Below are 56,739 nucleotides of genomic sequence, written 5' to 3'. Positions count from 1 at the left end.
TCGGGTGCGCTACGATAACGTTGTGGGGGTGATCAACGCCATTCGCAGCGCCGGCGTGGATCGCGTCGGCTTGGTCGTTGATCCGGGTAAGCGAACGAAACCAGAATCCGAGTGAAACGGGAGGGCACGGCGAGCCGAGCGTCGAAAGGCGATCTCGGCCGCGTGGCTCTCCCCACTTCTCACGCGGGGGGAGAGACCATGGCGATACCAACTGGGAAGGAGGACTACAAGCGGCCGGAGGCGGGCAAGCCTCTGGTGGACATGAACGTCGTTCCGCTCATTGACATCTTGCTCGTGCTCCTGATCATCTTCATGGCCATCACGCCGCTCAAGCCGAGCAAGCTCGAATCGAAGATTCCGGAGAAGCCGCCGGAGAACGTTGCCGTGAGTAATCCGCTGGCGCTCGTCGTCTCCGTCGAGGCGGATGCCTCCGGACGATTGGTTGGACTCAAGCTCAACGTTGAGTCGGTGACGGAAGAGACGCTGAGGGAGAAGTTGGGTGATATCATTGCCGCGCGGCCCCCAGATCAGCGCTCGGTCTTCATCCGTGCGCCGCGCAACACGCTCTATGGGGAGGTCGTGCGCGTTATTGACATTGTGAAAGCGGCCGGAGCCACGCCCATCGGCCTACAGATCGACGATTTGCCGGAACGTTGATCGTCCGGACGGAAAATTTTGGCTGAAGGGGGAAGGACTGTGAAGAAGAGAGGGCTCATCATTGCGATCGCGATCTTCATTGGAATCCTCGCCCTGTTGGGGATCACCCAAGGGCCTGATTTCTATCGCATGGTCAAAGCGAAGGATCGGCTGAATAATGGAGCCGTCGCCTATGAGCGTGGCGACTATGATGAAGCGATTCGCCTTTTCAAAGAGGCCGTTGATCTCTATCCGAACATGGAACAAGCGCGGCTCTACTATGCGGCGGGCCTGTTCGCGAAGTTCAATCTCACGAATGAGAAACCTCTGGCCTTGGAGGCGATGAAGATCTACGAGGACGTCTACCAGAAGAATCCAAATAGTGCCGATGCGATCGCCTACCTCGCTGTGATCCACAAGAACCTCGCCGATTTGGCGGAGACTGAGGAAGAACGCGAGCAACACATGGAGAAATACCGCGAGTGGACGCTCAAGCGATTAGATCTCCCCGGTCTCGATAACAAGGCCAAGGCCGAGATCTACTACACTCTCGGACAAGGGTACTGGCAAGAATCGTTCCAGATCACGCAGCCCTATCAGGTGAACCGTCCGCCGCAGCCGGTCACTTGGAATGTGCCCGAGAGCGAGGTGCCGAAGGTGAAGGCGTTGGTGCAAAAGGGCATGGAATATCTCAACAAGGCCGTCGAGCTGAATCCCGAATATGGCGATGCGTGGGCATACATCAATTTGCTCTATCGCGAACAGGCGAAAGTCGAGAAGGACCCGAAGGTGCGCGCTGAGTTGACCCGTTTGGCCGATCAGGCGCGTGATCGTGCGATGGAGCTGTACAAGCGACGGGAGGAGCAGCAAAAGCAGCAACAAGCGCAGAAATCTACCTGAACACCGGCCGATTGATCGCGTCTGGGTGGAGGATTCGCGTCGCATGAGTTCCTCCACCTTTTTTATTTCCGAAATCGAGCGGCGCTCCCCTCGCTAGTCGAAGGTCCGCATCATCCGATAGAATTGTCCTCCGGGGAGAGAGGAGGTACGGCTCGGTGATCCGGTTCGAGGACATTTTGGAGAAGGTCGAGCGATATCATCCGGAGGCCGATCTGGAACTCCTGCGGCGCGCGTATATCTTCTCGGCGCGCGAACACCGTGGACAGGTCCGTCTCAGCGGAGAGCCGTACCTCGTCCATCCGCTCGAGGTCGCCAATATTTTGGCCGATCAGCGTCTTGACGTCGTCACCGTCAGTGCGGGGCTCTTACATGATGTGATCGAAGATTGCGGCGTCACGCGTGAAGAACTGGAGATGTACTTTGGCCCAGAGATCGCTCATATCGTCAATGGGGTGACGAAAATCGGTCAGATCGCCTTCGCCTCGCGGGAGGAAGCACAAGCCGAGAGCTTGCGGAAGATGGTCCTGGCGATGGTGGACGACGTCCGGGTGATCTTAGTGAAACTGGCCGATCGGTTGCACAACATGCGGACCCTCGATCCCCTCCCTCGTGAGAAACAGATCCGCATCGCGCAAGAGACGCTCGACGTCTTCGCCCCTATCGCCCACCGGTTGGGCATGGGCCGTCTGCGCGGAGAATTGGAGGACCTCGCCTTCAAGTATCTCTACCCAGAGGATTACCGCCGACTCAAGGAGTCGATCGATCGCAAGCGTCCGCAATTGGAAGCGTACCTGGAAGAGGTGAAGGCGCGGATGTGGACAAGGCTCGAAGCGGAAGGGATCTCGGTGATCGCCATCGAAGGGCGCGTCAAACGCCTCTACAGCATCTTCCAAAAGATGCGCCGCAAGAAGGTCTCCCTCGATCAGATCTACGACCTGATGGCTGTGCGGGTGATTGTCTCCAGTGTGCGCGATTGTTATGCTGCGTTGGGCATCATCCATCAGAATTGGAATCCCATCCCCGGGCGCTTCCGAGATTGGATCGCCACGCCCCGCGAGAACATGTATCAATCGCTCCATACGTCGGTCGTCGGTGAGAACGGCCAATCGTTCGAAGTGCAGATTCGCACCGAGGAGATGCATCGGGTGGCCGAGGAGGGCATTGCCGCCCACTGGAAGTACAAGGAAGGGAAACTCGGCGCGCAGGCCGAGGATAAGATGATCGCGTGGCTCCGCCGCCTGCTCGATGAGCAACAAGAATCCCGCGATGCTCGCGAATTCCTCGAAGACCTGAAGCTCGACCTCTCTCCCAAAGAGGTCTTCGCTTTCACCCCCAAGGGGAAAGTCATCGAGCTGCCGCAAGGAGCGACGCCCATTGATTTCGCGTATGCCATCCACACGGAGGTCGGTCATCACTGCGCGGGTGCGAAGGTGAACGGCCGGCTCGTTCCACTCCGGTATCAGATCAAGACGGGCGACATCGTGGAGATCCTCACCTCGCCGAATCAACACCCGAGCCGCGATTGGTTGCGCTTCGTTAAAACCAATCGCGCGCGCACGAAGATTCGGCGATGGCTCCGCGAGCAGGAGCATCTCCAGGCGATGGAACTCGGCCGGCGACTGCTGGAACGAGAAGCTGAGAAGCTTCATCTCAAGCTCAAGAATCTGCTGGGCGACGGGGAGTTGGAGAGGATCGCTCCCGACTATGGGTACCAGAAGGTGGAGGACTTACTGGCTGCCATCGGCTACGGGAAGATCTCTGCGCGCAGCATCCTCACTCGCTTCGTCCCGGCTGAAGTGCTCGCCCAATTGGAGGAGAAGCCGAAGTCGAAGCTGGTGGAAGTCACCGAGCGGGTCAAGAAAGCCCTCGGCTTGCGAGAGGCGCCCATTCGCGTCCGTGGGGTCGAGGACCTCATGGTCTATCGAGCGCGTTGCTGCAATCCCATCCGCGGGGAGGAAATCATCGGCTACATTACCCGAGGACGCGGCGTCGCCGTTCACGCCCGACGCTGCAACAACGTCCCGGCTCTCCTCGTCAATCGCGAGCGCATCGTCGAAGTGGAGTGGACGCGAGGAGGAGAGAACGAACCTTATGCTGTCCCCTTGTACGTGGTCGTCGAAGATCGGCAGGGCATCCTGGCCGAGATCACCTCGGCCATCGCTAACATCAAGACGAACATTCGCGACGCTCGCGCCCGAACGACCTCGGATGGGCGTGGCGAGATTCGAATCACCGTCGAGATCTTCGACCTGAAGCATCTCGAACGCGTCACAAGCGCCATCCGAGCCGTCGAAGGAGTAATTGACGTCGAACGGGAGGAGCGGTGAACGATGCGACGAACGATCACGACCGACCAAGCTCCACGCGCGATTGGTCCCTATGTTCAGGCCGTTCAAGTCGGCGAATGGATCTTCGTCTCCGGGCAGATCGCTCTCGATCCGGAGACGGGCGAGCTCATCCCCGGAGGGATCGAAGAGCAAACCGAGCGCGTGCTCCAGAACCTCCGGGCCATTTTGGAAGCCGCCGGTTCGTCCTTGGAGAAAGTGGTCAAGACGACCGTCTACTTGGCGGATCTCAATGACTTCTCGAAGATGAACGAGGTCTATGCCCGGTATTTCCCAGGGGAGAAACCGGCGCGAGCGACCGTCGAGGTCTCGCGCTTGCCTCGAGATGCCCGGATCGAGATGGACGCCATCGCGACGCTCTGAAAGAGAGGCGGGATCAGGCCGCTTTGACGACCTTCCCCGCCTTCAAACACCGCGTGCAGACGCGAATGCGTCGGACAGCGCCATTGATGCGCGCGCGCACGCGATGCAGATTCGGCTCGAACTTATGCTTAGTGCGATTGCCCGCGTGGCTGACGCGATGCCCGAACTGTGGTCCTTTCCCGCAAATGACACACCGTTGTGCCATCGTTCGCTCTCTCTCCCACGTGATGCCCTCGATATGAATCAATCCCTGAAAGTAGCAGAGATCGCTCATCTCGTCAAGCAGGAGGGATCATGAGGAGAATCGCTTTTCTCGGTGTGCTTGGCCTCAGCCTCTTATTCAGCGCCTGTAAAGATCGTCCGCAAAGCCGCGCGACGGCCGAGGATGTGGCCGCACGCGTCAACGGCGTGGAGATCACCATCTCGGAGGTGGATCGGCTCGTCGAACAACAGCTTCGCGCTGGTGCTCAACAAGGACAAGCTCCGCCGACCCCCGCCGAGCTGGCGGCTGCTCGTCTCCAAGTCCTCGAGGGGCTCATCACTCAGCAGGCCCTCTATCAAAAGGCCGAGCGCCTGGGCTTGCTCCCCACCGACGAGGAGATCGTCCAAGGCATTCAACAGTTCAAGCGCGAGCGGGGATTGAGCGAAGAAGGTTTTCAGCGGACGCTCCGCGAACTGGGCCAGACGGAAGAGCAGTTCCGGCGCGAGATCCGTCGCCAATTGGCGATCCGGAAGCTCTTCGATCGAGAGGTGACGCCGCGCATCACGGTCACCGACCGCGAGATCGAGGAATTTTACAAGGCCAATAAAGCCCAATTCGTGGAGCGGCGGGGATTCGCGCTCGCGCGCATTCTGGTGACGCCGGAGAGAGATAACGTCCCGGATGATGCTGTCGGGGCTGATGCCGCCCAGCGAAAGATCCGGGAGATTTACGAGCAGTTGCGTCGCGGGGCGGATTTCGCGACCGTTGCCGCGCGCCGGTCCGAAGACCCGCTGACAGCGGCTCGAGGAGGAGATTGGGGGTTCTTCCCCGAGACGACCGAGCAGTTCCCCGAAGCCTTGCGCGCGCGCCTGCTCACCATGCGCGAAGGTGACATCACGGAACCGATCCGCATCGGCAATTCGTGGCTCATCCTGAAACTCGTCCGTCGCCTCCAGCGCGATCGCGAACTGACGCTCGATGAGGTGCGCGCCCAGATCGCCGAAGAGCTGCGCGGTCAACGGGAGCAAGTCCTACAGACGGCCGTGACCCGATTGGCCCTCGCGGAATCCCGCATCGAGAACGTGCTCGCGCAGCGGATGTTGGAGAATCCGACGAACTTCGGTGGTTTGCGTCCGATCGCGCTTCCAACACCGCCGGCTTCCGGCCAGGGGCGTTGAGCGCACCACTTTTTCAGGAACCGGAAGTCTCGCCGATGGCGCGCGCGACGACGAATCCGTAGACGGCGCGCGCGCCAGCTGCTCGCACCGTTCGAGCGCACTCGTTCAAAGTCGCTCCGGTCGTATAAACGTCGTCCACCAAGAGCACAGTCTTTCCCCACACCGCTTTCGGGGAAGTGATGACGAAGCATTGGGCGACGCGGCGCGCGCGAGCGAGCGCATCCATCCCCGCCCGATGTGGTTCCGTGTAGATCACGCGCCGCAAGACATCACGCCGCAGCGGACAGATGAGCGCGCGCGCTACCTCTTCGGCCAAAAGCTCCGCTTGATTGTACCCTCGTTCGCGCTGTCGCCGGGGATGAAGCGGAACCGGAAGCACCAGCTCCACCTCGCGAAAAATCGGCTCCGTCGCGACCCGTTTACCAATCTCTTCGCGCAAGCGCCGACACACATATGGCTTCCTCTTCAAGAAGAGGAGATGGGCTCGAAGAGCACCCGTGTAAGGCCCGAGGAATCGAAGGCGATCCAATGCCATCGCCGGACATGCCGGACATTCCTCCACGGGGGCCTTCACCGGCGCATGGCAGCGAGCGCATCGCGCGGCGGGAAGCCAATCGAGCGTCGCCCAACACGCCGCACAGGTGAGCCCATCGGCGAGCGACTCCACGGGTTCTCCACAGAGCATGCAGCGAGAAGGGAAGATCACACTGAGCAAGACGTCCGCGAAGGATTGCCCCACGGTGGCCCGTCTTCCTCGATTCGACTTCAACTCTCTTGAGCCTCGAAGAATGGCTTTTGGAAGAATGCCTGATATAGCGATCGGGCGCGCTCCAGATCAGACTCCGCCACGAGGAGTCGAATCGGTTGAGCGCCACTCACGACGCCTAACGGATCGCTCGTCCCGGTCAAGAGAGCAGAAATCCCCTCTCGGGCGAGCAACTCCCGCACCATTTCCGCCTCGGCAACCGCTGTGAATCGAGCCAACAGGACGAAGCGTACGTCTTTGCCGCTCATATCTGCCCCACCCATTCTCCGAAAAAGAGGACCTCCGCCGATCCCTCGACAGTGATATGATCATCCGACCGCCATCGGACGCGCAGGGCACCGGCCGGTGTGTGCACCCATGCTTCTCTCTCCGCTAATCCATTGAGCACAGCGGCGACGAGCGCCGCCGATGCTCCTGTCCCTGAGGAGAGCGTCTCTCCCACGCCGCGCTCCCACATCCGCAATTCGAGGTTTTGACGATCCCGAACGCGCACGAATTCCACGTTGGTCCGTTCGGGAAAGAGCGGATGTCGCTCGAGGGCTGCCCCTATGTGCCGAATGTCCAACGCCGTGAAGTCCTCCACGAACACAACGCAATGAGGATTCCCCAAGGAACACGCGGTGATCGGGATCGCATGCTCGTGGACGCGAACGGGGAACCCGATGATGCGTGGTCGTGGGGGATCGAGGGCCATCGGGATCGCCGTGCTGGAGAGTGCGGGGATCCCCATGTCAGTGAGGAATTCAAAGTGCGTCCCTTCGTGGCGAATCTGTTCCAGGTGTCTCACTCCCGCCTTCGTTCGAAGGCGAACGACGGGCTCTCGCCACCGTCCCGTGAATGCAAGATATGCCGCTAGGCAGCGAAGACCGTTGCCAGAGAGCTCTGCCTCCGTCCCATCGGCGTTCCACAAGCGCATCTCGAAGTCCGCCTCAGAGTCCGAGGCCAATGGGGCGACGAGGATCACGCCATCAGCGCCAATGCCGAAATGACGATGACACCATCGCGCTGCCCATCGAGCGATCTCTTCCGCGGAGAGGTGCTCGCGGGCGACAACGATGAAATCGTTGCCCAAAGCCTGAAGCTTGCAAAACGGCACGCGCCGCATTGGTCATCCCGGAGGCCAACGCAATGGGCGCCCACCGAGCAGATGGAGGTGGAGATGAAAGATGCTCTGCCCAGCCCGCGGCCCCGTATTGATGACGACCCGATACCCCTCTTCGGCGATCCCAATTTGATTCGCCACTTTCGACGCGATCCGCAGCATGTGTCCGAGCACGGCTTCGTCTTGAGGAGCCGCATCATTCAATGAATCCATGTGCTCGCGAGGGATGATCAGGATGTGCCATGGTGCTTGGGGATTGATGTCCTTGAATGCAATCACGCGATCGTCCTGGTAGAGGATGTCAGCCGGATGATCTCCGTTCACGATGTGACAGAAGACGCACTCGCGTTCGTAGTCGTTCATCTTCGCCTCTCCACCCATCGTACTCTTCTCACCAATGAGCGCCACTTCCTCTCGCGCCCTCTTCAGAGTGAAGATTTTCCCACACCTTGATCTCGGAGGAAAGGTGAGAAGTTGCCTCCGGCTTATGCCCGGCGCCGCAATACGAGCGTTCGCTCGATCCCTTGGAGATCGCGCTTGACTTCGACCAGTTCCCACGCGGTTGGCTCCAGCGCTTCGCGGAGCGATGGATATTGCCCGTATCCCATCTCGCAGACGAGATACCCTCCCGGCTTCAGGAACCTCTGTCCTTCGGCGAAGAGCCGCCGTTGAAGGCGCGCGGCTTCCGCCCCGGCGATCAAGGCCAGGCGAGGTTCATAGTCTCGAACTTCGCGCGGAAGGCTTGGCCATTCGGCTTCGGAAATGTAAGGGGGATTCGCGACGATGAAATCGGCTTTGGGCGGTTGCGCGCTCGCGTCCAGGGCTGAGAAGAGATCGCTCACGAGGAATTCGATGCGCGCGTGGACGCTATGCCGCTCGGCGTTGCGACGCGCGACGGCCAGCGCGGCTTCCGAGATATCGAGCGCCAGAATCCGCGCGTGCGGCAAGTGCACAGCGAGTGTCACGGCCAGACAGCCTGATCCCGTCCCCACGTCAATGATGAGAAGTCGGGCCGAATCCGACGCCCGCTCCAAGACAGCTTCCACGATCAATTCCGTCTCCGGACGCGGGATCAGGACGTCCGGCGTGACGAGGAAATCGAGCCCGAAGAACTCCTGATGCCCGGTGATGTACTGAAGCGGCTCTCCTTGTGCCCGCCGTTCGATCAGGCGCGTGAACTCTTCCCACACGGATTCCGAAAGCGGCTCCTCCGGTCGGGTGAGCACGTAAAGGTAATCCCTTTGCAAGGCGTGCGCGAGCAACGTCCCCGCCGTGCGTCGTGGGTCCTCGACGTTTGCCTCCTCCAGACGCCGTCGCGCCCACTCCAGGGCCTGACGAATCGTCCCCACCGATCTCACGAGCGAACTCGGAAACTCCGGGCGATCAGATCCAGACGATTTCGCGTGGATCGCATGACTTCCGGACGCCCTTCGAACTGCAGGACGTAGATGGTCGTCTCATCCGTCTTGAAGTAATAGTACCGCGCGACCTTCTTCTGTCCGCGTCGCGTGAACTCGAAATTGAAGACGACGCTCTCGGGATACACCCCGCCGAACGATTCCATCGTTCCACGCAAATACCCGGGACGGAAGCGCAGCGAGACCTCCTCCTCTCGCTCGGCAAAAGCGCGCGGCGAGGTCCCCGGCTCGACCTTGAATTGGCGCACGCGCAGCAACCCTTCCTCGCTGCTTCCGTAGACGATATCGGTCACTGTATTCCCAGCGCCGTCTTGGTACGTCACCGGCTCCCACCGATCGCGCAGCACGAGCTGGTATCGGCCCTCCGGATCCTGAAAGGGCCGCTCCTCGGCCGTCTGAAGAGCGATGAACAGAGGAAAGAGGATCAGGATCGCTCGCTTCATAACTCACGAATGGACGAGGTGTCCTCTTGAGAGAGTTCTGCGGCCGCCGGCCAAGGCCCGAGGACGGACCGTTGAATCTCGATCACCTGAGCGATGCCTCGACGCGCGAGCGCGAGCAGTTGGTGAAGTTGCTCTTCAGTGAACGGTTCGCTCTCGGCCGTCCCTTGGATCTCCACGAATCGCCCATCGCCTGTGCCCACGACGTTCATGTCCACAGCCGCCCGGCTATCTTCCTCATACCGCAGATCAAGCATAGGCGTGCCGTCCACAATCCCCACGCTGACGGCGGCCACATAGTCGCGCACGGGCCATTCGGCGATCGCTCCTGTTGCGTACAATCGCTGCAGGGCGAAGACCAATGCGACGAACGCGCCCGTGATCGAAGCCGTTCGCGTTCCCCCATCGGCCTGAACGACATCGCAGTCGAGAAGGATCGTCCGTTCGCCGAGTCTATCCAAATCCACAACAGCACGGAGACTGCGCCCGATCAATCGCTGAATCTCCTGCGTGCGCCCGGATGGCGGCGTACGTCCCGTCTCGCGCGGCGTGCGCGTCTCGGTCGCTCGCGGCAACATGGCGTATTCGGCCGTGATCCATCCCCTCCCCGTGCCGCGCAGGAACGCGGGGACGCGCTCCTCCACAGTCGCCGCACAGATGACCTTCGTATCGCCACACTCGATCAAGACCGAACCTTCGGGGAACTTGAGGAAGTTGGGGAGAATCCGAATAGGACGCAGCATGTCCGGGTGACGTCCATCTTGACGAAGTACCGTCTCACCCATCGGTTTTCAATGCTTCTCGGAGAATCCTTCTTCCTGCTCCAGCTCAGTGGCGATGGCGTCGGCCTGCTCGCGCAATTCGTTCAATGTGACCTCCAGGCTCTCGGCCTCGAAGGCGGCGACCTTCACGCGGTGTTCGAGATCGGAGATGTCCCGCTCCAAGCGCTGCTGCCAGGCTTCGAGCTCAGCGAGCATACGCTCCTCTTCCGGAGTGATGGAGCTGCCAGGGGATTCCTGGAGTCGTCGCCGGATGCGATTCACCAAATCCATGGTTCGCATGCGGATGTCGAGACTCTCCCGACGATGTCCCTCCAGCTCGCTCCGCATGCGCGCGAGTCGCTCCATCAGGCGTCGTCGCACATCAATGAGCCGTTGCAGCTCATCTTGGATCTCGGCCAATCGCTCCAACTTGGAGGCTCGTTCCTCCGCACTCTTGAACGATGAGAAGAAAAGCTCGTCAAACATGATCGCCGATTCAAGACATGAAAAATGGTGGAGGTGAGCGGAATCGAACCGCTGTCCGAGGGCCTTCCGGCGCGAGGTTCTACATGCTTAGTCGCCTCTCGACGATTCGTCGCGCGAGGAGGCGAGGCGACGCGCGCCTCGCGCAACTAGATCGGCTGCTCGATGTCGCCAGGGCGCGCCGATCAATCACCCTGACCGAGCCCGTCTGGGTCGACGCCCCTTCCCTCACCCGCGGGCGAGGCGAGGAGGAGCGAGGCCGTCTTCACGCGGCCTGAGCGTACTGCACGTTGGCAGTTATTTTTTTCCGTGCCTCTTTCGGGCCGGCACGGTACCCGGCATGCACCCCGTCGCCTCTTGACCCCCGTCGAACCCATGTCACCCCCAAACCACAAGCGATTGTATCACCGATCGCGGAAAGCGGTCAATGCATCTCGCTCAGAAATGGATCTCCTCCTCCTCGAAGTCGGGCGTCTCGATCTGAATCGTCACATGCTCGATCCCATAGACCTCCTTCAGCCGCGCGCGAATCTTTTGGAGGACTTCCTTCGGTGAGGCATGATCCTCCGCTAAGATGACGTGCGCGCTCAAAGCATCCTTCCCCGAGGTGATCGTCCAGACGTGCAGATCGTGAACATCTTGAATCCCCGGGACGCTGCGGATCACGCGCTCCACGCCCGCGATATCAATGTGCGCGGGCGTCGCTTCCATCAAGATATTGACCGCCTCTTTGAGCAATCGCCACGCGCAGACGATGATCAATCCGCCCGTCAAGAGACTGATGGCGGGATCGGCGAGATACCATCCCTTCGCCCAGATGAGTCCTCCAGCCAACAATGCGCCGATCGATCCCATCCCATCGCTCACGACGTGCAGGAAGGCCCCCCGCACGTTCAAACTCTGGTGGCGCGCCCGATGCAAGAGCGCGGCGCCAATTCCATTGACGACGAGCCCACCGAGCGCGATCAGCATCATCTCCGCTCCCCGCACATACGGTGGTTGTTGGAGACGCTCGTAGGCCTCATAGAAGATGGCCAACGAGATGATGATCAAGATGACAGCGTTCAGCAACGCGGCGAGGATCTCGAGCCGATAATAGCCGTAGGTCTTCTCCGGTGGCGCGCTCCGCTCGCACATCCACATCGCACCCAGGGCCAAGGCCAAGGCCGCGACATCCGTGAGCATATGCCCAGCATCGGCCAAAAGCGCGAGACTATTGGTCAGCCATCCCCCGACGGCTTCGACGATCATGTAACCGCTCGTCAGGAGGAAGACGTGAAACAATGGCCGCGCGCCTTCTCGCTTCGGAAGCACGCTCCCCCTCCACGCCAAAAATGCTCAAATGTCAGCCGACCCCATGCTGGATGAACAGTATCTGACGCCATTCCTCCCGCGAGAGCGGTCGGATATCCGCCAGGCGCAAATTCTCCTCGACGTGAGCGCGACGACTCATTCCGACGAGCGCGACCGTGATCCCTGGCGTCGAGCGAACGATCTGCAGCGCTCGCTGCGCCGCGGTCAAGCCCTTGAGGGCATCCGCTCTGGCCACCGGCCACTGCGCTGCGAGTCGCCCTTGTAAAAGCGGCGCGCTCGCCATGACAACGATCCCCAAATGCTCCGCGGCCTCTAGGACGGAGACTTGCCACCCTCCGAGCGTTTGCGTGCGCAGCAGACTCGCCTCTGGCATGAGAAGGTTATACGGAAGTTGGATGACGCGAAAATGGTGGTCCGTCCCACCCACTTCTTTCGCGAGCGCGACCAGCTCGGCCAACGACAAATGAACCCGCTCGTCCGGTGGGACGCGATACCCCTCCCACGTCGCCGTCCCGTAGACGCCGATCTTCCCCTCAGCCACCTTCTCCTCCAGCCACGCGAACGCTGCGCGCATGCGCCGGCGAAATTCTTCGCGGGAGATCTCCTCCAATTGCTGCTCCGGATTGTGCAGATAGTAGACGTCCACGGTCTCCAAGCGCAGATTCCGCAAGCTCGTCTCCAATTGATGCTCCAAGTAGCGCGGCGCGAGACTGTGAATGCCGCCGACGACGTCCTCCGGTCGAAGGATGCCGGGCCGGAAGAAGGTCTCCTCCAAGTAACGCTGCCACTCCGCGCGCGTTCGCGGAGGATGTCCGTCAAAGGGGATGTACCCTCCTTTGGTCGCCACGAGGACCTCATCGCGCGCGATCGTCCCGGCCGCGACTAGTCGCGCGAGCACCTCGCCAATGACTCGTTCGCTGCGTTGACAGCGGTAGTTGATCGCCGTGTCAATGACGTTGCTGCCCCGCTGAAGAGCCCACGCAATGGCCTCCCCATAGGCGCGATCGGTCTCCGCATCCGATGCGCCAAGATACGTGCCGATGCCGATCGAGGAGATCCAAAGCCCAAAGGCCTCGCGGAAATGCCCCGCAGCTTGCGCTTCCGCAAATCGAGCGCGGAATCGTTCAGTTCCCTCTCGTGTCGCTCGTCGCGCCATTCGTTCTCTCCTCTTCGTCGAAAGGACTGGTTATTTTAGCAAAGCCTGCTGTACAATAGCGATACCATGCGCGAGGGGAAAATAGAGCTTGAGCGTCGCGCGATGTCGGAAACGAACATCGTGCGACCTTCTACGCGCGCGCCCTTCGAGGTGCTTCTTCCGTATTTTCTCGAAGGAGCTCCAAAGCAGCGGGCGCGTGGGATCTTCATGAGGGGCACCAAAGACGTCGGCAGCGAGGTCCAAGAACTTGTGGCGTTAACGTTGAAAGGCACGCGGCGACAGGTGAGCATTGGGCTCGTGCGACGACATGACGTGGGTGAGCTCCTTCTGAAGCCCCGCGAATCCGTCCGCGCGCCCGCCAAAGAGCTGGCGGCCATTTCGAAAAGACCTCGGAAGGCGTGCGAACCGTCTTTCTCCGGAGACCTCGATTTCGCCCTCACGGAAGAATACGAGGATGCTCTCCGGACGATGGAAAGCGCAGATCTTGTGGCTCGCACGACGGAGATGACGATCCCCTGGCCAGAACGATGAGCATGCGCACACGACTCCTCCTCACCATGATGCTTCTTGTGCTCGGCGGTCTCTGGGTGCCGGAACGCCCTCGCGCTCGCGACGAGGCGGACGCTGAGATCACGCTGGCGCTCGTCGGAGGATGGCTCATTGATGGCAATACTCCCCTGCCGTTTGAGAATCCCGTCATTCTCATCGCCGGCAACAGGATCAAGGCCGTGGGACGGCTGGGGCGCATGCGCATCCCCACCGGCGTGAATGTGATTGACGCGCAAGGGAAATTCATCCTCCCCGGACTCATTGACGCGCATGCGCATCTGGAAGGGCTCGGGCTTGGCGAGCGAGACGCCGAGTTCACGGATACGGCGGAGAAGCTTCGGCACGTGATCCTTCAAAACGCTCGGCTCGATCTCCTCTCCGGGGTGACGAGCCTGCGCGATTGCGGATCGAGCGAACTCGTCCTCAAGCTGCGGGAGCAGATCGAAGCCGAAGGGCCGCGGCTCTTCGCTTCTGGGCCGCAGCTTGTCAAGCGAGATCCGACGCATCCCCCATCTCCTCTCTTCCTCGAATACGATGGGGCGAAAGACGCCCGCCGGAAAGTCCGGGAGCAAATCGCCAAGGGCATTGATTTCGTGAAGGTCCGCCTGACGCGCCAGCGTCCGCTTCCCACGCTCGAGGAACTCTCGGCGATCGTCAGCGAAGCGCGTCGCGCGGGATTGAAGGTCGCCGCCCATATAGACGTCCCGTATGATGAGGCGGTGCGCTTGGCCGTGATGGCCGGCGTGGACACGATCGAGCACATGGCCCCTCTGCGCGCGTACGACGACCGGCTCTTGCTGGAGATGGTGCGTCGTAACATCATCCTCGTGCCGACGCTCTATCAGATTCAGGCGCAGCGCATAGACCCAGTGGAGAAGACCGAGGAAGACCTGATCGAGCCGCCGCTACAAAATCGGCTTCCGGCGGAGATCCTTCAAGCGCTCGGTCAACGAGCGACCCTTTGGCGACGCAATGTGCTCGAATGGCGGGCACGGGGCTACGATCCGAAGCGCACGTTGCGAGAGACCTTCCGCACCCTCACGCGCGCGCGCTTGCTGGGAGTGAAGATCGCGCTCGGGCCCGACACGGGATCGGATCTCGTCCCGCACGGTCGGTTCTACAAAGAACTGGCGCTTTATGCGAGCATGGGAATCCCTCCGATCGAGGTCATTCAGATGGCGACGCGGATGGGAGCGGAAGCCCTGGGTCGGGAGAAAGAGCTGGGGACAATCGAGCCCGGCAAACTAGCGGATTTGATCGTCGTGGATGGCGATCCATTGCTCGATCTGGACGCGCTGCGTAACGTCGTCCTCGTCATCAAAGATGGTCGCGTGATCGAGGTTCCGCGCAATGAGACGAAAAATCGCTGAAGCGCACGGACGAGGGATGAGACGATGGGCTATACGATCACGCTGATTCCGGGAGATGGCATTGGGCCAGAAGTTTCCGCGGCCGTCGTGCGAATCCTTGCGGCAGCCCGCGTCCCCATCCAGTGGGAAGAGCACGTCGCGGGGATGCAAGCTCTCAATCGCTACGGCGATCCCCTCCCCTTCGCGGTCTTGGAATCCATCGAGCGCAACCGCGTGGCTCTCAAAGGGCCGATCACGACGCCCATCGGCGAAGGCTTTCCGAGCGTCAACGTGCGCTTGCGAAAGGAATTGGACCTGTACGCCAATCTCCGTCCGGTGCGCAACCTTCCCGGCATCCCCACACGCTTCGGCTCCGTGGACCTCGTCGTCGTGCGCGAGAACACGGAGGACCTCTACTCGGGATTGGAACACATCGTCGTGCCGGGCGTCGTCGAATCGCTCAAGATCATCACCGAGCGCGCCTCGACGCGCATCGCGCGCTTCGCCTTCGAGTACGCGCGCCGAGAGCGGAGACGGAAGGTGACAGCCGTGCATAAGGCCAACATCATGAAGCTCTCGGATGGGCTCTTCTTGGACTGCTTTCGGCGCGTCGCGCGCGACTATCCCGAGATCGAGATCGAGGAGAAGATCGTGGACAACGCTTGCATGCAGCTGGTGATGAATCCGCAGCAGTTTGACGTCCTGCTTTTGGAGAACCTCTACGGGGACATCATCTCCGACCTCGCAGCCGGGCTCGTCGGTGGATTGGGGGTTGTTGGGGGAGCGAATCTCGGAGATACGATTGCCGTCTTCGAGGCCGTGCATGGGAGCGCACCGGACATCGCCGGGAAGAATCTGGCTAATCCGACGGCGATGCTCCTGTCGGCTTTGATGATGCTGCGCCACATCGGGGAGGCGGAAGCAGCCGATCGAATTTACGCAGCTCTGTGCCGGGTGCTCGCCGAGCGGCAGATTCGCACCCGCGATTTAGGAGGGACGGCGACGACGACGGAATTCACTGAGGCGATTTTGGCGGAGCTGGAGGCATGAGGTTCACTCGGTCGCGGCGTCGAGCGCATCTTTTCCTGAGCATCCTCGTCTTCGCGAGCCTCGCGAATCCTTCGGCGGTCGCTCTACCAGCGTCATTGTTGCCCTCGGACCTCGTCTCGCAACTTCTCGCCGAAGCCTCGGGCGAGCGCGTCCTAGCGATCACGGCGGAACTGGCGGCCCTCGCCCGATATCCGGCTTCTCAAGGATTCGCTCGCGCCGCTGAGATCGTGGCCGAACGCGCGCGCGCTGTGGGATTGGCCGGCGTGCGCATTCTCAGCTTTCCTGCCGATGTCCCCTCCTGGGACGTGCGGCGCGGTGAACTCTGGGTGCTTGATCCGGAACCGGTCAAGCTCGCTGATGCGGCCGAGCTTCCGCTCTCCGTCGCTCAATACAGCCGCGATGCTGAGGTGGAAGCCGAGATCGTCGCCGTCGGCGGAGGGACGAATGCGGCCGATTATCGCGGCGTGGACGTGCGAGGGAAGATCGTGCTGGCGAGCGGCCCGCCGCATCAGGTCGAACCACTGGCGATCGTCGAACGCGGAGCAGTGGGGATCATCTCCTACGCGCAGAGCGCATTCTTCGGCATCGCCGCGTCCGAAGAAGCTGTGGCCTGGGGATATCTCTCTCCAGAACGCGCGAAGCAGGGAACTCCCGGATTCGCCTTCATGCTCTCGCCGACTCGCGGTCGAGCGCTCGCGCAACGGTTAGCGCAGGGGGAACGACTTCGTGCCCGCGTCCGTCTGCGCGTGGATATGCGATGGCCGGGACAGATGAAGATGGTCGTCGCCGAAATCCCCGGCACGCGCGTTCGCGATCAAGATATCGTCTTCACGGCTCATCTCGATCATCCGCCACCGGGAGCGAACGACAATGCCTCCGGAAGCGCTGCCCTCTTAGAGATCGCGCGCGTCCTTCTGACACTCATCCGCCAGGGGAAGATCCCACCGCCTCTGCGAACGATGCGCTTCTGGTGGGTGACGGAGATCGAGAGCACATATCGCTACTTCTTCGCAAATCCCGAGGAAGCCTCCCGCCTGTTGGTGAACGTCAACATTGACCAAGCGGGCGGAGATCGGCACGGACGCACGGATTTCATCGCGATTCGACAGCCGAGCTGGATGGGGACGTTCGCCGACGATATCATCCGCGCGATCGCGCGCTTGGCGTCAGATCTGGCTCCTGTTGGGCGCGCGCCTTCGCCGCTTTTCGTGGCGCCGACGGGGACGCGCGATCCCTTCGCGTTGCAATTCTGGCCCTACGCGCCGCTGTCGGACCATCTCGTCTTCGAGACGAGCGGCATCGGCGTCCCTTCGATCAGCCTGGCCGCGCCTTCGCTCCGATACATCCACACGAGCGAGGATCGGGTTGAACATCTGGATCCCACGGCGCTCAAGCGAATGGTGTTCCTGGGCGCGGCGTGTGGTCTTTTCCTCGCCAATGCGACGGCACGTGATTTACCGAAGCTCTTGGCTGAAGTGCGCGCGGGAGGAGCGGAACGCCTTGGAGAGGCCGAAGCGCGAGCGCTGCAATGGATCGCTGAGGGCACTCGCGAGGACGTCCACGCGCGCTTCAAACGCGCGTATCACATCGTGCAACAGGCGTACGAGCGCGAGAGTCGTATCCTCGCCTCGCTCGCGAAGCTCGCGCTCGCTGAAGGAGCCTCTGATCCTGTCGCCACGCTCAAATACGAGTCCGGCTTCACGTGGAATCTCTTCGTCCTTCAAGAAGCCGCCGTTCAGCTCTTGACCGAGCAGTATGAGCGCACATGTCGAACGCTTGGCGTCGCGCCGCAGGAGTTGGAGCCGGAGGCCGAAGAGCGGCGCCTTCATCAGTTCATCCCCATGCGCACGCTCTCACTGGGGCCGGAATTCCGCGCGTGGCTCGAGTACACTTCTCCACGACTGGGGCTTGGGCTCTCGACTCTCGTCAAGAATTTGATTGATGGAGAGCGCAGTCTCGCTCACATCTATTGGGCGGCATCCGCCGAATTCGAGAACGTGGCGCTGACGGACATCGAAGTATTCGTCAACGAGCTGGTGGCCAAAGGATGGGTGAAGCTGCGGGAACGCCAATAGGGCCAGGGAGGGGGATGATGGCTGTTCCTACGCCGACACTCGGCGAGGAGAAACTGCATCGCGGACTCGGCCTCAAGGAGGCCAGTTCGATCATCGTGGGGACTATTATCGGAACGGGCATCTTCATCGTCCCGAACACGATTGCGCGAGCGGTGGAAGCGCCGGGCTTGGTCTTCGCCGTGTGGCTCCTAGCGGGAGGATTATCGCTGCTGGGCGCCTTCACCTATGCGGAGTTGGGAGCGGCGTTCTCCCGCGTCGGCGGCGAGTATGTGTACCTGCGTCTGGCGTATGGTCCACTCTGGGGCTTCCTTTATGGCTGGACGCAGTTTCTGGTGATCAAGACGGGTTCGATCGCAGCGCTGGCGGCCGGATTCGCCATCTACCTCGGCCATTTCTTCCCCCTCTCGGAGAAAGAGAGCAGGATCATCGCCATCGCGTGCGTGCTCGCACTCTCACTGGTGAACTGTCGCGGCGTTCGCGTTGGCGGCGCTGTGCAAGCTGGGCTCACCGCGCTCAAGCTGGCGCTCATTTTGGGATTGGTTGGGCTCGCCTTCCTCCTCGGGGACGGGACGACGGCGCATTATCGGCCGATATGGCCAGAGTCTGCGCACGGCGAGTGGTTCGGGCGCTTCGGCGTCGCCATGGTCGCCGCGCTATGGGCGTACGACGGCTGGAATAACGTCAATATGGTCGCGGGAGAGATCGCGAATCCGGCGCGCACGATTCCGCGCGCGTTGGTGCTCGGCACGCTCGCCGTCATTCTCGTGTATCTGCTGGCTAATCTCGCGTATTTTTATGTGCTGCCCATCGCCGCGATCCAGGCGAGCGAGCGCGTGGCCGCCGATGCTATCGAGCGCGTCCTCGGCGCGCCGGGAGCGACGATCGTCTCTCTGGCAATTTTGATCTCCATTCTGGGCGCGTTGAACGGTTCAATCCTTTCGGGCGCGCGTATCTTCTACGCGATGGCTGCCGACGGGCTCTTCTTCAAAAAGGTCGCGCGGATCCACGAACGCTTTCGTGTCCCGCATGTGGCGATCCTCGCGCAAGCGGCCTGGGCGTCGCTACTGGCCGCGAGCGGCACCTACGAGCAGCTCTTCACCTATGTGATCTTCGCCGCATGGGTCTTCTATGGACTGACGACCGTCGGCTGCCTCTTCCTGCGACGAAAATTCCCCGACGTCGAACGTCCGTTTCGCACGCCGGGGTATCCTCTCGCCCCGCTGCTCTTCGGTGGGCTGGCGCTCGTCCTCACGGTGAGCACGTTCGTGGGCGCGCCGCGCGAATCAGCGCTTGGATTGGGCATCATGCTCTCCGGGCTCCCCGCGTATCTGCTCTGGAAGCGCAAGCTCGCGGGCGACGCGATGCACGAGCGCGATTTGACACCCCCCTCGACCGCGGGCTAATATTCGGCTTGTAGGACGCATCGAATCGAAGCCGGAGCGACGCATGGAGTCGACGATCTTGGCGAAGCTGACGGCCGAGCGACAGGCTTTCACCGTCAGCGAATTGACCTCGCGGATTAGGGATTTGCTGGAGGGGGAATTCCCCGATGTTTGGGTTCGAGGTGAGATCTCCAATTTCAAGTCCCACAGCTCCGGCCATTGGTATTTCACGTTGAAGGACGCGGTTGCGCAATTGCCCTGCGTTTGCTTCCGCTCGCAGAATCGGCTGATTCGCTTTCAGCTCGAGGACGGACTGGAGGTCTATGCGCGCGGACGGCTGAGCGTCTTCGAGAAGCGTGGCGAGTATCGCCTATTGGTCGCGTACATGGAGCCGGTCGGCATTGGCTCCTTGCAATTGGCGTTCGAGCAACTGAAAGCCCGGTTGGCGGCGGAAGGATTATTCGATCCCGCGCGCAAGCGCCCACTTCCACTCATGCCAAGGAAGATTGGTGTGATCACCTCCCCGACGGGCGCCGCCATCCGTGACATCTTGCGCATCCTGAAGCGGCGCAATCGTGGCATTGACGTCTTGATCTTCCCTGTGCGCGTCCAAGGGGAAGGGGCCGCCGAGGAGATCGCTGCAGCCATTCGCCTCATGAATCAGCGCGACGACCTGGACGTCCTCATTGTCGGGCGCGGTGGGGGTTCGATCGAAGACCTGTGGGCGTTCAATGAGGAGATCGTCGCGCGCGCTATCTTTCACTCGCGGATTCCCATCATCTCGGCCGTCGGACATGAGACCGATTTCACTATTGCCGATTTCGTCGCAGATGTGCGCGCCCCGACGCCGTCGGCGGCCGCCGAAATGGTCGCTGCACGTCGGGATGAACTGATCGAGCGATTCGCCGCGCTGGAGTCGCGTGCGGTGAAAGCGGCGCGCTATCTTCTCGCGAGATGGCGCGAGCGCCTCTTGCAACTTCGTGCGCGCCCGGGCTTCCTGCGAGTGCGCACGGCCGTGCAGCACGCGCGGCAGCGAGCGGATGAGTTGGATTACCAATTGCAAATTGCCATGACTCGACGCGTGCGCGCCACACGAGAACGCTTCGCCGCACTTTCGATGCGCCTCACGGCGCAGCGTCCGAGCCGACGCTTGGCGGAGATCCACGGGCGCTTGGCCGTACTTCGGAACCGATTAGAGGCGACGATTCGCGAACGCCTGCACATGTGTCGGCGTCGCTTGAGCCTCGCTGTGGGAAAGCTCGACGCGCTCAGCCCATTGGCCGTTCTCTCGCGCGGATATGCCATCGTGTGGAACGAACGCCACGTCATCGTTCGCGATGTGGCCGAAGTGCGCGTGGGCGAACGCCTGCGCGTTCGGCTCTTCAAAGGCCGGCTGACCGCAGTGACCGAAGAGGTGGAGTTGGATGAATAAGGCATCCAAACCAACGGACTTCGAGGCCGCCCTCAAAGAACTGGAGGGCATCGTCGAGCAACTGGAGAATGGGGATCTGCCGCTGGAGCGTGCGCTAGAGCTTTTCGAGCGCGGCGTCCGGCTCTCGCGGGAGTGCCAGAAGCGTCTCGAAGAAGCTGAGCGAAAGGTCGAGATCCTCATCAAAAACGCCCGCGGGGAGTACGAGGCTCAACCGTTTGAAGAACCCCCTGAGGAGGAGGCCCCTCGGCTGTGACGATGCCGTTGGAACGACGAGCGACCGAGCTGGCCGAATATCTGAGCGCGCAGCGAGAGCGCCTCCATCATTGGCTCGATCAACTCGTCCCTTCGGAAGCGACGCCTCCGGAAGTGATTCATCGCGCCATGCGATATAGCCTCTTCGCCGGAGGGAAGCGCTTGCGTCCGATCCTTGCGATCGCGACCGGAGAGATGTTCGACGTCCCGGAATCGTGGCTCCTGCCGACGGCATGCGCTCTGGAGATGATTCACACTTATTCGCTCATCCACGATGACCTTCCAGCACTCGACAACGACGATTGGCGACGTGGTCAGCCGACATGCCACAAGGTCTTTGGCGAAGCGATCGCGCTTTTGGCGGGCGATGCCTTGCTCACGCTCGCCTTCCAAACGTTGGCCGAGCTCCCGATTCCGCCTTCGCATCGCGATCGCCAGGTGCGGGTGATCGCGGAGATCGCGCGAGCGGCGGGGACGGTGGAGGGGATGGTCGGCGGCCAAGTGCTGGATCTCTTGACGGAGGGACAACCTTTCGATGAGCCGAGACTCGCGGCCATTCATCGCCTGAAGACGGGAGCGCTGATCACCGTCTCAGTGCGCGCCGGCGGGATTTTGGGCGGGGCGACGCCGGAGCAAATGCGAGCGCTCACGCGTTATGGAGAATGTCTGGGGCTCGCCTTCCAGATCATTGACGATGTGCTCGACGTCACGGGGACGCCTGAGGAGATCGGAAAGACGCCGGGCAAAGATGCCGCCGCTCGCAAAGCGACCTATCCGCGTCTGTACGGTGTGGAGGCCTCTCGGCAGAAGGCCGAGGCGCTCATCGGCGAAGCCCTCGAAGCGCTCCGATTGCTCCCGCGTTCGGAGCGACTCGCCGACCTGGCTCGCCTCGTCCTCGAACGTCGCGCATAGGGCGCGTCCCTCATGCCCGTGGTTTTCGATACATTCCCAAAATCAGGAGGCCTCCGCTTGCCGCGGCGCAGAACCAAGCGAAGAACTCGCCATGTCGCGCATACCACGTGAGAGGAGAAGAGGATGAGGGAGCGCGCACGAGCCAATGGCGCGTCGCCATTTGAAATAGCGGCGTGGCGTCCCGCACCTCGCCATAAGGAGTGATCAAGGCCGTGATGCCACTATTGGTCACGCGCACGAGCGGACGCCCCATCTCGACGGCGCGAAGAACGGCGTGATAGAGATGCTGGCGCGCGCCTGCAGTCGTTCCAAACCAACCATCATTGGAGATGTTCACCAGCAGCGTCGCCCCTCGGCGTACGAGCGCGCGCGGAATCTCCGGGAAAGCGGATTCGAAACAAATGAACGTCCCGATGCGCGCGCGCCCCACATCGGCGACCGCGTACTCGCGCCCCGGCACGAAGTCGCCCGCCAGGGCCGGGATCTTCTTCAAGAAGGGAAGGAGTTCGCGCCCGGGAACGTACTCGCCGAATTCCAGAAGCCGAATCTTGTGATAATCGGCGATGCGCGCGCCCTGAGGAGAGAGCATGGCGGCGCTGTTATGCCAACCGCGACCGCTCTTCCCCAGGTGATTCAGCAGAAGATACACCCCATGTCGGCGCGCGAAATCGGCGAGATATGCCGCAATCGCTTCGTCCTCATCCAATGAGAGATTCATCGGCGACTCCGGCCAGACGAGCAGCCGCGGGTGCGCGTCATCTCCTTTCCCTTCAGCGAGGACCTCTTCGGAGAGGCGCAGATGCCGATTCAAGCTCTCGACCACATCCGGAGCGCGCAATCCGGCGCCGCGCCCGATGACGGGGATCACTGGTTGCACGGCGAAGACGTGCACGAGAGACGTCCCGGGCTGAATCTCCGGGCGAGCTGTCCTTCCGACGAGGAAGACCAGACTCACGAGCGCGAGGGGAGCCCCGATGCCCAGAAGAAGCCGTCGCCACAGCTTCGTCTCGCGCAGGATGAAGAAGAGACCGAGCGCATTCGCCAGGAGCAGCAGGAAGCTCACCCCCAGCACGCCCGTGCCGCGCGCGATTTGAATCAGCTCGGGAACGCTCGCCTGGCTATATCCGAACAAGTTCCAGCCATGCCGCGTCAGGCGGACGCGCGCCCATTCCAAGGCGACCCAAAAGAACGGTGCCATGAAGACTCCTGTTCTTCCCCACCGAACAATCCCCCATCGCGCGAGCCATAGGAACGCGGAGAAGAAGATCGAGAGGACGAACGCCGGAATGAGCAGGAGCGCATAGGCGATCGGCGTGGGCACTCCCCCGTAGTGAACGATGGGAAACGTCAGCCATGAAAAGCTCCCATAGAAGACGACGAGCGCCACGCCCGAACCGAGAAGGGCGACCTCCCGAAGAGAGAGGGAACCTCGCGTCGCGAGGCGGAAGAGGAGAGGGATCCACGCTCCCCACGCGAGGAGCCATATGCCCTCTCCCAGAGGAGATGGAAACGCGAGGACGAAGGCGAGCGCCGTCGCTCCAGCACACACCCAATCACTCAGCGCCAACGGCGCATTGCGCGGAGCCATCGGAATCGTGTGCTCCGTTCGTTTCGCAGAGGCCGTCGCAAAGTGCTCGCCCATCTCCGACGAGCGCGCGTCATCGGTTGGGGATCAAGCGCACGTCGGACACGCCATAGTTCCTCAGCTCGCGCAGCGTGCGAGCAGCGGCCTCAGTGTCCTCGAAAGGCCCCAGAACGACCTCCACAACCGACTCACCGTCGGGCGTCGAACGCGGGCGAGTGAATGCCTGATCGAAGCCCCGTTCTTTCAAATGGGCGGCGAAACGCTCGGCCTCCGAAGCGGAAGAGAAACGTCCCGCTTGGATCAGATACGACGCGGGTTCGTCCGGCGACGCGGATGCCGCCACCTCTTCCGATCGGCTCCCGCTCGGCGATTTCTCCTCATGAATCGTCGCCGCTGATTCGGGGACTCGCACCCATCGCCCGATGAGCAAGCCCGTGGTGAACATGGCAAAAGCCAACGTCACAGAGCCAATGAAGAGCACAATCGCACGTCGGCTTCTCGCTCGAATGTCATCGTGCATAGGACGTCTCGCCTCAAGACCGATCCGTCACCTCCGCTCGAGCTTGTCGCGGAGCAAGGACGGAGAGCAACTCGAGGGGTAACGGGAAGACGACGGTTGAATTCTTCTCCGCACCGATCTCAGTGAGCGTCTGCAGGTACCGCAGTTGGATGGAGAGCGGCTCCTGGGCGAGCTTCCGCGCGGCATCGGTCAATTGCTGCGCGGCCAGATATTCGCCCTCAGCATGAATGATCTTGGCGCGCTTCTCGCGTTCGGCCTCCGCCTGCTTAGAGATCGCTCGAATCATCTCCTGCGGCAGATCCACGGCCTTGATCTCGACCATGCTCACTTTGATTCCCCACGGGTCGGTGTGCTTGTCGAGGATGCGCTGCAAGCGGGCGTTCAGCTCCTCGCGCTTGCTGAGAAGATCGTCTAATTCGACTTCGCCGCAGACCGAGCGCAAGGTCGTTTGCGCGAGCTGCGAGGTGGCGTAGAGATAATTCTCGACCTCGACGATGGCCTTATTCGCATCAATGACGCGGAAGTAGACGACGGCATTCACCTTCACCGAGACGTTATCGCGCGTGATGACGTCCTGCGGGGGTACGTCCATCGCGACGGTGCGCAAGCTCACGCGCACCATGCGTTGGAAGGGGCCGATCACCAGGCGAATGCCCGGGGGTTTCGGCTCAGGTCGCAATCGCCCGAAGGTGAAGACGACGCCGCGTTCGTACTCATTGATGACCTTGATCCAGCTCAACACCCAAAGCAGCAGGATGACCACCGCGATCGTGGATCCCGTGAAGAGTTCCGGCATAGCTCCCTCCTTTCGCATGCACCGAGGTCCCCGCTCCCTGCGGGATTCCCGCTCAGGTGCGCTCCTCATTTCGGGCCACGTCCAGGATGGAGGTCTGGCGTGGCGGCTCCAGAGGTTGCATGGCTTCGACGCGCAACTTCAAGCCATCGATCCCCACGACGCGCACGCGTTCGCCCTTGGCGATCCGGGAAGAGGCAATAGCGCTCCACAACTCGCCGCGCACAAAGACCTGCCCCTCGGGATTCAGCTCCGTCTCCGCCGTCCCGATCAACCCCACCATGCCGAGATCGCCAGTGACGACCTTTTGCTCCCGCGCCTTCATGGCCAAGCGCAGGATCACGATCATCGCCACAGCAGTCGGAACGGCGATCGCGATGGCGATCGAACGGTGGATCTGGATCGCCGGATCTGGTGCATCCACGAGCATCAGCGCCCCGATGATCATCGAGACGACGCCCCCGAGCCCGAGCACACCGAAGCTCTGGATCTTCGCCTCGGCGATGAAGAGCGCGATGGCGATGATGAGCAGCAGCACGCCGGTCAAGCTGATCGGCAGCAGATGGAACCCGTAGAGGGCGAGCACGAGAGCGATCGTGCCGACGACGGCCGGGATGATCGCTCCCGGATTGTTCAATTCGAAGTAGATCATGAGCAGGCCGATGGCGCCCAGCACGAAGGCGATGTTCGGATTCGCCAGGAAGCTGAGCACCCGCTCGCGCAGGGTGGGTTCGATGCGCACTACCGATTCCCCTTTCGTGCGCAACGTGACGGTCTCTCCGCTCAACCGACGGATCGTCCGCCCATCCAATTGCGCGAGCAGATCCGAGAGATCGCGCGCGACGAGATCGATCAATCCCTCGCGCAACGCCTCCGTCTCCGTATAGGAACGGCTCGTGCGCACGGCCGCTTCAGCCAGCTCGATATTGCGCCCTCGCTTCTCGGCGAGCGAGCGAATGTAGGCCGCCGCATCGTTCTCTGCCTTCTCATACATCGTGCGATCCTGCTCCATCCCGATGGCCACTGGATGCGCGGCTCCCGTGTTCGTTCCCGGCGCCATGGCCGCGACATCGGCAGCGATGAGGATGAAGAAGCCGGCGGAGGCCGCATTAGCTCCGCTCGGCGAGACGTAGACGACCACGGGCACACGGGCAGCGAGGATGCGCTCGACGATCTCCCGCATGGCCGAGACGAGCCCCCCCGGTGTGCGCAACGTGATGATGAGCGCGCGCGATTGCGCTTGCTCGGCCACGCGAATCGCCCGCTCGACCAATTGCGCGCTCGCCGGATGCACGATGTCGTCGAAGTTCACGACATGGACATCCGCCCGCGCGATGCCGCAGAGGAGCACGGTGAGACATCCAGCTTGTACGATCAACCGCCTATGCTTCATAAATCCGGCAATAATTTAGCACAAGACGAGAGCCCGCGTCATCAGCGCAGATCGCGCGTCGCAATGAGGATCTCCTCGCCGAATGGCAATTGAACGGCCAGATACGTCGCACGTGGAGAAGGAAGGCCGAAGAAGACCAAGCCGACTTGAGCCGGAGATGGCCAGGGCTTCTCGTCGCCTCGCCATCGCTGTTCCCCAACGGCCTCGAATCGCGCGCGCGCCTGAGCGTCCAGATCCGGTCCCTGAGCGCGAAACTCCAGACATTCTCCTTTCCGCCGCACAATGGAGAGCCCCTCCAACCGGCTGAGCGCGAAGCGCCGCTCACTCACCCCATCGCGCAACAGTACCCCGCGCGGACAGAAATACCGCACCTTCCCTCGATCGCGTTCGGATCCGACGTAGAGCCAAACGGTCGTCTCCTGACGTTCCATGTCCAGCGTCACAGCGAGCGGATAGAGGACAAACACATGATCCTCGACCTTCACCTCATAGCGCGCCAAGGGCTCGATCCGGCGCATCCCCGGACCATACCACGATTGCGCATCTGTCGAAGGCACCTCCCACAGAAGGTTCACGACGAGCAAGACGCGCGCGACCGTATATGCACGCGGCCTCTGATGCGCTCGCGATTTGTTCATCGTCCCTCTCCCCTCAGACGGAGCTCGAGTTTATCGTAAACCTCATCGGTGAAATGCTCAAGCCAGCGCAGGATCGCGGGAAACAAGGTGTTCACCTCGAAGTCGCGCTCGTACGTGGCGGGCCATTGCCGCGGATCGTCGGGAATATAGATCCGTGCGTCGCCGGCTCGCAGCGTCGTCTCCCCCTGCGTCGGATTCGATCGCTCCACGCGCCCGATCAATCGCGGCGCCGTCAAGCTCGCGGCGGCGAGATGGCTCAGATCACGATAGATCCGATCGGCCGTCTCGGCGCGCGTCCTCGCTTCCAGAACGCGCGCGAGCGGATCATCTCGAAATTCCTTCAATCCGAACAATCGTTCGCGCACGGTGTAAAACGTCACCCATCGGGTGCGTCCCGTGGGATCGAAGAAGCGATGCTGCGCATCCACGTGCCAGTAGACGAAATTGATCTCGCGGGCCACGGCATCGAGCGCCCCCTTCGCCAATTGCAGGAAACTCCACATCTTCTGCTCCACCGCGCTGAAGGACGCGATCGCCTTCTCCGATCCGAAGACCTCGCAGGAAAGCTCTTCATTGAGAAGCTCCAGATAGACATCGAGCGCCGCGCGCTGGAACCAGCAGGTGCTCCAATGCGCGAGGGCCGCCTGTCGCCGCCCAGCTTCATCGAGCGCTGACCAAATGCGCAATCGCTCGACGAATGCGGTCTCCGCTCGCGTCCCTCGCCAGGGCCGTAGTTCGAGCGGCTCGCGCATGGTCGAATCCCCTATCAAGAGGGGGGCGAGGGCGCGTCACCTCCAAAGGGAGCGCTCACCGCGTCCGCTCGACGGTGAACTCCGCGATGCGATCCAGAGCATCTCGATACGGAGAAGGCGCCACCACGCGCAGACAGGCCGAAGCCCGGTGAGCATACGCGCGCGCTTCTTCACGGGCGCGTTCCAAACAGCCTTCCGCTTCCAACACGGCGACCAACTCCTGCCGCGTCACCTTTCGATAATCGCCGTCGGCAAGCACTGCGCGCACCATCTCCAGATACTTCGGTTCCCCGCGCTCGACCAACAGGATCACGGGGAGCGTCAGCTTCCCTTCGCGCAGATCATTGCCCGCGGGCTTGCCCAGGCTCTCATCATCGGCGACGAAATCGAGTACATCGTCAATCAATTGGAAAGCCGTGCCGAGATGCATCCCATAGTCGCGCAAAGCCTGCTGCTCGACCGGCGATGCTCCGCCGAGGATCCCCCCGATCTCCGCACATGCGCTGAAGAGATAGGCCGTCTTCCGCTGGAGGATCTCGAAATATCGCTCCCGCGTGATGAAGAGGTCGCCGATGTGGCCGAGCTGAATCAGCTCACCCTCCGTCATCTTCCGCGTGATTCGCGTGAGTAGGTCGAGGATCTCGAAGCTCCGCTCCTCGAGCGCCATCTCGAACGCGCGCATGTAGAGCCAGTCGCCCATGAGCACGGTGATTTGATTCCCCCACCGCGCGTTCACCGAGGGGCGTCCACGCCGCATCTCCGCGCCATCGATGATGTCATCATGCACGAGCGTGGCCGTATGGATGAATTCGACGACGACGGCGAGCCGGATCGCCGAAGGTGTGATGGGACGTCCCCAGAGCTTCGCCGACAACAGCAACAACGCCGGTCGAATGCGCTTCCCTCCACCGTCCTTCACATATCGTCCGATCTCGGCGATCAGGGGCACCTCGGAAGCGATTTGGCGAGAGAACTCATGCTCGAACGCGGCCAGCTCCTCGCGAACCAGGACGAAGATCTCCGATGCCGAAGTCGTCCCCGCTCGGGTCGCCCGCTCCAGATTATTCGCCCCCTGTTGTGTCATCTGCATGCCTCGAGAGAGGAATTCACTTTAGCACAGGACCGACAGACAGACCAAGCGGCTTCACTCCTGGTACCAACTCGCGGAGAAGCGCGGTCGAACGGGCCGATCCTCGAAGGCGCCGCGCGTCAGGATGATCTCCGGCGATGCCCCATCGCCGAAGATGACCGTGACGAGATCGAACCGATAAGCGGCAGACCCGAGACGTAGCCAATGGCGATAGGCGCGCGCGGCACGAGAGAGCGCGCGACGCTGACGCCGATCCACACCCGCCTCAGCTCGCGCGATGTCTTCGGATGTCCGCGTCTTCACCTCCACGAAGACGAGCACGTCGCCATCGTAGGCAACGATGTCCAGCTCCCCAAGAACGAGCGCTCCTCGGAGATTCCGCCCGATGGGGAGGACGACGTTGGTCGCGACGATGTGATACCCCTCGCGTCGCTTCAAAAATTCGAGGGCGAAGCGCTCGCCGAGCGCTCCGAGATCCGCAGGCGTCCGTTCGCCGGCCTTCATTCCACGCGCCTCCACGTCATCAGCAGGCGTCGTCCGCGCACCTCCCATTCTACGCTCAACGTCTCTCGATTCAGCCGCACGTTCTGGAAAATTTGCGGTTCGCCCGTCATCTGTGGGAAAAAGGCGAAGACGGGGACAAGATAGAGACGATCTCCTTCGCGACGGTACTCCCCTACGCTCCCCTCGACCTCGCGCACCAGCTCCAGCAATTCCCTCTTCGAATAATCGGTGAGCGGCTTCTCGCGTGGCGGACGGCGATCTGGCGCGACCACAAAAAGCGCGAATCGCGAGCGCGTGAAGAGCAGCATCGCGCCTTGCGACAGCCGACGTCCCGTCGCAAGGTCTTTCGCCGATTCGAGCAGCCACGCTCCCTCCAGAGAGGCGCCTTCGGCAGTCGCGACCGATGGCGTTGGCGTCGCCGGTCGCACGTTCAAATCCACCTGTGCGATGCGCCATCCGCTGCGTTGTCGCTCCAGCAGAAACGAGGCATAGCCCGTGTAAGCGAGCGCCATCCCGTGCGCCGTCTTCTGCACGTAGCGCGCTTCCGCCTGCGCCCACGCGACGGTGCCCAACACGCGAAGCTCGATGTCCTCCAACTGCAGCTCGGCTTGAGGGAAATGCTGAAACACGACGCGCAGATGCTCCAGGACGTCCTCGATCCCTCGATCCCGTCGCCCGAAGCTGAGCATCACGATCCCGGGAGCGCACGCTTGTCGCAGCGCCTCTGCATCATTCCGTTCCCATCCGCGGCGAAACATCTCGATGAGACGACGCACCTCTCCTTCCGGGGGAGCGGGACGCGGACGCTGCACTTCGCCCGCTGCTGCGAGAGACATCAGCCACAAGATGCTACCGATCACCCACCACATCTTCGCGCTCTGACCTCCTTGTTGGCTTCGCGATGAGTTCTCGATATGCCCAATAATGAGCCAGGACACGTTGCACGTACATCTTCGTCTCGCGGAATCCGATCTCGCTGATGAACCGATCGGGATCATCCGAGCGTGCGCGGGCAAGCCATCGAAGCGCATTCTCCTCACCAGCATTGTAGGCCGCGAGGATGAGCGGGAGTTGTCCGGAGAACCGGCGCACATGCTCCTCCAGCCACACGCCGAGTAGGCGGAGGGAGATTTCCGGACGATACGCGTCCTGATCCTCGAACGACTGAAGGCCCGCTCGTTCCGCCAACCGCCGCGCCGTCTCTGGGATGAATTGGGCGAGACCGCGCGCGGCCGCCGGCGACTTCGCGTCCGGTCGGAATCGGCTCTCCTCCCGGATCATCGCGAGGGCGAGCGCCGGATCCAATCCACGTCGAACGATGTGCTCGTGAAGCCACCGGCGATAAGGCACAGGATAGAGCAAGCGTGCTACCTCCGTCGGCAACTGATCAAGCGGATGGTCCTTCGGAATGAGCGGGGCCAGATGCGTTTCCACCAATCGCAACGCTTCATAGGCGTACCCCCCGCGCTCGAAGAAAACGGCGAGCCTGTAAAGCTGCCAGAGATCGAGGGCACGCGCACGAGCGGTCGACTCTCGGCGCGACGACGCTCGCGGGATCACCCCTTCCCATCCCCACGCTTCGGCGAGTTCCCACGCGCCTTCATCATAGATCCCGAGGCAGAGCAAGGCTTCGGCGCGGGCGCGCTGAACATCCATCGTCGCGCGCGGGCGCGTCGAAGCATCACACGCGAGGGCGAGCTTCGCCTGCTTGAGGAGGGACGCGTATCCGGGAACGGGAAGCCGCGCGAGGACGACGTTGAGTTGACGCCGCAACTGCTGCCGCGTCGGTTCATCGTGGGCGAGTCGAAGCGCGTGCTGAAAGTTCGTCTTCGCCTGCAGATAGTCGCGCCGGAGCAGGGCCGAGGACGCCCGCGCGTTCCATCTCAGAAAGTGCCGTCGGACAATCTCCTTCGCCCGAGGATGCTCCCACAAAGCGCGCAAACGTTCCGTCGCTCGCCGCCCGTAGTACGAACCGCGCTCCTCGGGCAGTGAGAGATAGATGCTGATCGCCTCGTCCCATCTCCCCAACGCTTCTAGGACGCGCCCTCGCCAGTACATGACCTCTTGACGATCGGGCATCTGCGGGCCCGTCTGATTGAGATCCTCTCGAAGCAGCTCATCGAGAACAGCCAATGCAGCAGAGAACTCACCTCGTCCGATCCGGATGCGCGCTTCGGAGAAAAGCGCGGCGATGGCCGCCGGCCGTCCGGCGAAGCGCGAGCGCGTGCGCTGGCACCAGAGCAACGCCTCCTCCTCGCGCCCCGCCGAGCGCAAAGCGTCAATCAGATTCACATGCGCGCCAGCCAATGCCTCGCTCTGAGGATAAGCCGCGATGAACGCTTCGTAGCGCGCGATGGCCGCTGACCAGCGTCCGGCTCGCGCGTGGGCATGCCCAACGAGATAAGCCCCTTGCTCCCCCTCAGGCGTGTGCGGAAAGCGCTCGGCGACACGTTCGAACCACTCAACGGCGCGATCGAATTCGCCCTCGGCATAATAGCTTCGTCCGATCTCCAGGAGCGCTTCCGGCACCCGCGCGTGATCGGGGAATCGCGCGATCAATTGCCCATAATGCCCTCGCGCTTCCTCGAACGCGCGGTTCATGCGATAGAGGCGCGCCCGTCGCCGATGCTCTTCGGGAGTCAACTCGATTTGGCGCGCTCGATCCAGCGCATCGAGTTCTCGAACGGCTTGCAGCGCGACCTCGTTCGGCGATCCCAGAAGGTCCTCAGAACGGATCGGACGAGCGGCGCTCGATCGCCCAGAAGCGGATCGTTCATCCGAGAGGGTTAGCAAGAGCGCGCGCGCTTCCTCCATCCGTCCTCGGCGCGCATGAGCCCGCGCGATGTTCAATCGCGCTACGGGAGCAAATTCCGGAGAATGAGCGGCGAACTCCTGATACCGTTCGATCGCTTCCTCCCATGCCCCACGACGCCACGCATTCTCCGCGAGCCGCCACCGGATGCGTTCTTCGAGCCAGAAGGCTGGTCGGCTCTTCAAAGCCTGAAGCAAGAGGGCGCGCTCTTCCTCCCAGGCGCCTCTCTCGCGCGCGATCTCCGCCAGATGCCACGCGGCATATGGACTCAAGAGCGTGGTCGACTCCAGCACGCGGTGGAACGCCCGAGCAGCGCTCTCCAGATCATTCATTCGTTGTCGCAGTCGCGCTCGCGCGTATTCGTAAACGCCCTTGGGGAAGAGCGTGGGCGCTTCGCGCTCGATCTCTCGCAGCAGGCGTTCGGCCTGGGCGAACTCCTCCCGCTCTACGAGCTGCTGCAATCGTTCGCGCTTGGCGAGAACCTTCGACGTCGCCTCCCGCGACGCGCCCACTATCCTCGTAGTTGGCCAGGTGAACGAACCGACGATCACAACGAGGCCGAGGAGTAGCATGGCGCGCCGTTGACTCGTATCCCTCCGCTCGCGCGCGCCGTTCATCCCATCGGCTGGAATGCTTCTCTTCACCTTCCGGTCATCGCTCGAACCGGGCGACTTGAGAAAATCGCCTGGGCCGTGTTTAATATCCGACTAATCGCCGTGTCATTATACCATCGCTGGATGCCGATGGGCATAGGAGCGAAACGCGACGAAGGAGCAGTGACCATGCCCACGCGCGAAGACGCGTACGCGTTGCTCTGCGAGTATACGAAGAGCGAGAGCTTGATCAAGCATGCCCTCGCCGTTGAGGCCGTCATGCGCGCGTTCGCGCGGCACTATGGCGAGGACGAGGAGACGTGGGGGATCGCGGGCTTGCTGCACGATTTCGACTACGAGCGATATCCGAATCCTCCCGATCATCCCCTGCGCGGAGCTGAGGTGCTGCGCGAGCGCGGGTATTCGGAAGAGATCGTGCGCGCTATCCTCGGGCACGCCGATTATACGGGGGTTCCCCGCGACACGCTGCTGGCGAAGGTCCTTTACGCCGTGGATGAGCTGACGGGTTTCATCATCGCCTGCACACTCGTGCGCCCATCGCGGAGTTTGGATGATCTGCCTGTCGCCTCGGTCAAGAAGAAGCTCAAGGACAAGGCCTTCGCGCGCGGCGTGGATCGCGCCATCGTCTATCGTGGTGCCCAAGAGTTGGGCGTGGACCTGGACGAGCTGATCGCCTTCATCATCTCGGCTCTGCGCCCCATCGGCGAACAGTTAGGGTTGAATCGATTGTCTTCGGAGGAGACAGCTACCTCATGACCGCACAGAGACTCGATGGCGCAGCGATCGCCCAACAGATCAAGAGCGAGGTCGCGCGAGAAGTCGCGGCGCTCGCCGAACGCGGCATTCGCCCTGGTTTGGCCGCGATCCTCGTTGGCACGAATCCCGCTTCCCGCGTCTACGTCAACAGCAAGGTGAAGACCTGTGGGGAACTGGGCATCTATTCCGAGAAGCACGAGCTGCCGGAGACGACGACGACCGAGGAATTGCTCCACCTGATCGCTCGCTTGAACGCTCGCGAGGACATTGACGGCATCCTCGTGCAACTGCCCCTGCCGCGCCATATTGACACGCAACGGGTGCTCGACGCCGTGGATCCCGCCAAAGACGTGGACGGCTTTCATCCGGTGAACGTCGGGCGCCTGGTGCGGAATCAAGAGGCGTTGGAGCCATGCACGCCCGCAGGCATCATCGAGCTGCTGGAGCGCATGCGGATCCCCATCGAGGGACAACGGGCTGTCGTCATCGGACGCAGCGATATCGTGGGGAAGCCGCTGGCCTTGATGCTCCTGCATCGGCATGCGACGGTCACGATCTGTCACAGTCGCACGCCGCACTTGGCGGAGATCGCGCGCCAGGCGGACATCCTCATCGCCGCGATCGGACGAACGGCTCTGGTCACTGCCGAATATGTCAAGCCCGGTGCCGTCGTCATTGATGTGGGCATCAACAAAGTGACCGATCGCGCGGAGGTCGAGCGCTTGTTCGGACCGGACGAAAAGCGCTTGGGCGAACTGGAATCGAAGGGATATACGCTCGTCGGGGACGTGCATCCGACGAGCGTCGCAGCCGTCGCCGGCTACCTAACACCGGTGCCCGGAGGTGTTGGCCCACTCACGATCGCCATGCTCATGAAAAACACGGTCAAGGCCGCGCGATGGCGACGGGCGGCGGTTCGTTCGGCGACCGCCTGAGCGTCCCATTTCACACCGGAGGACGAGCCATGCGACGCGTGCCGCGAAGCTTGCGTGAGTTCTGCGCCGCGCAAAAGATCATGCGCTTGGCGTTCACTGATGCTCGAGGATACCCCCATGTCCTCCCCCTCTGGTTCGTCGCCATGGGGAACGAGTTCTTCTTCGGCACGGACCGCGAGAGCGCGAAAGGACGCGCCATTTTGAAGAATCCTCGGGTCGGATGGGTCATTGATGGGGGGACGAGCGTGCGCACATATAAGGGTGTCTCCTTCTGGGGTCGGGCGGAGGAGGTCACCGATCCGCGTCTGTGGCGCAAAGTCTGGCGCGCGTTGGGCACGAAGTACTATGGTTCACCCAAGAGCCGCGCCTTCCAGCAACTGTACACGCCGGAGACGCTCATCATTCGCCTGAAGCCCGAAGGGGTCTTCTTCTGGGACTACAGCGCCGAATGAACGGCTCGTTCCTCTCCCTCGCTCGAGGGAGCGCGAGGCTTCAGCCGTCGGAGAAGCGCAGCGGGTTCACCGGGCGATCGTTCACCCGCACCTCATAATGGACATGGGGACCGGTGGATCGCCCCGTGCTCCCAGCCCGTCCGACGATCTGACCGCGCTTGACCGTTTGCCCCACGCGCACGGTGATCCGCGAGAGATGCCCATAGAAGGTCGTGAGGCCGTTGCCATGATCCAGGATCACGAGGTTCCCATATCCGCCCCAATAGGCGGCGAAGACGACCGCCCCGTCAGCCGTCGCGCGCACCGGTTCTCCGTGCCGCGCCTCGATATCCACACCGGTGTGGAATTCGTATCCCTCGCCGAAGGGATTCCGCCGAATACCGAACCGAGCATTCAACGGGCCTTCGATCGGCCATCCGCGCGGCGTCCGACTACGACGTTCGCGCTCGCGCTCCAAATGCACACGAAGGGTCTTCAATGTCGCCTCGACGCGGGCGATCTCGTCCGCGAAGAATTGCAGCTCATGAGGCCCCCCCTTCCCGCCGGCAGGGTTCGAAGTCGTCGGCTCAGGATCAGCGTTCTCGACTTCGATCCCCATTTCCCGAACAGTCTGCCGCACTTGATGCGCTTCGGCCTCGAGAGAGGCAAGGCGCGATTGCAACGCATTCAGTTGCATGAGATATTCGCGCTTGAGCGCTTCGTTCTCCCGCTCGATGCGCGTGTATCGCACGAGCATGACGGCTCGCCGCATCACCCATACGCCCGCCGTACTGAGGAGGCCAAGAAGAATCACACCGCTCAAGAGCGCACCGTACAAATGCTTGTGGTGAATGACGATCTTATAAAAGCGCGAACTCGTGGCGGGCGCGATGATCAGCGTATAGAATGCATCTCGGCGCATACAGACACCTCCTTGCCCTCGATTTTTCCCAAGCCACCCGCTGCGCGTTCGGACGGGACGCGGCCTAGGATAGCACGACTTAACAGAAAGGACAAGGGGGATTTTTGCTCACTCTGAGCGTTGCAGCTCGCGCGCGATCTCCCGCGCGATCGCGCGCGCTTGTTCGATCGCCTCCGGGGGCAGCGAGATCGCCGCGACGGCGGCATGACCGCCTCCGCCATAGCGCTCGCAGATCTTGGCCAAATTATGGCGGCGCGGATAGGGCGCCCATGGATTCGAGCCCACCGAGATTTTCGCCCGCACGGGAGAGAGGCTCACGCCGATGCTGTACGTCACATCCGGGCAGAGGTAATAGGGGATGAACTTGTTGTACCCCTCCAGCCCGTATTCGCTCACGTCGAAGTAGGCGACGCCACGCTCGCACCGCACGACGCGGCGAATGGTCTCAATAGCGCGCTCGTGCCATTCCGCTAGTGGCCCGAGCAACTCGGCGACCGGAGGCTCTTGAACGACCTCCGCGAGCGTCTTCTCCTGCAGCGCGCGGATCAATCGCTCCGCCAGGTGATCGTCTCGTCCAGCTTCGACGACGAGCATCACCTTCATGGCCGGTTCGCTCAGATCAATGGCCGCTTGCGGATTCGGATACTGAGCGCCATCAATGATGTCCGCCCACCGAATCACTTCTTCCAGCGGCGTCGGATCGAAGCCGAAGCGCGACGCCGTGATGTCCGCGACCAGCTTCGTGCACGATTTGTAGCTCGGATCGAGGAACTTCTTCCCACTGCGATCTCGACGGAAATGGGCCTCATCCTCCGGCGAGAGGAATGCGCTGTCGTGGTGATCGAACCACCAGGTCAGGCGGTCGGAGCTGCTATATTTGAAGTCCACGATAGCGTTCTCGTCCCCATCGAAGAGCGAATCGTCGAAGAGGCGACCCGCGCGATGCATCAATCCGGCATACGCGAATTCCGCGCGGGGATTCACGCGCTCCCGATAGAAGCGGGAGAAGACGACCGCCGACGCGATCCCATCGAAGCACCGATCGTGAAAGAGCACCTTCACGTTCATAGACCGACCTCGAACAAAGCGAGAAATGATACCGGGAATCCCTGCGAAGTGCCAACTCACTCCGGCACGGGAACCCAGAGCAACGCTCGGCGCATGACGCGGATCCCATTGGGATGGAGAGCCACGGCATATGGCTCGCACTCGCGCGCGTGCTCCAAAGCTCCACGCAAGAGCGCCTGGGCGCGCGCAGCGGCCGCCTCGTAGAGGCGTTCGAGCTCCTGCGCGAGCGACTGCAGCTCTTCCGGAACTTCCGCCGCGGCTGAGGCCTTTCCAAATTCCTCCTCGATTTCGACCGAGTGAAGAGCCGTCCCAAGCGGATGGTCCAACACCGTGCGATGCAACTGCGCCTCCACGCGCGAGATCATCCGCCGCCGCAGGACATCCAGTCCAATCCGCAGCTCATCCGGCACATCCATTGGCAGCGGCCTCTGTCGAAGTTGCTCCAACTGGATTTGGAACTCCCGCATCAGCTCCTTCAACGCCGGATGCAGGCGCTCGCGCGCTTCTTCCACGACGCGCTCCAAGAACTCCTCTCGACTCTCGTTCCATCGCGAATAGAGCCGCAGGTTCGGATTGTGATACAGCATCAACCGCTCCGAGCGCACCAAGTGGGCGATCAAGTCGTTCTCGATCTCCTCCAAACGCGCTTCCGTGAGCGTCACCGTTCCCTCGTAGGGCTGGACCTCCGGCTGCGGTGCCGTCCGCACCTGCTCCAGAGCAAGATCGTCCACAGCCGACACGCTCCAATCGGCCGCCGCCTCATCGTGCGGGAGCCACGTCGTATATCTCCGATCCTCCGAATGCACCAATTCGGCCCTCGGATCCCGAAACTCCAACAAGCATTCAAACAGAAGCGCCGGCCGATAGCGCCAGCGCACGGCGGCATCCCGCAGCAGCGATTCCTCCACACCGAGCCACAACTCCACAAGGCTTGGCGCCTTCGACATACCGCTTACGTCTCCTCGAGCACCCGCTCGACCTCGATCTTGGGCTCGACCACGAGCGAGCGCATCTCGCTCACGCGCACGAGCCCCGGTTTTGAGCAGGGAATTTTACTCACGAATTTGCGCTCTGTGTAGTTCACGACGACCTTGCTCGAATGGCGCGCTTGGCTGAAGAAAGCAGCCAATTGCGCTGCTTCGCGCAATGTGCGCGGCGGAACGGCCTGCCTCTTCGCTCGTCGAATGATGACGTGCGAGCCCGGATAATCGGCTGCATGCAGCCAGAGATCATGCGGCGCGGCCACCCGGAACGTGAGTCGTTCGTTGTCCGCCGCGCTCTTTCCGACGAGGATCTCGAATCCATCTGAAGAGCGAAAGCGATAGACGCCCGGCCATGACGCGCGCGTCCGCTTCTCGGTTTTCACCGCGGGCGGACGGTTCGTCCCGCTCGCAGGCGATGAGGAGGAGAGGCCGAGATCACGAGCGATCTCCTCTAGCACGACCATCTCATCGGCGACGACCGCGCGCTCGCGCGCACGCCGCAGTTCTTCCAGCTCTCGCTCGATGACCTCGCGCCGCGCGGCGATCATTCGCGTCCCTTGCTTGGCCTTGCGATACCGTTGGAAATAGCTCTCGGCCGCCTGCTGCGGCGTCGGCGCAGCGGCCGGGATTTCGAGGATGGGCTGTTCGGGATCAAAATAATCGGTCACCAGGAAGCCGGAGGCCGTGCGCACGGCCGTCTGCGCATTCGCCAAAAGAAGCTCGCCCCATCGGCGCCATCTCTCCGGATCGCCGAGCGCGCGCTCATCCGCTTCCAAACGCTCGCGCAACCGCTCCCGCTTCTCGATCTGCGTGGCGAGATGGCGTAGCAGAGTCGTCTTCATCGCGTGGGCGCGCTCGATGCGGCGAACAAGGTCGTAGTAAAGCGCCGCCGCACGCGAGAACGATTCCGCTCGCGTCGCCGTCCAATCGCGCAGGTGGGTGAGGGGGATCGCCGACAATCGCACATCGCGCGGCGAAGCCTGCACCGGATTCATGCGCTCCAGGGGCTCGCGCGTGTAGAGAATTGGCTCCGCAGGGCGACGGATGAGATCCTCCACGACGCTCCGAAAGGCCGCATACGCGAGATCAGGCGATGGTTCCGCCGATCCGCTCATGTCGCGCCATCGCGCTTCGACCTCGGCGGCATAGAGAGGGCTGAACCCTTCGATCGTCCCCACGATGCTCTCGGCGAGCGACGGACCTCGTGCGAGGAGCTGTTGAAATTCCTCTCGACTGAGCGCCAGAGGATCGCGCTTCTCCGGCGCCGCCGGCGGAAGATACAGCGCGCCGGGTGCACAGCGCTCGTCATCAGAGGCGAGGAACCGCTCGCGAATGCATCCGGAGGCATCGAGGAGGAAGAGATTCGGCGTACGTCCGAAGAGTTCCGCCACGAGGACGACGTCAAGCGTGGGCGCGTCTTCCCCTTCCTCGGGCATCAGTTCATTCTCTTCCTCCCCTTCATCCCCCGCTTCGGAGACACGCGCCGATCCGCGAAAGAGGAATCGCACGATGCGATCGCGTCGCACCTGCGCGATCTCGCCCACGCGGGCGCCGCGGAGATACTTCCGCGCCAGCAGCAGAAAAGGCGTCGGCTCGACCTCTTCTCGAACCGGACGCTCAACCAGATATACGCGCGGCCAACGCGGTTCGACCGAGAGCAACAGCCAAAGGTTCGACGGACGCTGAGACGGCCGATAGAGTTTCAGAAGAAGCGTCCATGGGTCCCCCAATTGAATTTTCTCCACGCGCGCGCCGAGAATCGTCTCCGCGAGTTCCTCGACGAGATGAGACAGTGCGAATCCGTCCACGCCTTTTGTTTTAGCATAAAGCCGGGGGATCCGCGAAGTCTCCGACCTCAGGCAGACCGACGCCGAACCCGTCTCCGGCACGCGTCGCCGCCGATGCTCGCGGGTCCATCTCCAGCTTCAGCGCCGCGAGGGACGATAGAGCCAAGGCGCGTGCACTTCCTGGCTCTCGTACACGGACTCGGCGACTCGCTTCACGACGATCCCCGAGAAGAGGTCAGCGAACGTACGACGCTCGCGATTGAAGAGCGCCCAGAAGAATCCGAAGAAGAGGGGGATCGCTCCCAACACGGATCCAAGGACATGGCGCAGGGCCTGTCCGACCGATGGCACGTCCATCGTTCGCTTATTCAGAGCGAGGAGTCCGGCGATGGCCATCCCCACCGTGCGACCAGCCACGCTCAGCATAATCGTCTCGTAGAGGACGCCAATCCCGATCACGATGCCCACGAGCGCGAAGCGCACGAAGCGATGGGAGAAATCGCCGAAGATCAACTCAACGCTGGCGACAAAGGGAATGGCGCTGAAGAGGATCACTCCCAGATCGAGGAGTGCCGCGCCTATGCGCCGTCCGAGCGAAGCCGGAGCGATTTGCGGCTCCTCGCGAATGATCTCCTGCGGTTCCCTGCTTCGCGGGCGAAGGGAGACCTCTGGCCCCATTTCCCTCTCGGATGCCAGATCCCTGCCTTCTTCCAGCAAAAGCTCCTCGTCCGAGGGGAAGAGCGGTGTCGCTTCTCGCGCGGACTCTCGTTCACGCGGAGCGCGCGGTTGCACCTCAACCTCTGGGTGAGGCGAAGGGTTCACGACCTCTCCTCCCCTTCTCGGAGCCGGCGCCAGTTCATCATGGCGTCGCGCACGCGCCGCCACGGTCTCCGCAATGGCGTTACGTCGCTCTTTCTCCGGGTTCGCAGGTGGCGATGGCTCCGCGACCTTGCGCGCGGATTCTCCCTCGCTCCCGCGCCGCTCGCGAATGGCTCGCACGCGTTCTCGAAGCTGCTCTCGCCACTCCGGAGGACCCGAGCGCTCTTCCGCTGAAGAGTCGTCCGAGGAGTCTGGCACAGGCCGGTTGGAAGCGACGTCGCGTGCCCGCGCTCCCGGAAAAGGGATCACCACTGAACTCGCAGTATGCGCGCGTGCTCGATCGTCCGCTCGCTCGTGCGCCTGTGCCGAAGGAGCTGTCGTTGGAGAGAGCTTCGTCCCGCAGTACCGACATGTCGCCTGAGCCGCCGATTGAACAAAGCCACATTTTGGACATCGCATAGCTTCTCATCCCTGCCCGAGCCAGAAGTCGGACGTTCAACTTGTCGGCTAGCATGGTAGCAGAATTCGCTCGCCGAGGCAATCGAATTTTTCGCCCAGGGACCTTCCTCAACGTGCTCGACCCCCTCTCGAAGCGCGACGCGACGATGAAGTCCTCCCCTCCAATTCGTCCGCCAGCGGTCCGGCATCGTAGAGCTTGCGCAAGGCTTCGATAATCGCAGCGCTATGCACGGCTACGGCGCGATTCGTCTCCTCGATGTAGACGAAGTTCCCGACCAAGCTCTCGATGTTCCCATCGAAGATGACGCCCACGAGCTCGCCTTGCCGATTGATCACCGGAGAGCCGGAGTTGCCCCCGGTGATGTCGCACGTGCTCACGAAATTGAGCGGCGTCGAGAGATCGAGCCGATGGCGTCGCGCCCATATTCGAGGAGGGAGATGATACGGCGGCTTCTGATCGAAGCCATGGGCGCGATCGAAGAGCCCGTAGAAGGTCGTCTTCGGCGGCGCCTGCGTGCCGTTCATCGGATAGCCACGAACCGTCCCATAGGAGAGGCGCAGCGTGAACGTCGCATCGGGATAGACCGACTTGCCGAAGACGGCGAAGCGCGCTCGACCGATCTTCGCGGCGGCGGCTTCCCGAACGCTCGCCACCTGTTCCTCGAACCAGCGTTGCATTTGGCGAAGGATCGGATCCACGCGTCGTGCCCATTGAATCAAGGGATCCGACGACGCCGCCACAGCCTCTTCCCCTCCTTCGAGAAGCGCTCGCCGCACGGCGGGATCCGTCAGGCGCGTCCCTCGCATCAGCTCTCGTGCGACGATCTCCGGCGAGCGTCCACCCAAAGCAGCCTGAATGAATGGATCGTCAGGTCCCAGCTCCTCCAGGGATTCCTGCAAGCTCGCCGCCAGTAAGACTTCCTCAAGCTTGGGGAAGATCGGCGCCGGCGAGAGCAATCGAAAGCGCACCGCCTCCAACTGCGCATCATGGAATCCCGGGAGCCGCTCGGCGTCAGGCTTCTTCACTTCCACGACGTAGCGCACGAGCGTCAGCGCGTGTTCGACCAATTCGGAGAAGCTGCGACGCACGGAACGGTAGAGCCATGGCACGGCCTGTTCGCGATAGCGCGCCTCGGCCTCCGCAATCTCTTCCCACGCCGTTCCGTATTCCGCTTGCCATTCGGGTCGGCTGGCCACGCGCGCGCGGAATTCCTGCTCCTGCTGCCGTTTCCGCTCCATGAGCGCCGGATCGCGCAGGCCATTCCATTCGCCCATGTAAGCCTTCAAGGCGTTCTCCAAACTGAAGATCAGCTCCGCGGCCTGCCGTGCTGGCTCCGGGCCTTGCGCGGCATACTGTCGCAACACCTGCAACCGATGTCGAAGGGTCTTGATCGTACGCGGATAGGTGACGTCTCGCAGCGTCTCCAACTGCGCCACCGTCAGCAAGCGACTCGTCCGCCCGGGATGGCCGGAGACGAAGACCAATTCCCCCTCGCTCGCTCCTCGCGAGTTCCATCGCAAATAATGCGTTGAGCGAAGGGGCTGCCCGTTCTCGTAGACGCGAAAGAGCGCGAAATCGAGACAGTAGCGCGGATACGTGAAGTTGTCGGGATCGCCGCCGAAGAAGGCGATCTGCTGCTCCGGCGCGAAGACCAATCGCACATCCGTGTACCGCTTGTAGCGATAGAGCCAATATTCGGCCCCGTGGTAGAGCGCGACCACTTCCGAATGGAGGCCAGTGGCTTCGCGACTCTCCCGCTCGATGCGCGCGATTTCCGCCCGCCGCGCCTCGAAAGCTTCGCGTTCGCTCATGCCGGGCCGAACGGCCGCCCGCACCCGCGCCGTCACCTCCTCCATGTGCACGAGGACGTCGAGAGCGAGATCCGGGCACTTCAGCTCCTCTCGTCGCGTGCGGGCGTAGAAGCCATCGCGCGCGTAGTTCTTCTCCGGCGTGGAGAGTTTCTGCAGCTGCGTGAGGGCGACATGATGATTCGTGAGCACGAGCCCATCCGGGCTCACGAACGCTCCCGATCCGCCGTCACTGAATCGAACACTGGAGAGCCGAATGTGATCGAGCCACTCGCGCGTCGGTGTGAATCCATAACGCTCTTTGAGCTGCGCCAGGGGGGGATTATCGAACGTCCACATCCCCTCATCCGCCCACGCGAGTGCCCGCCCCCACAAGCTGACAGCGAGGATGAAGAGCAGCATTCGATGAAATGTCGAGGAACGTCGCCACACCATCATCATCACCTCCTCCGAATCCCCCGCGCTCCCTCACCTCGCGGAGCACGAGGGGTCATCGCGTCGGCCTTCAACCCTAGCAAAGCCCCTTCCGGCAGTCAACGCAATGTACTCGAAGAGGCTCGACAGGGAGATCGCGCGCCGACGTGCATCGCGCATCTGCTCTGGGCTAAAATCCCTTCTCGCGCCGATGGCGCGCATTGGCGATGAACGCGGAAACTCCACACTCGCTCAGTCAGGTCGCTCCGCCGATTGCGGAAGAGACAGCGGGGCGCGTCACCCGCTCGGCCGGCGTCGTGAGCCTGGCCGTCATGGGGAGCCGCCTCTTGGGCCTCGTCCGCGAACAAGTCTTCGCCGCTGTCTTCGGCGTCGGCATGCACTCGGACGCTTTCATCGCTGCCTTCCGTATTCCGAATCTGCTGCGCGATCTGTTCGCTGAAGGTGCCTTGAGCGCGGCCTTCGTCTCCACGTTCTCGCAACGCCTCGTGACCGAGGGGGAACGTGCCGCCTGGCGATTGGCGAACCTCGTCTTCAATGGACTGCTGCTCGTCCTCACCGGAGTGACCCTCCTCGGCATTCTCCTGGCGCCGCAGATCGTGGGACTGATCGCGCGCGGCTTCGAAGCGATCCCGGGCAAGATGGCCCTCACCATCGAGATGACGCGCCTCATGTTCCCATTCATCATCCTCGTCGCGATGGCTGCTGTCGCCATGGGCATCCTCAACAGCAAGGATCGCTTCGGCATCCCGGCTTCCGCTTCGACGTTCTTCAACATCGGCTCAATCCTCGGCGGCGTGGGATGTGCTTACCTTCTGGATCCGAGCTTCGGCCCTCGCGCCATCATCGGATGGGCCATCGGGACGCTCATCGGCGGCGCGCTGCAGTTCCTCATTCAGGTCCCTTCGCTTTCCCGCGTAGGATTTCGGTACGAGCCGATCGTGGACTTCCGCGACGAGGGGGTGCGGCAGATCCTCCGGCTCATGGGACCGGCCATCATCGGAGCCGCTGCCGTTCAGGTCAACGTCTTCGTGAATACGAACTTCGCCTCGTACTTGGGCGATGGGCCGGTCTCCTGGCTGAATTATGCCTTCCGCCTCATGCAATTCCCCATCGGGGTCTTCGGCGTCGCCATCGGCATGGCCACTTTGCCCGCCGTCTCTCGGGCCGCCGCGCGGGGAGATCTCGCGGAATTTCGACACACGCTCACCGCGTCGCTGGGCTTGGTCTTCTTCCTCTGCTTCCCTTCGGCCTGCGGATTGATCGTGCTCGGCGAGCCAATCATCCGCATGATCTATGAACACGGCCGATTCACGGCTTTCGACACGGAACAAACGGCCACGGCGCTCGCCTTCTATGCCATTGGCTTAACCGGATACGCCGCGATCAAGGTGCTCGCTCCCGCCTTTTATGCCCTGAATGATGCGCACACCCCGATGCGCATCAGTCTCATCTCGATTGCGACCAATTTCACGTTCAACTATCTGCTGGTTCGCCAACTCGGATTCGGACACCGCGGGCTCGCGCTCTCCACCTCACTCGTCGCCCTCTTCAATTTCCTCGCACTTTTCGTGCTCATGCGACGCAGGATCGGCTATCTCGAAGGACGACGCTTGCTGGAATCGCTCGGGAAGATCGCGCTCGCTTCGGGCGTGATGGCGCTCGTCTGCGCGATGAGTTTTCGCGAACTGGAGGTGCATTTCGGGCGAAGCGGTCTCGCCGGGCATATGCTCACGGCTTTGGTGCCCATCGGACTGGGGATGATCACCTTTTTCGCGGCGTGCTGGGGGCTTCGAGTGAAGGAACTCGATATGGCTCGCACGGCGCTTCAGCGTCTCCGCTCGCGCTGATGAGCGCTGCTCGCTCAACCATCTCCAGCGAGGATGGCGAGAACAGCTTCATTCCACCCCGCCGGTCCGATGCCGGAAGTGACGCGCGCATGTGGGACGAGCCGAAGCACTGCCGGATCGGGCTCCCCGGAAGGTCGGCGCACGAGAACGGGCAGATCCACTTCGGCGAGCATCGGCGCATCATTTTCGCTGTCGCCGAGGCCGACGGTGAAGATCGCGCCGAATCGGCGTCGCAAGATGTCCGTGAGCGCGCGCACGGCGCGCCCTTTGTCGCTCGCCCCTACGAGATGAAAGTATCGTCCGCCGCGCATGAGGCGAAGACCGTGTTCGGCGACGATCGTCGCCATCTGCGAGAGCACCTGCGGATCGTCGCTCTCCAGGCGAAACGGCTCGTCGAATTCGCGCCGCATCGCCCGCTGCGCCTCTTCAAGACTCAAGCCGCATTCCCGAGCGATCGCTTCGGGCGCGAGGTCGCTCCATCCCACGACAGGCACCGCGAGACGCTGTTTGAGATCGGCCAAGCACGCCAATAACTGCGCGCGGGGAGTGCCCAGTGCGATCCGCACCCACGAGCCGCATGGCTCGGCCTCGGGCACGAGCGTCGCGAATTCCTCGCGCGGGAGATAGATCGCTCCGCCATTCTCGACGATGAAGGGCGCGCGTAGACCCAAAGCCCGACCAATCGGCTCCATCTCAGCTCGCGTCTTGCTCGAACAGAGCACTAGCAGCGCCCCGCGCGAGCGAATCGCTTCGAGTGCCGGACCTGCCGCCTCGTGCGAGTACGTCTCCGCATCGAGCAGCGTCCCATCCAAATCTGTATAGAGGACCAATCGCCGGTCCCGTGTCGGGCCCTTCATGAATTATCCTCGCGAACGACCTCAAGCAGTTCGTCGAAGAATTCGGGCAAGGCCGCCGTCACCCGATTCCAATTCGGGATCAACGGCACGCCGAGCGGATCCTCCATGAAGGCCTCCGCCGCCAGATGCAACGCGCGAGCGAACGCTTCGACGGCGACCTCCTCCTCGTGCCGATCGAAGACGAGACCATTGATCAACGCGTCGGCATGATAGCGGGAGATCATATCCTCGGCCGTGCGAATATATGTGGAGCGCAGCGTGCGGAAGGCTCCCGAAGTGAACACCACTCCTTCGGCCGAGAGCGTGCGAAAGAGCGTCTTGGCGATGTCCACGGCCATCTTCATCAGCCCGCGCGTCGGATCATCGGGCGACAGGACTTGATGCTTGTGCTCATACGTCTCGCACAGCTCCACTTGACAGATGCGCCGGACGGCACGATTCCGATAGATCTCGGCGAGCACGCCCACCTCCAAACCCCAATCGCCTGGGATGCGATTGATGCGCGCCAGGTCGGCCATCATCGCGAACTCTCCGGCGAGGGGATAGCGAAAGCTGTCCAGGAATTCGAGGAACGGCAGCGACCCGAAAATCTTAAGAAGCGAGCGGACAAGCGGCGTGACGAAGAGCCGCGTCACGCGCCCGTGCAGGCGATCGGTGACGCGCGCGTAATAGCCCTTGCAGAACTCGAAATCAATGTTGGGATTAGCGACCGGATAGCATAATCGCGCCAACATCTCGCGCGTGTAGGTGAGGATGTCACAATCGTGCAGGGCGATGACGTCGCTCTTGCCGCTAGCGAGCACATAGCCGTAAGCCATCCAACAGGAGCGCCCTTTGCCATCGGCGCCAACAGGCAAGCCGTTCTCCTGCAGTTTCTCGTACAGCTTCTGGAGGCGCGGCCCATCGTTCCAAATGAAGATCACCTCTTGAGGAAGACCGGCCATCATTTGGCGCGCGCGAGCATACTGCTCCGGCGTCGCCTGGCTCATCGTGACGACGATCTGTCGCAGGTACGGAACCTGACGCAATTCCTCGATGATGCGCGGCATGGCCGGCCCCTCGAATTCGCTGTAGAGCGCGGGCAGAACGAGGGCGATCGGTCGTTGCTCGGCATATGTCACCAGCTCGCGCTCCAATCGTTCCAATCCGCCCGGCACCAACCGATGCAGCGTCGCAATGACTCCCGTTTGATGAAAATCGGCCATTCTCTCCTCCTTCCTCCGCAAGCGGGCGACGCGAGTCACTTCTGGTTCAACGACCGGCCGCCTTCGCTTCGGACTTTCTCCTTGCGCGATACGATCGAACTCTCCTCAGATGTGGCTTCCATCGGCTCCGACGAATGTTCTGCCGAAGCCGCCCGCTGCTTTTTATTTTTCCAAATCAGGAAGGCGATGCCGCCATAGAAAGCGGCGACCAGCAACAAGACGACGATGATTTCGACATTCATGCGCCCCTCCTACATCAAGACCTTCGCTCCGAGCGAAGGAGCACGCGGCTGATTCACGACCGCGAGCTGATGAATTCGCTCCCGAAAGCGAGGCGTTCATTCAACGCGGGAGGAGCGCGTTCGATCGGCTGGTGATAGGCGACAAGTTGAAGGAAAAGACCTTCGCGCTCGTCTTCGACGAACCCGCCGTTCGAGTTCAGTGTGAAGAGCCTGACGCGCGGCGGTAAGACGATGACCTGGCTCTGAACATGTTTCTCGGGTCGAGTGGGCCGAAGGATGGGCTTCGAGGGATCGCTCGAAGGAGAAGGCAACGTCCCAGACATCGTCCGGAACGGTCGACGGAGCCAGACGCCCTCACTCTCCTCTCCCTCGAGAGCAGCACCAACGAACGCGGGTACGAGCAAGAGGCAAAGGAAAACGCTCAGAAGAGATGGACGAATCTGCTCCCGGCGAAAGTTCCTCCGGCTCTCGTGAACCCGCATCGTCGCCTCGAGTATAGGGAGCGATGGCGACGTCTGTCAAGTACGTCCCTTCTTGAGGACGCGCGCGAGGATCAATCCATCGTGCGCGCACGCGAGGGAACGGTCGCTCATCCTCTCCATCGCTCCCATCCCGTCCCTTCGTGTCCGAAATGGAAGACCGCCGGATGCAGTGCCTCGGCGAGGATCTCCAGCGATTCGACCAAGCGCGGGCCCGGTCGGTTGAAGAATTGATTCCCATCGGCCAGGATGACGCGATCCGTGCGAACCGCCGTGAGTTGCGACCACTCGGGCCGACGCACAAGAAACCGCATCTCGCGGCGCGTGCGCGCGATATCGAATCCACACGGAGCGACGAAGAGTACGTCCGGATCCTTCGCCACCACTTCCTCCCACGCGATCCACGGCGAATGTCGGCCGACTTCGCCAAAGAGATTCACGCCTCCGGCCATCTCGATCAGCTCGGGCATCCAATTCCCCCCGGCCATGAGCGGCTCGATCCACTCGATGTAAGCGACCCTTGGCTTCGGGGAGAGCGAACGCGCGCGTTCGGCGATCCTCTGCATGCGCTCTTGCAGCTCGGCGACGAGCGCCTCGCCGCGTTCGGGAACTTCGAGCGCGCGCGCGACGCGCCGGATGTCCTCCCACACGTCCGCCAGGGCGTTCGGCTCCAGCGAGACGATGCGCACCGGCGCATCGAGCCAAGTGCAAACGGCTTCTTCCACGTCGCGCAAGCTGACGGCGCACACCTCACAATGCGACTGCGTCACGATGATGTCCGGGCGCAGCTCGCGCAGGCGCTCTTCGTGCACGCGGTAGACGGAGAGACCGTCACGCACGATCGCCTTCACTCGCGCGTCAATCTCGTAACTCCAGCCCTCGACCGGGAACTTCGGTTCTGTGCACATGGGCAATCGTCGAACGGATTCGGGATAATCGCACTCGTGCGATCGCCCGACCAAATGCTCTTCAAAACCGAGCGCGCAGACGATCTCCGTCGCGCTGGCGATCAGCGAGACGATGCGTGGCATGGCGCGCTTCCTCCTTCTCTATCAATGGCGGGAGCGAACACTCGCGCCCCGATCGGCTGGCCTTCTTTCGCAATCGAATCTCGAACAATTTCGGCCAAAGCTTGCCCGTCACGAAGAGCCGATCGCGCTCAGCATCATAGGCGATGCCGTTGAGCACGTCCACCGGGCGCGCGTGATCCTCTGCGCTCAGCAACCCGGTGAGATCAACCCATCCAAGAACCTGACCCGTCCGCGGCGAGATGCGCACCAGGCAGTCCGTCTGCCAGACGTTCGCATAGATCTCCCCGCGGATGTACTCCAACTCGTTCAAGAATGGCACGGGCCGACCTCGATCGCGAACCTCGAGACGTTTCACCTCGTGGAACGTCTCCGGATCCAAGAAATAGAGCGTCGCCGTCCCATCGCTTCGGATCAGCCATCGCCCGTCGTGCGTGAGCCCCCATCCTTCGGTCGCATAGGTGAACGTTCGCAGCACGCGAAACGTCTCTTTGTCGTACACGAATCCCGTCCGCTCGTGCCAGGTCAGTTGGATGAGCCGATCCCGCCAGATCGTCAACCCTTCGCCGAAAAATTCCACAGGCAGGCGATGAATCTTCACCACCTGTCCAGTCTCCAACTCGACCTTTCGCAGGGAGGACCGCCCGTGAAGTCCCGTGCTCTCGTAGAGAAATCCTCCTTCGTACACCAGCCCTTGCGTGAACGCCTCCGGATCGTGCGGATATACCCGAACGATCTCATAGCCGTAGAGAGGCGGAGCATCCTCCACAGCCTGCGGCGCGATCGGCCACGCCGTGAGAGGGAGAAACGCCAGGAATATCCCCCACAACGGGAACGCGCGCCCTCGCCATCGCGGACGCCGACTTCGCGCGCTCATGATCCCGCCTCCTTCGGAGCTGCGAGATGGCGCAGGAAGTAGTCGGTCATCAGCGTGAAGAGATGGATCCGCGCATCGGCCCCACTGATCCCATGCCTCTTCCCCGGATAGATCATCAGATCGAAGGGACGCCGCGCGCGGATCAAAGCGTCCACCAGTTGCACCGTATCTTGAAAATGGACGTTGTCGTCAGCCATGCCATGCACGAGCAAGAAGCGGACCTTCGCTTGAGCGGCATAAGTGATCGGCGAACTGAGCCGATACCCGTCGGGATTCTCCTGCGGGCGCTCCAGATAGCGTTCCGTATAATGCGTGTCGTAATTCCGCCAATCGGTCACCGGCGCGATGGCGATCCCCGTGCGGAAGACGTCCGGAGCGGTGAAGAGGGCCATGAGCGTCATGTATCCCCCATAGCTCCATCCCCAAATGCCGATCCGCTCCGGATCCACGTAGGGGAGCGATTTCAAATACGCGACGCCCGCCAGTTGATCTTTCAGCTCCCAATATCCGAGGCGCCGATGCAACTTCGCCTCCCACGCCTTCCCCCTTCCCCAAGAGCCGCGATTGTCCAAGCTGAAGATGAGGAATCCTCGCTCGGCCATGAGCTGATGCCACAGGAACCGATCTCCTCCCCACCGATTGACCACCACCTGCGCGCGCGGTCCGCCATAGACGTACACGATGACCGGATACCTCCTTCGAGGATCGAAGCCTTTTGGCTTGATCATCATGGCCGGCAGTGGCGTTCCATCCTCGGCGCGCACCGTGAGGAATTCGACAGGGCTCAGCGCGTATTCCTGCAGCTCCGCGACGACGTTCTCCTCGATGTACGCCAACCGTTCGCCATCGGCTCGATGGAGACTCAACCGGGGTGGCGTCGCGATGTTCGAGAAGAGGTCGAGATAATACTCGAAGGTCGGCGAGAAAGTGATCGCATGCCATCCCTCTTCCCTGGAGATTCGCGTCAATCCCGTCCCATCCAAGGCGATGCGATAGAGATGGCGCTCCATCGGGCTTTTCTCCGTCGCGGTGAAGTAGATGACGCCCCGCGCTTCATCCACGCCACACAGGACTTCCACTTGCCACTCCCCTTGCGTGAGTTGACGAATGAGCCGTCCCTCGATGTCGTAGAGGTAGAGATGGCGAAAGCCCGTGCGCTCGGATGACCAAAGGAATCGCCGACCGTCCCGGAAGAAATAGAGGTGATCGTGCAGATTCACCCAGTTCGGCTCCGTCTCCGTCAGGATGAGGCGCCCCTTCCCCGTCGTCACATCGAAGAAATAGAGGCTCAGCCGGTCTTGATCCCGACTTTGGATTTGGACGCTGAGCGTCTTGCTATCCGGCAACCACGCGACGCGCGGGATGTAGATGTCCGTCTCCGGCCCCGTATCCATCCACACCGTCTTCCCATCCTCGAGCGAGAGCACGCCGACGCGCACGATGGCATTCGGATCGCCCGCCTTCGGATACTTTTGCTTCTCGACCTCCACGTAGTTCGGCCGATAGTCGGGGATATGGAAATCCCTCACTGGGCGATTGTCCACCTGCAGATAGGCGAGGCGCCGCCCATCGGGCGACCACCAGTAGCCCGTGAAGCGATCCATCTCCTCTTGGGCGACATATTCGCTCACGCCATTTTGCACTTCGTCCATCCCGTCGAACGTGAGCTGTCGCTCTTGGCCGCTCTGCACGTCCACGAGGAAGAGGTTCCCCCTCTTGACGTAGGCGATGAAGCGCCCATCGGGCGAATACTTCGGATCGAACCGAGAGAGATCGCGCGAGAGCCATCGCGTGAGGCGTCGCGTCGCCCACTCGTAGAGGTAAAACTCACCAGCAATGGGGATGAAAATGTGCGTTCCCGTGGGCGACCAGAAATAGGTGGTGATGCCCGTGGCCGTCATCCGCAGACGCTCGCGCAAGGCTTCTTCCTCCGGCGAGAACTGCGGTCCCTCCGATACGAGGTCTTCGGCCTTGAGCAACACCGTGCGCTCTCGACGCGTGACGTCGTATCCCCAAAGGTCCATGACTTCAGTTCCGGCACTGCTGGCCAAATATGTGACCCATCGCCCATCGGGAGACCAGCGAAGGCCCGTGGGCACGCGCCCGCTCAGGCTCGGTGGGCTGAAGATGCGTTCGACCGTGAGCGTCCGTTGCTTCGGATGAACTGCGGCTGCGGAGCTTCCGCTCAATGCGAGGAGTCCAATCAGCCAGATGCTTTTCAACGCCCTCGGTGTGAGATGCCGCCTTCGCTCCATCTCCCCCCTCCTTGCAACACGCGGGGATGTTCATCCCCCAAGTTGAGATCCCATCTCGTAGATGATCGCGAGGCCAATTCCGAGGCTCATGATGCCGGCTAAGACGCGAAGCGCGTGATTCACGCGTTCGAATCGCCAGGCCGTATAGGCGAAGGGCGAGCTGATGAGCGCACTGATGAGCATCATGCCGGCGACCGAGCCGATCCCGAACGTCGCGAGATAGAGCACGCCGTGAAGGAGCGAGCGCAGTGAAGAAAGGAGCAAGACGGTGAGCGCGGCGCTCCCCGCTAATCCATGAACCATCCCGATCAGGAGCGAGCGCCACTCATATTGCCATCCGTGCTCGTGGTGATGATCCGGGCCGTGCCGGTGCGAATGCAGGTGAATATGTCGCTCCCCTCCGTGCTCGTGCACGTGGATATGATAGCGCTCGCGCGCGAACCGAAGGAGGAGTTGCAGCCCGAGGACCACGAGCATCACGCCGACGGCGAGTTCGAATCCGAGCGCGAGGCGCTCGGGGATCGTGAGCTTGAAGATCAGCACGATGAGGCCAGCTACTCCCAGCGTGATCGTATGCCCAATGCCCCAAAAGGCACCGACGCGCGAGGAGCGCCAGATGCTCTTGTGCTCCGCGACGATCGTGGAGACAGCCACGACGTGGTCCGGGTCTAACGCATGCCGCATCCCGGAGACGAAGCCGAGCGCGAGCACGAGGGCGAAGTGCGTCGTCTCCATCTTTTCCCTCCTTCCCCTTCGATGACCGCCGGAGTGAGGATTAAATCACTCGCCTCCCACGCGGTCAAGAAAAGCGCTCGACTCACGGTCGGCTGCTTCTCGGACGCACATGAGCGAGGCCGATGGCGACACGAGCTACGGGAAGATAGGTCGCCGCCACGCGTTGCAGATCGGCGGCGGTCACCGCTCCAAGCTTCGACGTCTGCTGCTCGATGAGTTGCGGACGCGCCGTCGCGAAGAAGGCGCGCGCATAGGCGAGCACCAGCACCGTGTGATCTTCAAACAGCGCGGCGCGTTCAACGAGGGCGCGCTGGATCGCGCGCTGCACGACCTCTGCGCCGAGCGGTTCCCTGGCGAGGCGCGCGATCTCTTGCTCGACGAGCTGACGCACGCTGGCCATCTGTTCGGGCGCGACGGCGATGGTGAGGGCGATCCTCCCTCCGAGCCGACGGGATTCCACGGAGACCTCCACCAAAGAAGCCGACGCTCCTTGCAACGCGCGCCACAATTCACTGCCCCATCCCGCTAAATGCGCGCGCAACACATCGAGCGCGGGCTCATCGTCGCTCAGACTCGATGGCCCAAGCCACGCCCAAGTTTGAACGATGGCTCGCTGCCCGATCTCCTCCGAGAGCGAGCGCGTTTCCGTCAGCGGCTTTGGCAGAGTAACTTGAAATGCGCGCGATACGTCCTGACGGCGAATCTCTCGCGCGACGATGGTCGAGATCAAGGCCGATCCATCCGTATCTCCGACGATGAGGACCAAGGGGAACTGCCGCGCGATCGTACTCGCATACCACCCACGCACCTGCTCGGGCGTGAGCGCACGAACCGATTCCTCCTCCCCAAGAGGCGATCGTCCATACGGCATATCCCCGTAGAGCGCGCGTACCGCCAAATCGCGAGCACGCTCGATCGGATCCACGCGTCGCGCGCGGATCTCCCAAAGCAATCGCGCTTGTTCTAGGCGAATCTCTTCATCGGCCAACGCCGGTCGCTCCAGAAGCTCCACCAGGAGCCGCAGCGCTGAATCTTGATTCCGCGAGAGGACCGTGAGCACGTAGCCGAAGAAATCGGGGGTGTTGACCAGGGCGATATCCGCGCCGAGCTGCTCGAGCCGCATGGCCACTTCCGCCGCTGAGAGGGACGCACGACCGCGCGTCCCGCGAAGGATCGCGCGCAACATCAGTTCGGTCAGGCCCGCCGTGGCGGCCGTCTCTTGCTGCCGACCGCCTTGGAAAAATACTCCGATGCTCAACAGCGGACGCGAACGATCTTCACGCACGAATGCGCGCGGTCCCTCGAACACGGAGAAATCGCGCAGGGGCTCCGGCTGAAGGGAGAAGACGATCGCTTCCCCCTCGCCTTCGTGCGCGCGACGCTCACCATGCGGCATGGTTGGGACTTCCGGGCTTTGCCCCACGCGCTCAGGGGCGATCTCTCGCTCCTTCACGCCCGGCACGTGCGCTACGATCCGCGCCATGATCCCCGCAGCGTCCGCTGAACCGGTGATCGAGCGCGGCAAATACGCGTGAAGCGTCATCTGCCCGATGTCGAGACATCGTTCCGCGAAGGCGCGCAGTTGCTCGGCCGTGATCTCCGCGAGGCGCGCGACGAAATGATCCGCGCGTCGAAAGTCTCCGGAAGCGGCTTCCTCCAAGGCCAACTCCGTGGCCTCTCCCACATAGGTCATCGTGCGCTCGAGCCACCACCGCTCCAGAAACGCGCGCGCGCGCTGCAGCTCTCCGGGCGAGAGTCGCAGACGCCGCAGCTTCTCCACCTCCTCCACATACGCCAACAGGAGGCGCTCTCGCTCAGCCGGATCCACGCGCCATTGCACAAGGAGGGCTCCTCGGCGCTCTCCGATCACGGGCTGAGCCTTGACCTCGGCGGCGACCCGTCGCGTCTCGCGCACGCCGAGCGCGAGGCGCGACGCGCGCCCTTGGGCGAGAACGGTCGTCAGCAAACGAAGCAAGAGCGGCCAATCTCCCTTTCGATCGCCAGAAATAATCCCGTCCGGGACTTCGTGCCAGAAGGTCATGATCGCCGGAAGGAGATCGCCGCGATCCTCACCATAGCGCAAGCTCGAAGACGGCGCGGCCGAAGAAGCGTTCTCTTGGGCACCAGGGGCTGAAGCTTTCATTTCTGAAGCTTTCACCTCCTCCGAGCGCGACTCCCCCGACGCTTGCGCTTGCGGTGAGGGCTCGGCTTTCCTCTCAACGTATGGCAGATCGCCGAAGAGGCGTTGCACGTCCGCCACGATGTCCGGCGTGTTGACGGCGCCAACGAGCGCAATCACCATCCGCTCGCCTCGATAGTACTGCCGATGGAAATCGGCGATGGCCTCTCGCGAGAGCGCGCGCAGCGCACTCTCTTGCTCGAGGAGCAGCGATTCTCCTCGCGCGAGCGCGTGCGCCCGATCGCGCGCGAACAGCTCGGGCCGATCCGACCGCACGCGCTCTTCTTGAAGGAGTCGCTCGATCTCCTGCCGCACTGCCGCCTCCTCGAAGCTGGGATGTTGGAGCCCATCGGCGAAGAGATCGAGAACCCGGCGGATCAGTTCCGGGGGAACGGTCATCCGAAAGAGCGTGTGATCAGCTTGCTCCTCCACAATCAGCTCACCGCCGAGCGCGCGAAGCTCCTCCAACGCTCGCAGACCGGGGCGCGCCGATGTCCCGCGAAAGAGCAAGCGCCCGACGAGCCGAGCGATCCCCGCCGGCTGTCCCGAACGCTCCGTCTTCACCACCACAGCGATTCCCACGAGCGGAAACCGATAGCGTTCTCGCACAATGAGCGTCAGCCCATTGCGCAATCGCACGCGCGTCGTGGCCTGCTCCGGGATAGTCAGCTCCTCGGCGATCTCGGCGCCCTTTTTTACCGTCGGAGCCGCGGGCTTCTCCTCAGTCGGTGGCGTGTGTTTCTCCTCGACCTTCGGGGGAGGCGGCGGTTGTCGCCGCCGTCCGGCCTGCGCCATCACCGCGCTCGATCCTCCGAAAGCCGTGATCCCAATAAGCCCCGCGAGCGCGAGCGCACACCCACGAAGAGCGCTTCGCCGAACGACCTCGAAGGCGCGTCCCTCATCCGTCCTTCCTCGCCCAATCATAGGGAATCCCTCCCTTGTGCGGATCGAGCCGATACTCGTCCGGCTGGGCGTAGTTATAGACCTCGGTCGGAATGTTGATGACGATCGCCTCCGTCTCGCTGATACACTTGAAGCCGTGATAGACGCCGGGAGGAATCTGCACGAGCTGCGGGTTCCAATCCCCGATGAAGAATTCGTTGATCTCCCCCTGTGTGGGCGAACCTTCGCGAGCGTCGTAGAGCACGAGCTTGATCATCCCACGGATGGCGACGAAGTTGTCGTATTGCTTCTTGTGATAATGCCACGCCTTCACCACGCCGGGATAAACGGTCGTCATGTACACCTGGCCGAATTTGATGAAGATCTCGTCATCCGCCCGAAGCAATTCCATCAAGCGCCCTCGCTCATCGGGGATCATGCGCAGCGGTTTCACCCTCACGCCTTCGATCATAACCCGCTCCTTTCGCCGCGTGTTCGCGAAAGAGAGGTAAATTGTACACCGCTTCGATCGGGCGACAAACCGGCGCCTGCGCGCCAAGCGCGCGGACGAAACGATGGCGTCCGATGCCCCCACGCGGTATAATGACCTCTTGAAGGAGGGACGGGAAATGAAGCTGCAGAGCATCTACTTTGGCATCATCGGGCTTTTGGTCGGCTTCATCGCGGGCTTCTTCTACGCGAACCATTACAATCGAGCGAACGCTCCGTCGCCCTCCTCCACTGCGATGGGGGAATTACCTCCGGGACATCCTCCGATCGGCGTGAACGAAGCCGAGATCACGCAATCGGTGCAGCGAGCCGATGCGCAACCACAGAACTTCGACGCGCAGGTCACGGCGGCGACAGTGCTTTATCGAGCTGGGCGGTTGGAGCAAGCATTGAAATACTTCGAGCGCGCTAACGCGCTCCGACCCGACGACTACAATACGCTCGTTCAATTGGGGAACGTTCATTTCGACCTC

55 protein-coding genes, 1 other RNA gene and 1 pseudogene (2 of these 57 running past the window's edge) are annotated in these 56,739 nt (G+C 62.2%); 19 read left to right on the top strand and 38 right to left on the bottom strand.

Translation table 11 applies throughout. From position 1 onward, the window contains the following. The 5 genes from NZ746_02440 to NZ746_02420 form a co-directional block, all read left to right on the top strand. Positions 1-115, top strand: partial view of a biopolymer transporter ExbD gene (locus NZ746_02440; GenBank protein MCS6816219.1) — the end only. Its footprint begins 329 nt before the window's first position; the window shows 115 of its 444 coding nt (coding positions 330-444); its start codon lies off the left edge, out of view; it ends in the stop codon at positions 113-115. An 83-nt stretch (positions 116-198) separates the two neighbouring features. Beyond that, positions 199-657, top strand: coding sequence for a biopolymer transporter ExbD (locus NZ746_02435; protein ID MCS6816218.1), 459 nt, complete (start codon positions 199-201; stop codon positions 655-657). 39 nt (positions 658-696) lie between these two features. Then, on the top strand, positions 697-1,536 hold the full coding sequence (locus NZ746_02430; protein MCS6816217.1) for a tetratricopeptide repeat protein: 840 nt from the start codon (positions 697-699) through the stop codon (positions 1,534-1,536). A 155-nt stretch (positions 1,537-1,691) separates the two neighbouring features. Further along, positions 1,692-3,863 (top strand): bifunctional (p)ppGpp synthetase/guanosine-3',5'-bis(diphosphate) 3'-pyrophosphohydrolase, encoded by a 2,172-nt coding sequence (locus NZ746_02425; GenBank protein ID MCS6816216.1) that lies wholly within the window; start codon positions 1,692-1,694, stop codon positions 3,861-3,863. A gap of 3 nt (positions 3,864-3,866) precedes the next feature. Further along, positions 3,867-4,244 carry a RidA family protein gene (locus NZ746_02420; protein MCS6816215.1) on the top strand — a complete coding sequence of 126 codons (378 nt, stop codon included), beginning with the start codon at positions 3,867-3,869 and terminating at the stop codon, positions 4,242-4,244. 13 nt (positions 4,245-4,257) lie between these two features. Here NZ746_02420 and rpmB read toward each other — a convergent pair whose 3' ends face one another. Further along, a complete protein-coding gene (rpmB, locus tag NZ746_02415; GenBank protein ID MCS6816214.1) occupies positions 4,258-4,449 on the bottom strand; it encodes a 50S ribosomal protein L28 in 192 nt (63 codons plus the stop codon). A gap of 89 nt (positions 4,450-4,538) precedes the next feature. On the opposite strand from rpmB, the gene NZ746_02410 reads away from it, so the two are divergent. Continuing rightward, positions 4,539-5,624 carry a SurA N-terminal domain-containing protein gene (locus NZ746_02410; protein ID MCS6816213.1) on the top strand — a complete coding sequence of 362 codons (1,086 nt, stop codon included), beginning with the start codon at positions 4,539-4,541 and terminating at the stop codon, positions 5,622-5,624. Between the two features lie 13 nt (positions 5,625-5,637). Here NZ746_02410 and NZ746_02405 read toward each other — a convergent pair whose 3' ends face one another. From NZ746_02405 to NZ746_02355, 11 genes are all read right to left on the bottom strand, one after another. Then, on the bottom strand, positions 5,638-6,363 hold the full coding sequence (locus NZ746_02405; protein ID MCS6816212.1) for a ComF family protein: 726 nt from the start codon (positions 6,361-6,363) through the stop codon (positions 5,638-5,640). A 26-nt stretch (positions 6,364-6,389) separates the two neighbouring features. Further along, positions 6,390-6,638 (bottom strand): DUF2007 domain-containing protein, encoded by a 249-nt coding sequence (locus NZ746_02400; protein MCS6816211.1) that lies wholly within the window; start codon positions 6,636-6,638, stop codon positions 6,390-6,392. Then, positions 6,635-7,495, bottom strand: coding sequence for a diaminopimelate epimerase (gene dapF, locus NZ746_02395; protein MCS6816210.1), 861 nt, complete (start codon positions 7,493-7,495; stop codon positions 6,635-6,637). The genes NZ746_02400 and dapF overlap by 4 nt, the downstream gene beginning before the upstream one ends. A gap of 3 nt (positions 7,496-7,498) precedes the next feature. Beyond that, entirely contained in the window at positions 7,499-7,855 is a 357-nt protein-coding gene (locus NZ746_02390; protein MCS6816209.1) for a histidine triad nucleotide-binding protein, read from the bottom strand. 122 nt (positions 7,856-7,977) lie between these two features. Continuing rightward, complete coding sequence (gene prmC, locus NZ746_02385; protein MCS6816208.1) at positions 7,978-8,841, bottom strand: peptide chain release factor N(5)-glutamine methyltransferase; 864 nt, start codon at positions 8,839-8,841, stop codon at positions 7,978-7,980. Between the two features lie 5 nt (positions 8,842-8,846). Further along, on the bottom strand, positions 8,847-9,353 hold the full coding sequence (locus NZ746_02380; GenBank protein ID MCS6816207.1) for a hypothetical protein: 507 nt from the start codon (positions 9,351-9,353) through the stop codon (positions 8,847-8,849). Continuing rightward, on the bottom strand, positions 9,350-10,135 hold the full coding sequence (gene rph, locus NZ746_02375) for a ribonuclease PH (GenBank protein MCS6816206.1): 786 nt from the start codon (positions 10,133-10,135) through the stop codon (positions 9,350-9,352). The genes NZ746_02380 and rph overlap by 4 nt, the downstream gene beginning before the upstream one ends. 6 nt (positions 10,136-10,141) lie before the next feature. Next, positions 10,142-10,597, bottom strand: coding sequence for a hypothetical protein (locus tag NZ746_02370; protein ID MCS6816205.1), 456 nt, complete (start codon positions 10,595-10,597; stop codon positions 10,142-10,144). Between the two features lie 25 nt (positions 10,598-10,622). Beyond that, positions 10,623-10,980, bottom strand: a transfer-messenger RNA (tmRNA) gene (gene ssrA, locus NZ746_02365). Positions 10,981-11,032: 52 nt separating this feature from the next. Further along, positions 11,033-11,908 (bottom strand): cation diffusion facilitator family transporter, encoded by an 876-nt coding sequence (locus NZ746_02360; protein MCS6816204.1) that lies wholly within the window; start codon positions 11,906-11,908, stop codon positions 11,033-11,035. A 31-nt stretch (positions 11,909-11,939) separates the two neighbouring features. Then, positions 11,940-13,064 (bottom strand): aldo/keto reductase, encoded by a 1,125-nt coding sequence (locus tag NZ746_02355; GenBank protein MCS6816203.1) that lies wholly within the window; start codon positions 13,062-13,064, stop codon positions 11,940-11,942. A 102-nt stretch (positions 13,065-13,166) separates the two neighbouring features. On the opposite strand from NZ746_02355, the gene NZ746_02350 reads away from it, so the two are divergent. Genes NZ746_02350 through NZ746_02315 form a run of 8 tightly spaced genes read left to right on the top strand, consistent with a single transcriptional unit; the run spans position 13,167 to position 22,065 of the window. Beyond that, positions 13,167-13,595: a hypothetical protein gene (locus NZ746_02350; GenBank protein MCS6816202.1), complete on the top strand. Its 429-nt coding sequence runs from the start codon at positions 13,167-13,169 to the stop codon at positions 13,593-13,595. 2 nt (positions 13,596-13,597) lie between these two features. Beyond that, positions 13,598-14,983 carry an amidohydrolase family protein gene (locus NZ746_02345; protein ID MCS6816201.1) on the top strand — a complete coding sequence of 462 codons (1,386 nt, stop codon included), beginning with the start codon at positions 13,598-13,600 and terminating at the stop codon, positions 14,981-14,983. Between the two features lie 24 nt (positions 14,984-15,007). Next, entirely contained in the window at positions 15,008-16,012 is a 1,005-nt protein-coding gene (locus tag NZ746_02340; protein ID MCS6816200.1) for an isocitrate dehydrogenase (NAD(+)), read from the top strand. Continuing rightward, positions 16,009-18,087 carry a M28 family peptidase gene (locus NZ746_02335; protein ID MCS6816199.1) on the top strand — a complete coding sequence of 693 codons (2,079 nt, stop codon included), beginning with the start codon at positions 16,009-16,011 and terminating at the stop codon, positions 18,085-18,087. The genes NZ746_02340 and NZ746_02335 overlap by 4 nt, the downstream gene beginning before the upstream one ends. Positions 18,088-18,104: 17 nt before the next feature. Further along, on the top strand, positions 18,105-19,490 hold the full coding sequence (locus tag NZ746_02330) for an amino acid permease (GenBank protein MCS6816198.1): 1,386 nt from the start codon (positions 18,105-18,107) through the stop codon (positions 19,488-19,490). 43 nt (positions 19,491-19,533) lie between these two features. Continuing rightward, on the top strand, positions 19,534-20,901 hold the full coding sequence (gene xseA / locus NZ746_02325; GenBank protein ID MCS6816197.1) for an exodeoxyribonuclease VII large subunit: 1,368 nt from the start codon (positions 19,534-19,536) through the stop codon (positions 20,899-20,901). Continuing rightward, positions 20,894-21,154, top strand: a complete 261-nt coding sequence (locus NZ746_02320; protein MCS6816196.1) for an exodeoxyribonuclease VII small subunit — start codon at positions 20,894-20,896, stop codon at positions 21,152-21,154. Before xseA ends, NZ746_02320 begins: the two co-directional genes overlap by 8 nt. Before the next feature lie 2 nt (positions 21,155-21,156). Continuing rightward, entirely contained in the window at positions 21,157-22,065 is a 909-nt protein-coding gene (locus tag NZ746_02315; GenBank protein ID MCS6816195.1) for a polyprenyl synthetase family protein, read from the top strand. 10 nt (positions 22,066-22,075) lie between these two features. On the opposite strand, the gene lnt is transcribed toward NZ746_02315, so the two are convergent. The 10 genes from lnt to NZ746_02265 all read right to left on the bottom strand — a co-directional run bounded on the left by lnt (position 22,076) and on the right by NZ746_02265 (position 32,796). Next, positions 22,076-23,653, bottom strand: a complete 1,578-nt coding sequence (lnt, locus tag NZ746_02310) for an apolipoprotein N-acyltransferase (GenBank protein MCS6816194.1) — start codon at positions 23,651-23,653, stop codon at positions 22,076-22,078. Positions 23,654-23,723: 70 nt separating this feature from the next. Further along, positions 23,724-24,170 carry an SPOR domain-containing protein gene (locus NZ746_02305; GenBank protein MCS6816193.1) on the bottom strand — a complete coding sequence of 149 codons (447 nt, stop codon included), beginning with the start codon at positions 24,168-24,170 and terminating at the stop codon, positions 23,724-23,726. A 13-nt stretch (positions 24,171-24,183) separates the two neighbouring features. After that, positions 24,184-24,966 carry a slipin family protein gene (locus NZ746_02300; protein MCS6816192.1) on the bottom strand — a complete coding sequence of 261 codons (783 nt, stop codon included), beginning with the start codon at positions 24,964-24,966 and terminating at the stop codon, positions 24,184-24,186. A gap of 52 nt (positions 24,967-25,018) precedes the next feature. Continuing rightward, positions 25,019-26,356, bottom strand: coding sequence for a nodulation protein NfeD (locus NZ746_02295; protein ID MCS6816191.1), 1,338 nt, complete (start codon positions 26,354-26,356; stop codon positions 25,019-25,021). A 41-nt stretch (positions 26,357-26,397) separates the two neighbouring features. Continuing rightward, positions 26,398-26,994 (bottom strand): hypothetical protein, encoded by a 597-nt coding sequence (locus NZ746_02290; protein ID MCS6816190.1) that lies wholly within the window; start codon positions 26,992-26,994, stop codon positions 26,398-26,400. Next, positions 26,991-27,746, bottom strand: a complete 756-nt coding sequence (locus tag NZ746_02285) for a hypothetical protein (GenBank protein ID MCS6816189.1) — start codon at positions 27,744-27,746, stop codon at positions 26,991-26,993. The genes NZ746_02290 and NZ746_02285 overlap by 4 nt, the downstream gene beginning before the upstream one ends. 55 nt (positions 27,747-27,801) lie before the next feature. After that, complete coding sequence (locus NZ746_02280) at positions 27,802-28,830, bottom strand: polyprenyl synthetase family protein (protein ID MCS6816188.1); 1,029 nt, start codon at positions 28,828-28,830, stop codon at positions 27,802-27,804. Positions 28,831-28,890: 60 nt separating this feature from the next. Beyond that, positions 28,891-29,340 carry a YraN family protein gene (locus NZ746_02275; GenBank protein MCS6816187.1) on the bottom strand — a complete coding sequence of 150 codons (450 nt, stop codon included), beginning with the start codon at positions 29,338-29,340 and terminating at the stop codon, positions 28,891-28,893. After that, positions 29,337-30,209: a nuclear transport factor 2 family protein gene (locus tag NZ746_02270; protein MCS6816186.1), complete on the bottom strand. Its 873-nt coding sequence runs from the start codon at positions 30,207-30,209 to the stop codon at positions 29,337-29,339. Before NZ746_02270 ends, NZ746_02275 begins: the two co-directional genes overlap by 4 nt. Then, positions 30,190-32,796, bottom strand: a complete 2,607-nt coding sequence (locus tag NZ746_02265; GenBank protein ID MCS6816185.1) for a tetratricopeptide repeat protein — start codon at positions 32,794-32,796, stop codon at positions 30,190-30,192. The genes NZ746_02270 and NZ746_02265 overlap by 20 nt, the downstream gene beginning before the upstream one ends. 138 nt (positions 32,797-32,934) lie before the next feature. Here NZ746_02265 and NZ746_02260 point away from each other — a divergent pair, with 138 nt between their 5' ends. Genes NZ746_02260 through NZ746_02250 form a run of 3 tightly spaced genes read left to right on the top strand, consistent with a single transcriptional unit; the run spans position 32,935 to position 34,909 of the window. Continuing rightward, positions 32,935-33,522: an HDIG domain-containing protein gene (locus NZ746_02260; protein ID MCS6816184.1), complete on the top strand. Its 588-nt coding sequence runs from the start codon at positions 32,935-32,937 to the stop codon at positions 33,520-33,522. Beyond that, positions 33,519-34,457: a bifunctional methylenetetrahydrofolate dehydrogenase/methenyltetrahydrofolate cyclohydrolase FolD gene (gene folD / locus NZ746_02255; GenBank protein MCS6816183.1), complete on the top strand. Its 939-nt coding sequence runs from the start codon at positions 33,519-33,521 to the stop codon at positions 34,455-34,457. Before NZ746_02260 ends, folD begins: the two co-directional genes overlap by 4 nt. Positions 34,458-34,486: 29 nt before the next feature. Then, complete coding sequence (locus NZ746_02250) at positions 34,487-34,909, top strand: pyridoxamine 5'-phosphate oxidase family protein (protein MCS6816182.1); 423 nt, start codon at positions 34,487-34,489, stop codon at positions 34,907-34,909. A gap of 85 nt (positions 34,910-34,994) precedes the next feature. Here the strand turns inward: NZ746_02250 and NZ746_02245 are convergent. The 6 genes and pseudogenes from NZ746_02245 to NZ746_02220 all read right to left on the bottom strand — a co-directional run bounded on the left by NZ746_02245 (position 34,995) and on the right by NZ746_02220 (position 43,176). Further along, a pseudogene (locus tag NZ746_02245) lies at positions 34,995-35,507 on the bottom strand (M23 family metallopeptidase). A 411-nt stretch (positions 35,508-35,918) separates the two neighbouring features. Further along, complete coding sequence (locus tag NZ746_02240; protein ID MCS6816181.1) at positions 35,919-36,878, bottom strand: phosphoesterase; 960 nt, start codon at positions 36,876-36,878, stop codon at positions 35,919-35,921. 56 nt (positions 36,879-36,934) lie between these two features. Next, positions 36,935-37,825: a hypothetical protein gene (locus NZ746_02235; protein MCS6816180.1), complete on the bottom strand. Its 891-nt coding sequence runs from the start codon at positions 37,823-37,825 to the stop codon at positions 36,935-36,937. A gap of 5 nt (positions 37,826-37,830) precedes the next feature. Then, on the bottom strand, positions 37,831-39,669 hold the full coding sequence (locus tag NZ746_02230) for an NFACT family protein (GenBank protein MCS6816179.1): 1,839 nt from the start codon (positions 39,667-39,669) through the stop codon (positions 37,831-37,833). A 117-nt stretch (positions 39,670-39,786) separates the two neighbouring features. After that, positions 39,787-40,926: an RDD family protein gene (locus NZ746_02225; protein ID MCS6816178.1), complete on the bottom strand. Its 1,140-nt coding sequence runs from the start codon at positions 40,924-40,926 to the stop codon at positions 39,787-39,789. Between the two features lie 108 nt (positions 40,927-41,034). After that, positions 41,035-43,176: a S46 family peptidase gene (locus NZ746_02220; protein MCS6816177.1), complete on the bottom strand. Its 2,142-nt coding sequence runs from the start codon at positions 43,174-43,176 to the stop codon at positions 41,035-41,037. Positions 43,177-43,376: 200 nt separating this feature from the next. Between NZ746_02220 and murJ the strand changes: the two genes are divergently transcribed. Then, positions 43,377-45,017 (top strand): murein biosynthesis integral membrane protein MurJ, encoded by a 1,641-nt coding sequence (gene murJ, locus NZ746_02215; GenBank protein ID MCS6816176.1) that lies wholly within the window; start codon positions 43,377-43,379, stop codon positions 45,015-45,017. A gap of 14 nt (positions 45,018-45,031) precedes the next feature. On the opposite strand, the gene NZ746_02210 is transcribed toward murJ, so the two are convergent. From NZ746_02210 to NZ746_02165, 10 genes are all read right to left on the bottom strand, one after another. Next, complete coding sequence (locus tag NZ746_02210) at positions 45,032-45,874, bottom strand: HAD-IIB family hydrolase (protein ID MCS6816175.1); 843 nt, start codon at positions 45,872-45,874, stop codon at positions 45,032-45,034. After that, positions 45,871-47,079: a glycosyl transferase gene (locus NZ746_02205; protein ID MCS6816174.1), complete on the bottom strand. Its 1,209-nt coding sequence runs from the start codon at positions 47,077-47,079 to the stop codon at positions 45,871-45,873. The genes NZ746_02210 and NZ746_02205 overlap by 4 nt, the downstream gene beginning before the upstream one ends. A 35-nt stretch (positions 47,080-47,114) precedes the next feature. Beyond that, a complete protein-coding gene (locus NZ746_02200) occupies positions 47,115-47,321 on the bottom strand; it encodes a hypothetical protein (protein MCS6816173.1) in 207 nt (68 codons plus the stop codon). A 53-nt stretch (positions 47,322-47,374) separates the two neighbouring features. After that, on the bottom strand, positions 47,375-47,644 hold the full coding sequence (locus NZ746_02195; GenBank protein MCS6816172.1) for a hypothetical protein: 270 nt from the start codon (positions 47,642-47,644) through the stop codon (positions 47,375-47,377). Between the two features lie 266 nt (positions 47,645-47,910). Beyond that, the gene (locus NZ746_02190; protein MCS6816171.1) at positions 47,911-48,831 is read right to left on the bottom strand and encodes a cobalamin-binding protein; all 921 of its coding nucleotides are present in this window, start codon (positions 48,829-48,831) and stop codon (positions 47,911-47,913) included. After that, positions 48,770-49,705, bottom strand: a complete 936-nt coding sequence (locus NZ746_02185; protein MCS6816170.1) for a glutaminyl-peptide cyclotransferase — start codon at positions 49,703-49,705, stop codon at positions 48,770-48,772. The genes NZ746_02190 and NZ746_02185 overlap by 62 nt, the downstream gene beginning before the upstream one ends. Next, positions 49,702-51,960, bottom strand: a complete 2,259-nt coding sequence (locus tag NZ746_02180; protein MCS6816169.1) for a DPP IV N-terminal domain-containing protein — start codon at positions 51,958-51,960, stop codon at positions 49,702-49,704. The genes NZ746_02185 and NZ746_02180 overlap by 4 nt, the downstream gene beginning before the upstream one ends. A 30-nt stretch (positions 51,961-51,990) precedes the next feature. Beyond that, a complete protein-coding gene (locus NZ746_02175; protein MCS6816168.1) occupies positions 51,991-52,695 on the bottom strand; it encodes a sulfite exporter TauE/SafE family protein in 705 nt (234 codons plus the stop codon). An 82-nt stretch (positions 52,696-52,777) separates the two neighbouring features. Then, positions 52,778-55,798 carry an insulinase family protein gene (locus tag NZ746_02170; protein ID MCS6816167.1) on the bottom strand — a complete coding sequence of 1,007 codons (3,021 nt, stop codon included), beginning with the start codon at positions 55,796-55,798 and terminating at the stop codon, positions 52,778-52,780. Then, on the bottom strand, positions 55,773-56,228 hold the full coding sequence (locus NZ746_02165; protein MCS6816166.1) for a dTDP-4-dehydrorhamnose 3,5-epimerase family protein: 456 nt from the start codon (positions 56,226-56,228) through the stop codon (positions 55,773-55,775). Before NZ746_02165 ends, NZ746_02170 begins: the two co-directional genes overlap by 26 nt. 157 nt (positions 56,229-56,385) lie before the next feature. Between NZ746_02165 and NZ746_02160 the strand changes: the two genes are divergently transcribed. Further along, a protein-coding gene (locus tag NZ746_02160; GenBank protein MCS6816165.1) for a tetratricopeptide repeat protein crosses the window boundary here: on the top strand, positions 56,386-56,739 show its 5' end (the start). It continues 372 nt past the right edge of the window; the window shows 354 of its 726 coding nt (coding positions 1-354); its start codon is at positions 56,386-56,388; its stop codon lies off the right edge, out of view.

This window comes from Blastocatellia bacterium, assembly GCA_025055075.1.
Lineage (GTDB): Bacteria > Acidobacteriota > Blastocatellia > HR10 > HR10 > HR10.
The sequence above is the reverse complement of the archived record's forward strand: the minus strand, read 5'-3'. Positions and strand labels throughout refer to the sequence as shown.

What these genes read in the sequence shown, in the direction of transcription:
- NZ746_02435 (MCS6816218.1), top strand. Translation starts at nt 199, where the DNA reads ATGGCGATACCAACTGGGAAGGAGGACTACAAGCGGCCGGAGGCGGGC.
- NZ746_02420 (MCS6816215.1), top strand. Translation starts at nt 3,867, where the DNA reads ATGCGACGAACGATCACGACCGACCAAGCTCCACGCGCGATTGGTCCC.
- rpmB (MCS6816214.1), bottom strand. Translation starts at nt 4,449, where the DNA reads ATGGCACAACGGTGTGTCATTTGCGGGAAAGGACCACAGTTCGGGCAT.
- NZ746_02410 (MCS6816213.1), top strand. Translation starts at nt 4,539, where the DNA reads ATGAGGAGAATCGCTTTTCTCGGTGTGCTTGGCCTCAGCCTCTTATTC.
- NZ746_02400 (MCS6816211.1), bottom strand. Translation starts at nt 6,638, where the DNA reads ATGAGCGGCAAAGACGTACGCTTCGTCCTGTTGGCTCGATTCACAGCG.
- dapF (MCS6816210.1), bottom strand. Translation starts at nt 7,495, where the DNA reads ATGCGGCGCGTGCCGTTTTGCAAGCTTCAGGCTTTGGGCAACGATTTC.
- NZ746_02390 (MCS6816209.1), bottom strand. Translation starts at nt 7,855, where the DNA reads ATGAACGACTACGAACGCGAGTGCGTCTTCTGTCACATCGTGAACGGA.
- NZ746_02380 (MCS6816207.1), bottom strand. Translation starts at nt 9,353, where the DNA reads ATGAAGCGAGCGATCCTGATCCTCTTTCCTCTGTTCATCGCTCTTCAG.
- rph (MCS6816206.1), bottom strand. Translation starts at nt 10,135, where the DNA reads ATGGGTGAGACGGTACTTCGTCAAGATGGACGTCACCCGGACATGCTG.
- NZ746_02370 (MCS6816205.1), bottom strand. Translation starts at nt 10,597, where the DNA reads ATGTTTGACGAGCTTTTCTTCTCATCGTTCAAGAGTGCGGAGGAACGA.
- NZ746_02355 (MCS6816203.1), bottom strand. Translation starts at nt 13,064, where the DNA reads ATGGCGCGACGAGCGACACGAGAGGGAACTGAACGATTCCGCGCTCGA.
- NZ746_02350 (MCS6816202.1), top strand. Translation starts at nt 13,167, where the DNA reads ATGTCGGAAACGAACATCGTGCGACCTTCTACGCGCGCGCCCTTCGAG.
- NZ746_02345 (MCS6816201.1), top strand. Translation starts at nt 13,598, where the DNA reads ATGCGCACACGACTCCTCCTCACCATGATGCTTCTTGTGCTCGGCGGT.
- NZ746_02340 (MCS6816200.1), top strand. Translation starts at nt 15,008, where the DNA reads ATGGGCTATACGATCACGCTGATTCCGGGAGATGGCATTGGGCCAGAA.
- NZ746_02335 (MCS6816199.1), top strand. Translation starts at nt 16,009, where the DNA reads ATGAGGTTCACTCGGTCGCGGCGTCGAGCGCATCTTTTCCTGAGCATC.
- NZ746_02330 (MCS6816198.1), top strand. Translation starts at nt 18,105, where the DNA reads ATGGCTGTTCCTACGCCGACACTCGGCGAGGAGAAACTGCATCGCGGA.
- xseA (MCS6816197.1), top strand. Translation starts at nt 19,534, where the DNA reads ATGGAGTCGACGATCTTGGCGAAGCTGACGGCCGAGCGACAGGCTTTC.
- NZ746_02320 (MCS6816196.1), top strand. Translation starts at nt 20,894, where the DNA reads ATGAATAAGGCATCCAAACCAACGGACTTCGAGGCCGCCCTCAAAGAA.
- NZ746_02315 (MCS6816195.1), top strand. Translation starts at nt 21,157, where the DNA reads ATGCCGTTGGAACGACGAGCGACCGAGCTGGCCGAATATCTGAGCGCG.
- lnt (MCS6816194.1), bottom strand. Translation starts at nt 23,653, where the DNA reads ATGGCTCCGCGCAATGCGCCGTTGGCGCTGAGTGATTGGGTGTGTGCT.
- NZ746_02305 (MCS6816193.1), bottom strand. Translation starts at nt 24,170, where the DNA reads ATGCACGATGACATTCGAGCGAGAAGCCGACGTGCGATTGTGCTCTTC.
- NZ746_02300 (MCS6816192.1), bottom strand. Translation starts at nt 24,966, where the DNA reads ATGCCGGAACTCTTCACGGGATCCACGATCGCGGTGGTCATCCTGCTG.
- NZ746_02295 (MCS6816191.1), bottom strand. Translation starts at nt 26,356, where the DNA reads ATGAAGCATAGGCGGTTGATCGTACAAGCTGGATGTCTCACCGTGCTC.
- NZ746_02290 (MCS6816190.1), bottom strand. Translation starts at nt 26,994, where the DNA reads ATGAACAAATCGCGAGCGCATCAGAGGCCGCGTGCATATACGGTCGCG.
- NZ746_02285 (MCS6816189.1), bottom strand. Translation starts at nt 27,746, where the DNA reads ATGCGCGAGCCGCTCGAACTACGGCCCTGGCGAGGGACGCGAGCGGAG.
- NZ746_02280 (MCS6816188.1), bottom strand. Translation starts at nt 28,830, where the DNA reads ATGACACAACAGGGGGCGAATAATCTGGAGCGGGCGACCCGAGCGGGG.
- NZ746_02275 (MCS6816187.1), bottom strand. Translation starts at nt 29,340, where the DNA reads ATGAAGGCCGGCGAACGGACGCCTGCGGATCTCGGAGCGCTCGGCGAG.
- NZ746_02270 (MCS6816186.1), bottom strand. Translation starts at nt 30,209, where the DNA reads ATGTGGTGGGTGATCGGTAGCATCTTGTGGCTGATGTCTCTCGCAGCA.
- NZ746_02260 (MCS6816184.1), top strand. Translation starts at nt 32,935, where the DNA reads ATGCCCACGCGCGAAGACGCGTACGCGTTGCTCTGCGAGTATACGAAG.
- folD (MCS6816183.1), top strand. Translation starts at nt 33,519, where the DNA reads ATGACCGCACAGAGACTCGATGGCGCAGCGATCGCCCAACAGATCAAG.
- NZ746_02250 (MCS6816182.1), top strand. Translation starts at nt 34,487, where the DNA reads ATGCGACGCGTGCCGCGAAGCTTGCGTGAGTTCTGCGCCGCGCAAAAG.
- NZ746_02240 (MCS6816181.1), bottom strand. Translation starts at nt 36,878, where the DNA reads ATGAACGTGAAGGTGCTCTTTCACGATCGGTGCTTCGATGGGATCGCG.
- NZ746_02235 (MCS6816180.1), bottom strand. Translation starts at nt 37,825, where the DNA reads ATGTCGAAGGCGCCAAGCCTTGTGGAGTTGTGGCTCGGTGTGGAGGAA.
- NZ746_02225 (MCS6816178.1), bottom strand. Translation starts at nt 40,926, where the DNA reads ATGCGATGTCCAAAATGTGGCTTTGTTCAATCGGCGGCTCAGGCGACA.
- NZ746_02220 (MCS6816177.1), bottom strand. Translation starts at nt 43,176, where the DNA reads ATGATGATGGTGTGGCGACGTTCCTCGACATTTCATCGAATGCTGCTC.
- murJ (MCS6816176.1), top strand. Translation starts at nt 43,377, where the DNA reads ATGAACGCGGAAACTCCACACTCGCTCAGTCAGGTCGCTCCGCCGATT.
- NZ746_02210 (MCS6816175.1), bottom strand. Translation starts at nt 45,874, where the DNA reads ATGAAGGGCCCGACACGGGACCGGCGATTGGTCCTCTATACAGATTTG.
- NZ746_02205 (MCS6816174.1), bottom strand. Translation starts at nt 47,079, where the DNA reads ATGGCCGATTTTCATCAAACGGGAGTCATTGCGACGCTGCATCGGTTG.
- NZ746_02200 (MCS6816173.1), bottom strand. Translation starts at nt 47,321, where the DNA reads ATGAATGTCGAAATCATCGTCGTCTTGTTGCTGGTCGCCGCTTTCTAT.
- NZ746_02195 (MCS6816172.1), bottom strand. Translation starts at nt 47,644, where the DNA reads ATGTCTGGGACGTTGCCTTCTCCTTCGAGCGATCCCTCGAAGCCCATC.
- NZ746_02190 (MCS6816171.1), bottom strand. Translation starts at nt 48,831, where the DNA reads ATGCCACGCATCGTCTCGCTGATCGCCAGCGCGACGGAGATCGTCTGC.
- NZ746_02185 (MCS6816170.1), bottom strand. Translation starts at nt 49,705, where the DNA reads ATGAGCGCGCGAAGTCGGCGTCCGCGATGGCGAGGGCGCGCGTTCCCG.
- NZ746_02180 (MCS6816169.1), bottom strand. Translation starts at nt 51,960, where the DNA reads ATGGAGCGAAGGCGGCATCTCACACCGAGGGCGTTGAAAAGCATCTGG.
- NZ746_02175 (MCS6816168.1), bottom strand. Translation starts at nt 52,695, where the DNA reads ATGGAGACGACGCACTTCGCCCTCGTGCTCGCGCTCGGCTTCGTCTCC.
- NZ746_02170 (MCS6816167.1), bottom strand. Translation starts at nt 55,798, where the DNA reads ATGATTGGGCGAGGAAGGACGGATGAGGGACGCGCCTTCGAGGTCGTT.
- NZ746_02165 (MCS6816166.1), bottom strand. Translation starts at nt 56,228, where the DNA reads ATGATCGAAGGCGTGAGGGTGAAACCGCTGCGCATGATCCCCGATGAG.